Source organism: Allobosea sp. OK403 (genome assembly GCF_900113835.1).
Classification (GTDB): domain Bacteria; phylum Pseudomonadota; class Alphaproteobacteria; order Rhizobiales; family Beijerinckiaceae; genus Allobosea.
The window spans coordinates 57,672-113,288 of the sequence record NZ_FOQV01000014.1; the positions used below are offsets into that span (position 1 = coordinate 57,672).

At 64.2% G+C, this 55,617-nt stretch carries 53 protein-coding genes (2 of these 53 running past the window's edge); 28 read left to right on the forward strand and 25 right to left on the reverse strand.

Annotated elements, in window-relative coordinates:
* Both BMZ97_RS27570 and BMZ97_RS27575 read right to left on the reverse strand, forming a co-directional pair.
* Window positions 1-244: the beginning of an ABC transporter permease gene (locus tag BMZ97_RS27570; protein ID WP_092177618.1), read on the reverse strand. It extends 725 nt beyond the left edge of the window; the window shows 244 of its 969 coding nt (coding positions 1-244); its start codon is at window positions 242-244; its stop codon lies beyond the left edge, outside the window.
* A gap of 10 nt (window positions 245-254) precedes the next feature.
* Window positions 255-1,817, reverse strand: a complete 1,563-nt coding sequence (locus BMZ97_RS27575; protein ID WP_092177509.1) for an AMP-binding protein — start codon at window positions 1,815-1,817, stop codon at window positions 255-257.
* A gap of 178 nt (window positions 1,818-1,995) precedes the next feature.
* Between BMZ97_RS27575 and BMZ97_RS27580 the strand changes: the two genes are divergently transcribed.
* The 6 genes from BMZ97_RS27580 to BMZ97_RS27605 all read left to right on the forward strand — a co-directional run bounded on the left by BMZ97_RS27580 (window position 1,996) and on the right by BMZ97_RS27605 (window position 11,677).
* On the forward strand, window positions 1,996-2,772 hold the full coding sequence (locus BMZ97_RS27580) for an enoyl-CoA hydratase/isomerase family protein (RefSeq protein ID WP_092177510.1): 777 nt from the start codon (window positions 1,996-1,998) through the stop codon (window positions 2,770-2,772).
* Between the two features lie 802 nt (window positions 2,773-3,574).
* Entirely contained in the window at window positions 3,575-5,089 is a 1,515-nt protein-coding gene (locus BMZ97_RS27585; RefSeq protein ID WP_092177512.1) for an AMP-binding protein, read from the forward strand.
* Window positions 5,090-5,224: 135 nt separating this feature from the next.
* Window positions 5,225-6,058 (forward strand): IclR family transcriptional regulator, encoded by an 834-nt coding sequence (locus BMZ97_RS27590; protein ID WP_092177514.1) that lies wholly within the window; start codon window positions 5,225-5,227, stop codon window positions 6,056-6,058.
* A 596-nt stretch (window positions 6,059-6,654) separates the two neighbouring features.
* Entirely contained in the window at window positions 6,655-8,259 is a 1,605-nt protein-coding gene (locus tag BMZ97_RS27595; RefSeq protein WP_210188351.1) for an ABC transporter substrate-binding protein, read from the forward strand.
* 612 nt (window positions 8,260-8,871) lie between these two features.
* Window positions 8,872-9,921 carry a restriction endonuclease gene (locus tag BMZ97_RS27600; RefSeq protein ID WP_139221361.1) on the forward strand — a complete coding sequence of 350 codons (1,050 nt, stop codon included), beginning with the start codon at window positions 8,872-8,874 and terminating at the stop codon, window positions 9,919-9,921.
* Between the two features lie 394 nt (window positions 9,922-10,315).
* A complete protein-coding gene (locus BMZ97_RS27605) occupies window positions 10,316-11,677 on the forward strand; it encodes a hypothetical protein (protein WP_092177518.1) in 1,362 nt (453 codons plus the stop codon).
* 35 nt (window positions 11,678-11,712) lie between these two features.
* Here the strand turns inward: BMZ97_RS27605 and dgt are convergent, their stop codons facing one another.
* From dgt to BMZ97_RS27615, 3 genes are all read right to left on the reverse strand, one after another.
* Window positions 11,713-13,083: a dGTP triphosphohydrolase gene (gene dgt / locus BMZ97_RS27610; RefSeq protein WP_092177520.1), complete on the reverse strand. Its 1,371-nt coding sequence runs from the start codon at window positions 13,081-13,083 to the stop codon at window positions 11,713-11,715.
* Window positions 13,080-13,250: a hypothetical protein gene (locus BMZ97_RS31415; protein ID WP_175525772.1), complete on the reverse strand. Its 171-nt coding sequence runs from the start codon at window positions 13,248-13,250 to the stop codon at window positions 13,080-13,082. The genes dgt and BMZ97_RS31415 overlap by 4 nt, the downstream gene beginning before the upstream one ends.
* Before the next feature lie 231 nt (window positions 13,251-13,481).
* Window positions 13,482-13,787: a helix-turn-helix domain-containing protein gene (locus BMZ97_RS27615; protein WP_092177522.1), complete on the reverse strand. Its 306-nt coding sequence runs from the start codon at window positions 13,785-13,787 to the stop codon at window positions 13,482-13,484.
* Between the two features lie 69 nt (window positions 13,788-13,856).
* Here BMZ97_RS27615 and BMZ97_RS27620 point away from each other — a divergent pair, with 69 nt between their 5' ends.
* Window positions 13,857-14,585 (forward strand): 8-oxoguanine DNA glycosylase, encoded by a 729-nt coding sequence (locus tag BMZ97_RS27620; RefSeq protein WP_092177524.1) that lies wholly within the window; start codon window positions 13,857-13,859, stop codon window positions 14,583-14,585.
* Here BMZ97_RS27620 and BMZ97_RS27625 read toward each other — a convergent pair.
* The 5 genes from BMZ97_RS27625 to BMZ97_RS31790 form a co-directional block, all read right to left on the reverse strand.
* Window positions 14,582-15,217 (reverse strand): nitroreductase family protein, encoded by a 636-nt coding sequence (locus BMZ97_RS27625; RefSeq protein ID WP_175525773.1) that lies wholly within the window; start codon window positions 15,215-15,217, stop codon window positions 14,582-14,584. The two genes, BMZ97_RS27620 and BMZ97_RS27625, sit on opposite strands and share 4 nt — an antisense overlap.
* 47 nt (window positions 15,218-15,264) lie before the next feature.
* Window positions 15,265-15,861, reverse strand: coding sequence for a 7-cyano-7-deazaguanine synthase (locus BMZ97_RS27630; protein ID WP_092177622.1), 597 nt, complete (start codon window positions 15,859-15,861; stop codon window positions 15,265-15,267).
* Entirely contained in the window at window positions 15,858-17,054 is a 1,197-nt protein-coding gene (locus BMZ97_RS27635; protein ID WP_092177528.1) for a PfkB family carbohydrate kinase, read from the reverse strand. The genes BMZ97_RS27630 and BMZ97_RS27635 overlap by 4 nt, the downstream gene beginning before the upstream one ends.
* Window positions 17,051-17,437, reverse strand: coding sequence for a hypothetical protein (locus tag BMZ97_RS31020; protein ID WP_139221362.1), 387 nt, complete (start codon window positions 17,435-17,437; stop codon window positions 17,051-17,053). The genes BMZ97_RS27635 and BMZ97_RS31020 overlap by 4 nt, the downstream gene beginning before the upstream one ends.
* 236 nt (window positions 17,438-17,673) lie before the next feature.
* Complete coding sequence (locus BMZ97_RS31790) at window positions 17,674-17,805, reverse strand: hypothetical protein (RefSeq protein ID WP_280141792.1); 132 nt, start codon at window positions 17,803-17,805, stop codon at window positions 17,674-17,676.
* Window positions 17,806-18,182: 377 nt separating this feature from the next.
* On the opposite strand from BMZ97_RS31790, the gene BMZ97_RS27640 reads away from it, so the two are divergent.
* The 3 genes from BMZ97_RS27640 (at window position 18,183) to BMZ97_RS27650 (ending at window position 21,651) form a co-directional block, all read left to right on the forward strand.
* On the forward strand, window positions 18,183-19,295 hold the full coding sequence (locus BMZ97_RS27640; RefSeq protein WP_175525774.1) for a phosphotransferase: 1,113 nt from the start codon (window positions 18,183-18,185) through the stop codon (window positions 19,293-19,295).
* Between the two features lie 81 nt (window positions 19,296-19,376).
* Window positions 19,377-20,714: an aspartate aminotransferase family protein gene (locus BMZ97_RS27645; protein WP_092177532.1), complete on the forward strand. Its 1,338-nt coding sequence runs from the start codon at window positions 19,377-19,379 to the stop codon at window positions 20,712-20,714.
* Window positions 20,715-21,159: 445 nt separating this feature from the next.
* Window positions 21,160-21,651 (forward strand): Lrp/AsnC family transcriptional regulator, encoded by a 492-nt coding sequence (locus BMZ97_RS27650; protein ID WP_092177534.1) that lies wholly within the window; start codon window positions 21,160-21,162, stop codon window positions 21,649-21,651.
* A 304-nt stretch (window positions 21,652-21,955) separates the two neighbouring features.
* Here BMZ97_RS27650 and BMZ97_RS27655 read toward each other — a convergent pair whose 3' ends face one another.
* The 4 genes from BMZ97_RS27655 to BMZ97_RS27670 all read right to left on the reverse strand — a co-directional run bounded on the left by BMZ97_RS27655 (window position 21,956) and on the right by BMZ97_RS27670 (window position 24,534).
* The gene (locus tag BMZ97_RS27655) at window positions 21,956-22,624 is read right to left on the reverse strand and encodes a haloacid dehalogenase type II (protein WP_092177536.1); all 669 of its coding nucleotides are present in this window, start codon (window positions 22,622-22,624) and stop codon (window positions 21,956-21,958) included.
* A gap of 445 nt (window positions 22,625-23,069) precedes the next feature.
* Window positions 23,070-23,723, reverse strand: coding sequence for a glutathione S-transferase family protein (locus tag BMZ97_RS27660; RefSeq protein WP_092177538.1), 654 nt, complete (start codon window positions 23,721-23,723; stop codon window positions 23,070-23,072).
* Window positions 23,720-24,193, reverse strand: coding sequence for an SRPBCC domain-containing protein (locus tag BMZ97_RS27665; RefSeq protein ID WP_092177540.1), 474 nt, complete (start codon window positions 24,191-24,193; stop codon window positions 23,720-23,722). Before BMZ97_RS27665 ends, BMZ97_RS27660 begins: the two co-directional genes overlap by 4 nt.
* Window positions 24,190-24,534, reverse strand: a complete 345-nt coding sequence (locus BMZ97_RS27670; RefSeq protein WP_092177542.1) for an ArsR/SmtB family transcription factor — start codon at window positions 24,532-24,534, stop codon at window positions 24,190-24,192. The genes BMZ97_RS27665 and BMZ97_RS27670 overlap by 4 nt, the downstream gene beginning before the upstream one ends.
* Window positions 24,535-25,262: 728 nt before the next feature.
* On the opposite strand from BMZ97_RS27670, the gene BMZ97_RS27675 reads away from it, so the two are divergent.
* Window positions 25,263-25,505, forward strand: a complete 243-nt coding sequence (locus tag BMZ97_RS27675; protein ID WP_092177544.1) for a type II toxin-antitoxin system Phd/YefM family antitoxin — start codon at window positions 25,263-25,265, stop codon at window positions 25,503-25,505.
* Window positions 25,505-25,930 (forward strand): type II toxin-antitoxin system VapC family toxin, encoded by a 426-nt coding sequence (locus BMZ97_RS27680; protein WP_092177546.1) that lies wholly within the window; start codon window positions 25,505-25,507, stop codon window positions 25,928-25,930. Before BMZ97_RS27675 ends, BMZ97_RS27680 begins: the two co-directional genes overlap by 1 nt.
* Window positions 25,931-26,231: 301 nt before the next feature.
* Here BMZ97_RS27680 and BMZ97_RS27685 read toward each other — a convergent pair whose 3' ends face one another.
* Together BMZ97_RS27685 and BMZ97_RS27690 are read right to left on the reverse strand one after the other, a co-directional pair.
* On the reverse strand, window positions 26,232-27,431 hold the full coding sequence (locus tag BMZ97_RS27685; RefSeq protein WP_092177548.1) for a mandelate racemase/muconate lactonizing enzyme family protein: 1,200 nt from the start codon (window positions 27,429-27,431) through the stop codon (window positions 26,232-26,234).
* 68 nt (window positions 27,432-27,499) lie between these two features.
* Window positions 27,500-28,501 (reverse strand): TRAP transporter substrate-binding protein, encoded by a 1,002-nt coding sequence (locus BMZ97_RS27690; RefSeq protein ID WP_092177550.1) that lies wholly within the window; start codon window positions 28,499-28,501, stop codon window positions 27,500-27,502.
* A gap of 164 nt (window positions 28,502-28,665) precedes the next feature.
* Here BMZ97_RS27690 and BMZ97_RS27695 point away from each other — a divergent pair, with 164 nt between their 5' ends.
* A complete protein-coding gene (locus tag BMZ97_RS27695) occupies window positions 28,666-30,552 on the forward strand; it encodes a TRAP transporter large permease (RefSeq protein ID WP_175525775.1) in 1,887 nt (628 codons plus the stop codon).
* Here BMZ97_RS27695 and BMZ97_RS27700 read toward each other — a convergent pair.
* On the reverse strand, window positions 30,532-31,287 hold the full coding sequence (locus BMZ97_RS27700; RefSeq protein WP_092177554.1) for a FadR/GntR family transcriptional regulator: 756 nt from the start codon (window positions 31,285-31,287) through the stop codon (window positions 30,532-30,534). The genes BMZ97_RS27695 and BMZ97_RS27700 overlap by 21 nt on opposite strands.
* A gap of 145 nt (window positions 31,288-31,432) precedes the next feature.
* Between BMZ97_RS27700 and BMZ97_RS31420 the strand changes: the two genes are divergently transcribed.
* Entirely contained in the window at window positions 31,433-31,597 is a 165-nt protein-coding gene (locus BMZ97_RS31420; RefSeq protein WP_175525776.1) for a hypothetical protein, read from the forward strand.
* 130 nt (window positions 31,598-31,727) lie between these two features.
* Here BMZ97_RS31420 and BMZ97_RS27705 read toward each other — a convergent pair whose 3' ends face one another.
* Both BMZ97_RS27705 and BMZ97_RS27710 read right to left on the reverse strand, forming a co-directional pair.
* Complete coding sequence (locus BMZ97_RS27705) at window positions 31,728-32,705, reverse strand: Bug family tripartite tricarboxylate transporter substrate binding protein (protein WP_092177556.1); 978 nt, start codon at window positions 32,703-32,705, stop codon at window positions 31,728-31,730.
* Window positions 32,706-32,857: 152 nt separating this feature from the next.
* A complete protein-coding gene (locus BMZ97_RS27710; RefSeq protein WP_175525777.1) occupies window positions 32,858-34,000 on the reverse strand; it encodes a mandelate racemase/muconate lactonizing enzyme family protein in 1,143 nt (380 codons plus the stop codon).
* 95 nt (window positions 34,001-34,095) lie between these two features.
* On the opposite strand from BMZ97_RS27710, the gene BMZ97_RS27715 reads away from it, so the two are divergent.
* Window positions 34,096-35,061, forward strand: a complete 966-nt coding sequence (locus BMZ97_RS27715; protein ID WP_175525778.1) for a LysR family transcriptional regulator — start codon at window positions 34,096-34,098, stop codon at window positions 35,059-35,061.
* Window positions 35,062-35,250: 189 nt separating this feature from the next.
* On the opposite strand, the gene BMZ97_RS27720 is transcribed toward BMZ97_RS27715, so the two are convergent.
* Window positions 35,251-38,460, reverse strand: coding sequence for an efflux RND transporter permease subunit (locus BMZ97_RS27720; RefSeq protein ID WP_092177562.1), 3,210 nt, complete (start codon window positions 38,458-38,460; stop codon window positions 35,251-35,253).
* Window positions 38,460-39,527 (reverse strand): efflux RND transporter periplasmic adaptor subunit, encoded by a 1,068-nt coding sequence (locus BMZ97_RS27725; RefSeq protein WP_092177564.1) that lies wholly within the window; start codon window positions 39,525-39,527, stop codon window positions 38,460-38,462. Before BMZ97_RS27725 ends, BMZ97_RS27720 begins: the two co-directional genes overlap by 1 nt.
* A 243-nt stretch (window positions 39,528-39,770) precedes the next feature.
* Here BMZ97_RS27725 and BMZ97_RS27730 point away from each other — a divergent pair, with 243 nt between their 5' ends.
* From BMZ97_RS27730 to BMZ97_RS27750, 5 genes are all read left to right on the forward strand, one after another.
* Window positions 39,771-40,457 carry a response regulator gene (locus BMZ97_RS27730; RefSeq protein WP_092177567.1) on the forward strand — a complete coding sequence of 229 codons (687 nt, stop codon included), beginning with the start codon at window positions 39,771-39,773 and terminating at the stop codon, window positions 40,455-40,457.
* Between the two features lie 2 nt (window positions 40,458-40,459).
* Window positions 40,460-41,749 carry a HAMP domain-containing sensor histidine kinase gene (locus tag BMZ97_RS27735; RefSeq protein ID WP_092177569.1) on the forward strand — a complete coding sequence of 430 codons (1,290 nt, stop codon included), beginning with the start codon at window positions 40,460-40,462 and terminating at the stop codon, window positions 41,747-41,749.
* A gap of 405 nt (window positions 41,750-42,154) precedes the next feature.
* Window positions 42,155-43,498: a sensor histidine kinase gene (locus BMZ97_RS27740; protein ID WP_175525779.1), complete on the forward strand. Its 1,344-nt coding sequence runs from the start codon at window positions 42,155-42,157 to the stop codon at window positions 43,496-43,498.
* A gap of 85 nt (window positions 43,499-43,583) precedes the next feature.
* Window positions 43,584-44,759: a patatin-like phospholipase family protein gene (locus BMZ97_RS27745; RefSeq protein ID WP_244546633.1), complete on the forward strand. Its 1,176-nt coding sequence runs from the start codon at window positions 43,584-43,586 to the stop codon at window positions 44,757-44,759.
* Window positions 44,760-45,240: 481 nt separating this feature from the next.
* Window positions 45,241-46,560, forward strand: coding sequence for a type II and III secretion system protein family protein (locus BMZ97_RS27750; RefSeq protein WP_244546634.1), 1,320 nt, complete (start codon window positions 45,241-45,243; stop codon window positions 46,558-46,560).
* Window positions 46,561-46,722: 162 nt separating this feature from the next.
* Here the strand turns inward: BMZ97_RS27750 and BMZ97_RS27755 are convergent, their stop codons facing one another.
* From BMZ97_RS27755 to BMZ97_RS27765, 3 genes are all read right to left on the reverse strand, one after another.
* Window positions 46,723-47,262 (reverse strand): hypothetical protein, encoded by a 540-nt coding sequence (locus BMZ97_RS27755; RefSeq protein ID WP_092177573.1) that lies wholly within the window; start codon window positions 47,260-47,262, stop codon window positions 46,723-46,725.
* On the reverse strand, window positions 47,259-48,107 hold the full coding sequence (locus tag BMZ97_RS27760; protein ID WP_092177575.1) for a hypothetical protein: 849 nt from the start codon (window positions 48,105-48,107) through the stop codon (window positions 47,259-47,261). The genes BMZ97_RS27755 and BMZ97_RS27760 overlap by 4 nt, the downstream gene beginning before the upstream one ends.
* Before the next feature lie 82 nt (window positions 48,108-48,189).
* Window positions 48,190-48,402, reverse strand: coding sequence for a hypothetical protein (locus BMZ97_RS27765; RefSeq protein ID WP_092177577.1), 213 nt, complete (start codon window positions 48,400-48,402; stop codon window positions 48,190-48,192).
* Between the two features lie 362 nt (window positions 48,403-48,764).
* On the opposite strand from BMZ97_RS27765, the gene BMZ97_RS27770 reads away from it, so the two are divergent.
* The 5 genes from BMZ97_RS27770 (at window position 48,765) to BMZ97_RS27795 (ending at window position 52,240) form a co-directional block, all read left to right on the forward strand.
* The gene (locus tag BMZ97_RS27770; RefSeq protein WP_092177579.1) at window positions 48,765-49,505 is read left to right on the forward strand and encodes a S24 family peptidase; all 741 of its coding nucleotides are present in this window, start codon (window positions 48,765-48,767) and stop codon (window positions 49,503-49,505) included.
* Between the two features lie 168 nt (window positions 49,506-49,673).
* A complete protein-coding gene (locus BMZ97_RS27775; protein ID WP_092177581.1) occupies window positions 49,674-50,132 on the forward strand; it encodes an excisionase family DNA-binding protein in 459 nt (152 codons plus the stop codon).
* Window positions 50,133-50,135: 3 nt separating this feature from the next.
* The gene (locus BMZ97_RS27780) at window positions 50,136-50,726 is read left to right on the forward strand and encodes a PIN domain-containing protein (protein ID WP_092177583.1); all 591 of its coding nucleotides are present in this window, start codon (window positions 50,136-50,138) and stop codon (window positions 50,724-50,726) included.
* A gap of 467 nt (window positions 50,727-51,193) precedes the next feature.
* Window positions 51,194-51,523, forward strand: a complete 330-nt coding sequence (locus BMZ97_RS27790; protein ID WP_092177587.1) for a hypothetical protein — start codon at window positions 51,194-51,196, stop codon at window positions 51,521-51,523.
* Window positions 51,524-51,922: 399 nt separating this feature from the next.
* The gene (locus BMZ97_RS27795) at window positions 51,923-52,240 is read left to right on the forward strand and encodes a hypothetical protein (RefSeq protein ID WP_092177591.1); all 318 of its coding nucleotides are present in this window, start codon (window positions 51,923-51,925) and stop codon (window positions 52,238-52,240) included.
* Window positions 52,241-52,266: 26 nt separating this feature from the next.
* Here BMZ97_RS27795 and BMZ97_RS27800 read toward each other — a convergent pair whose 3' ends face one another.
* Window positions 52,267-53,727, reverse strand: coding sequence for a cryptochrome/photolyase family protein (locus BMZ97_RS27800; RefSeq protein ID WP_092177628.1), 1,461 nt, complete (start codon window positions 53,725-53,727; stop codon window positions 52,267-52,269).
* 141 nt (window positions 53,728-53,868) lie between these two features.
* On the opposite strand from BMZ97_RS27800, the gene BMZ97_RS27805 reads away from it, so the two are divergent.
* The 3 genes from BMZ97_RS27805 to BMZ97_RS27815 form a co-directional block, all read left to right on the forward strand.
* The gene (locus tag BMZ97_RS27805; protein ID WP_092177593.1) at window positions 53,869-54,228 is read left to right on the forward strand and encodes a RidA family protein; all 360 of its coding nucleotides are present in this window, start codon (window positions 53,869-53,871) and stop codon (window positions 54,226-54,228) included.
* 23 nt (window positions 54,229-54,251) lie between these two features.
* Window positions 54,252-55,139: a transglycosylase SLT domain-containing protein gene (locus BMZ97_RS27810; protein WP_092177595.1), complete on the forward strand. Its 888-nt coding sequence runs from the start codon at window positions 54,252-54,254 to the stop codon at window positions 55,137-55,139.
* Between the two features lie 192 nt (window positions 55,140-55,331).
* On the forward strand, window positions 55,332-55,617 hold the 5' end (the start) of the coding sequence (locus BMZ97_RS27815) for a L,D-transpeptidase (RefSeq protein ID WP_092177596.1). 296 nt of this gene lie beyond the right edge of the window; only the first 286 of its 582 coding nucleotides appear in the window; it begins with the start codon at window positions 55,332-55,334; its stop codon lies off the right edge, out of view.

The window sequence follows — 55,617 nt, forward strand, 5'->3', positions numbered from 1 at the left end:
AGACGAAGCTGCGGCCGAGATCGCCATGCAGCGCCCCGTTCAGGAAGGACAGATACTGTGCCCAGAGCGGGCGATCGAGCCCGAAGGCGGCGATCGCGCGCAGCCGCTCGGCCTGGTCGGCATCGGGCGAGATCAGCACCGCGACAGGGTCGCCGATGACGCTGATGCCGATGAAGACGATCACCGTCATCGCCAGCATGACGAACCCGGCCTGGAGCAGGCGCTGAAGGAACCATCCGGCCATCATTCCCCCGCTACCTGCCGAGCTTCGAGCCGGCGCCTTCGCGGTCGAAGCACGCGGCGACGCTGCGGCTCAGCTCGCTTTTCCTGATGCGCTGCGTCGGCGTCTTCGGGAATTCGTCGATGCCCTCGATATAGCGCGGAATCTGGAAATAGGGCAGCCGCTCCTCGCACCAGGCGGCGAGGCCGGCCGGGTCGAGTGCGCGGCCAGGCGCAGGCCGGATGAAGAGCTTGAGGTCGTCATCGCCCATCTCGCTGGGCACGCCGATCAGCGCGCATTCCTCGATCTCGTCATGGGTCAGGACGACGCGCTCGACCTCCCAGGCCGAGATGTTGACGCCGCGCCGCCTGACGCTGTCCTTCTTGCGCCCGCAGTAGAACAGGAAGCCGTCCTCGTCGCGGCGGGCGAGGTCGCCGGTCGAGAACCAGCCATCCCTGACGAGCGCCGCACCCGCCTCCTCCATGCGGAAATAGCCCTTGAAGGCGAGGCCGGGCTCGCGCGGCAACACCACGATCTCGCCGGGCTCGCCGACCGCGACCTCGGCGCCCGCCTCGTCGAGCAGGCGCACCTCATAGAAGGGCAAGGGCCTGCCGCAGGAGCCGAGCCGGCCCTCCGGGTTGATCGTGACGAAGGTCGTCATCTCCGAGAGGCCGTAGCCCTCATAGAGCGAGACGCCGAAGCGCTCCTCGAAAGCGCGCCAGACATCGAGCGGGCAGCCGCCGCCCCAGGCCATCCGGACCTTGTGCTCGCGGTCGCGTGGGCTTGCCGGCTGCTTCAGCAGCAGCGGCAGCACGCCGCCGAGATAATGGATATGGGTGACGTCGTAGCGGCGCACCTGCTCCCAGAATTGCGAGGCGCTGAACTTCTCGACCATGGCGAGCGTGATCGGCTGCATCAGCGCCGCGATCAGCACCGCGACGCCGGCGCCGTGATGCAGCGGCTCCCAGAGCAGGAAGACGTCGCCCGCGCCCGCCCCGGTCAGGGCAAGCGTGCCCATCGGGCCGGCGCGCAGGCTGCGGTCGGTCTTGAGCACGCCCTTCGGTTCGCCGGTGGTGCCGGAGCTGGGGGTGATCGCGATGATGTCGTCGGCCGCGACCGTGACCGGCGGCGGCAAGGGGCTGCCGCGCTCGAGCAGGCTGGCGAGGCTGCCCTCGCCATCGCCGCCGCGCCAGAACACCGCAAGCCCCGGCAACCGCGCGAGGACCGGCGCGAGCGGCTCGGCATAGGCCGCATCCGCGATCAGCGCATGCGGCTCGAAGCGGTCGAAGACGAAATCGAGCGCCGCACCCTTGAGATGGGTGTTGACGGGAATGCGCAGGAGCCCGGCCTTGGCCAGCGCGAAGATGACGATGATGTGCTCGGGATGGCTCGGCAGCATCACCGCGACGCGGTCGCCCTGCTTCAGCCCGGTTGCGAGCAGCGCATTGGCGAGGCGGTTGATGGCGGCGTCGAGCCGGCCGATCGTCCAGCTCTCCTGCCCGAAGCGGCAATAGACATGATCCGGATCGCTGGCGGCGCGCCGGTCCCAGAGCTGGCTGATGGTGATCTCGTCTGTCTGCATGTCTTGCGTCTGCATCTCTCGAATCTGCATGAGGCGGCCCGCGCGGTCATTATCGATATACAATAACTATAATTGAATATTGATATTCGCTTGCGCCGCTGTCAAGCGGCCGGCCGCCCCAGTCGCGGTTGACAGGCCGCCGCACCATTCATAATAATGATTATTATATAGCAATATCTACGGAGCAAGCGCCATGGCCGATATCGAGCGCGAGCGGCGCGGCAGCGTCGCCATCGTCGCGATCAATCGCCCCGCCAAGCGCAATGCCCTGAACGCCGCGGCCTGGCAGGCGCTCGGGGACAGCTTCGTCGCGTTGCGCTCCGATCCCGCGATCCGCGCCATCATCCTGACCGGGCGGGGCGGCGCCTTCTGCGCCGGCGACGAGATCGGCGCCTTTGCCGCGGTTCGCGATGATCCCCCGGCGCGACAGGCCTATTGGGATGCGATCATGGCCTGCTATGCCGCCGTCTCCGCCTCATCGGTGCCGGTGATCGCGGCGGTCAGCGGGCCTTGCGTCGGCGGCGGCTGCACGCTGGCGCTGCGGGCCGATTTCCGGGTCGCCGACGCGACCGCCCGCTTCGGTGTGCCGCCGGCCAAGCTCGGGCTGGTCTACCCGGCCGACTCGACCCAGCTTCTCGCCGCCACTGCCGGCGTCAGTATGGCCAGGCGCATGCTCTATACCGGCGAGCTCATCGATGCGCGCGCAGCCCTCGCCTGCGGCCTGGTCTCGGAGGTGGTCGAGGGCGATGTCGTCGAGGCGGCGCTGCGCCTGGCCGAGCCGATGATCGCCAATGCGCCGATCTCGATCCGAGCCGCCAAGCTCGCCTGCGATGCGATGCTGCAGGGAAGGCTTCCCGAAGTCGCAGCCGAGATCGCCGCCCTCTCCGACCTGGCCGACCGCAGCGCCGATTACCGCGAGGGCTCGCTCGCCTTCGCGCAGAAGCGCAAGCCGGTTTTTACGGGCAGCTGAGGGGGCGCAGTGAGCTCACCATTTAGCCGAGCGCGACGCCAACCGGACAGGTCACGGCGCATGACGGCAGGGCTCGGGGAACCCTCTCCTGTAAGGAGAGGGCAGGGTGAGGTGTCGGCCGCTTTCCGCATAAGGCTCGTGTGCGCTGCGGTGAGGTCTGCACCTCGCTGGTCCAGGGGCCGACACCTCACCCCTGCCCCTCTCACTGATCTCGGGCATGCCCGAGATCAGCACTCAAAGTGTCGAAGTCGGGTAAACCCGACTTCGATGCAGGAGAAGGGTTCCCCGCGCCGACTAGACTTCGGGCCGCGCTCTTCCCTTCTCCCCTCGCGGGAGAAGGTGGCTCGGCGAAGCCGAGACGGATGAGGGGGCGCCGTGAGCTCACCATTTAGCCGAACGCGACGCCAACCTGACAGGGCACGGCGCATGACGTCAGGGCTCGGGGAACCCTCTCCTGTAAGGAGAGGGCAGGGTGAGGTGTCGGCCGCTTTCCGCATGAGGCTCGTGTGCGCTGCGGTGAGGTCTGCACCTCGCTGGTCCAGGGGCCGACACCTCATCCCTGCCCTTCTCACTGATCTCGGGCATGCCCGAGATCAGCACTCAAAGTGTCGAAGTCGGGTAGACCCGACTTCGATGCAGGAGAAGGGTTCCCCGCGTTGGCTGGACTTCGGGCTGCGCGTCATTCCGGACGCAGCGGAGCGCAGACCCGGGATGACGGCGCGGTTGTCGCTGGGGGGCTAGGCCTTTGAGGGCTGGAATTTCTAGACGGGCGCTGAGCCCTGCGGATCAGAAGGACGACGCCATGCCCGCCATCACCGTGCCCGACGACGCCAATGTCTTTTCCGCCCTGGTCGCCCCAGTGCGCGACACCGGGCGCGTCTTCATGGACAACGCCGACGGGCGCGTCATCCGCTTTGGCGAGGTGGCCAGCATCACCGCCCGCTATGCCGGCCTGCTGACGCGCGAGGGGGTCGGCAAGGGCGATTTCGTCGCCGGCATCCTCGAGAAATCGCCCGAGGCCGTGCTGCTCTATCTCGCGGCCTGCCGGCTCGGCGCGGTCTATGTGCCCGTGCATATCGGCCTGACCGATGCCGAGATCAGCCATATCCTGCGCGATGCCAGGCCAAAGCTCGTGGTCTGCGACCCCGCGCGGGCGAGCGTCGTCAGCGCCGCCGGCTGCAAGGCCCTCACCCTCGATGCCGGCGGGATCGGCACGCTGATTGACCGCAGCGAAACCTTGCCGGCCGAGCACGCGCTGGAGAGCGTCGCGCCCTCCGACCCCAATGCCATGGTCTACACCTCCGGCACGACCGGGCGGCCGAAGGGCGCGCTGCTCTCGGCAGGCTCCGTGATCTGGAATGCGCGTTCGCTCGCCGCCTGCTGGGGCATAACCGAGGCCGATACGCTGCTTCACGCCAATCCGATGGCCTATGGCCTGTTCGGCACGACGACGCCGGCGCTGGCGGGCGGGGCTGCGATGATCCTGCTGCCGAAATTCGAGGCTGAAAGCGTGCTGGCGGCGCTGCCGCGCGCGACGATCTTTGCGGGCGTGCCGACCTATTATGCCCGGCTGATGGCCGATCCACGCTTCGACCGGGCGCTCTGTGCCGCGATGCGCCTGTTCGTGACCGGCTCGGCGCCGATGCGGCCGGACGCCTTCGCGGCCTTCACCGAGCGCAGCGGCCATCGCCTGCTCGACCGCTACGGCCTGACCGAAGTGCTGATCGCGACCTCGAACCGCCCCGACGACAGCCGCCGGCCCGACACCTCGGGCCTCGTCCTGCCGGGCTCGACGATCCGCATCGTCGACGAGCAAGGCCAGCCCGTGCCGGCCGAGACCGTCGGCATGATCGAACTGCGCCAGCCCTACCCGTTCCTCGGCTATTGGCAGGACCCGGAGAAGACGGCGCAGGCTTTCCGGGACGGCTGGTTTCGCACCGGCGATTTCGGCCGGCTCGATGAGCAGGGCTATGTCAGCGTGCTCGGGCGCGGCGCCGATCTGATCATCTCGGGCGGGCTCAATGTCTATCCCCGCGAGGTCGAGGCCGCCGTCAATGCGCTCGATGGCGTCATCGAGAGCGCCGTCATCGGCGTGCCCCATGCCGATTTCGGCGAGGCGGTGCTGGCGGTGGTGCAGCTTGCGAGCGGGACGAAGGGTTTCGATACCGCCGCCGCGATCGCCGCGCTCAAGCGCTCGCTTGCCGGATACAAGGTGCCCAAGCGCATCGAGCTGGTCGCGGAGATGCCGCGCAACACGCTCGGGAAGATCCAGAAAAACCTGCTCAAGCAGCGCTTTGAGGGCGCATTCAAGGGCTGAACCGCCGGGTTTTAGCAGGCGCACAAAGATGCTAGTCCAAGCGTTGAGAGCCTTGCTCTTGCGAAAAACCGGTAGCCACTTTTTCGCGCAAGGCTCTTGCCCTGCCCCTCATCGACAGGAAAGCAAGAAGGCGCAATGCCGGACGCCACGACCAGACCAAGCCCGCCCCTGTCGCCGAAGGAGGCCAACGTCGCCCCAGGCGAGATCGACGAGCGCCTCTTCGTCGCCTCGGTCGGCAAGGCGATGAAGGTGCTGGAGACCTTCGACAAGACCACGGCGACCTTGAGCCTGTCGGACATCGCCATCCGCACCGGGCTTGGCCGCAGCGCCTCGCAGCGCTTCATCTACACGCTCGAACGGCTCGGCTATCTCGACCGCGACGAGCAGACCAAGCGCTATACGCTCGCCAAAAAGGTGTTCCGCTTCGCCCAGAGCGCGGTCTCCTCGAACCTGGCGCTCGACGCCGCCTATCCCGCCATGCGCGAACTGGCGGAGCGCACGCGCGAGACGATCTCCTGGGTCGAGGTCGACCGCGCCGACATCGTCATCATCGCCACGATTCCCAGCACCCATATCTCCTCGATCAACCTGCCGGTCGGCACCCGCTTCCCGGCGCTGTCCTCCTCGTCGGGCCAGGTGCTGCTCGGCCATTCCGCCCCGGCCCATATCGAGAAGGTCTGGAACGCCTCGCATGACTCGGTGCCGTCGCGCACGCAGGCCCGGACCGCAGCCGAGATGATGCGGCTGCTCGAGGCGGTGAAGGCCGCGGGCTTCGCCGTGACCGAGAAGAACATGGAGCAGGGCTCGATCTCGGTCTCGGCCGCCGTGCATGACCGGGCCGGCCGAGCCGTCGGCGCAATCAATCTCTCGACCCTGACGACGCGCTTCGAGCGCCAGGCCGCCATCGCCCAGCTCGCCCCGCTGGTGGCCGCAGCCGCAGCCCGCGCGACCGAGACGCTGATCTCCTGAGGGCTTGCGGGCGCTTGCCATCACCCGCGCCGTCATCCCGGACAAGCAGCGAAGCCGCGCCGATCCGGGATCCATGCCTGAGCCTGACCAGGCAGCGCTCCGGCATGGGTCCCGGGTCTCCGCGGAGTTTATCCTTGGGCCGATCGAAGATCGGACCCGGGGGCTCCGCCCGGGACGACGGAGCACGAGATGGTCGGGCTCTCCCCTCGCGGGCGAGATGAAGCGAAGTGCCGGATGAAGCGCGCGGGGAACCCTCTCCTGTAAGGAGAGGGCAGGGTGAGGTGTCGGCCGTTATCCAGAGGGGACGAGCCCTCATCGCCGCGCGCGGTTGGCTTTGCGCTGTACTAGTCGAGGGGCCGACACCTCACCCCTGCCCTTCTCACTGAACTCGGGCCTGCCCGAGTTCAGCATTCAAAGTGTCGAAGTCGGCAACAGCCGACTTCGATGCGGGAGAAGGGTTCCCCGCGCCCTTCATTCGGCACCTCGCTTCATTTCGCCCGCGCGGGAGAGCCCCCTCCCCCAGCCCCTACCTTGACAGCCCACAGAAATTGTCTTCAAATATTAGTTATTGACATACAATAATAAAGGGGATGGCCATGGCTTCTTCTCTGACGCTGCGGATGCCGCGCCTTGCCGGCGCGTTCGCCGTTTCTCTCGGCATCGCTGCACTCGGCGCCGTTCCGGCCCAGGCGGAGAAGCTGACCATCGGGCTTGGCGGCTCCGTCAATTCGCTCGATCCGCATTTCTACTCGACCACGCCCAACAACCTCGTCGCCTTCCACATCTTCGACCGGCTGGTCGACCGCCTGGCCGATGGCAAGCTCGCGCCGGGGCTGGCGACGGCCTGGCGCGCGGTCTCGCCGACGGTCTGGGAGTTCACCCTGCGCGAGGGCGTGACCTGGCATGACGGCAAGCCGTTCACCGCCGATGATGTCGCCTTCACGCTGAAGCGGGCGCTCGACGTGCCCAATAATCTCGGCGGCTTTGCCGGCATCATCCGGCCGATCACCGGTGTCGAGGTCGCGGGCCCGCTGCTGATCCGCCTGACCACGGCGACGCCGATCCCCAATCTGCCGAGCGACCTGACGCGGCTTGCCATCGTCTCGCGCCATGCCGGGCAGGACGCGACCACGGCCGATTACAACAGCGGCAAGGCCGCGATCGGCACCGGCCCGTTCAAATTCTCCGCCTATCAGCCGGGCGAGCGCATCGAACTCATCGGCAACGACGCATGGTGGGGCAAGAAGACGGCCTGGACGAGCGTGACGCTGCGGCTGATCCCCAATGTCGCGGTGCGCACCGCGGCCCTTCTGGCGGGCGATATCGACGTCATCGACCAGCCCTCGGCCAGCGACCTGCCGCGCCTGCAATCCTCCGACAAGGTCAAGGTCGCCGAGATCGCCGGCATGCGCGTCAACTATGTCGTGCCGATGATCCAGCCGGCGCCCGACGCGCCCGCGGTGCTGGACAAAAAGGGGGTGAAGATCGAGCCCTCGCCATTGACCAAGCAGAAGGTGCGCGAGGCGCTCTCGCTGGCGATCAACCGCGCCGGCATCACCGAGCGCGTGGTGCTGGGCACGGCGACCCCGACCGGCCAGTGGCTGCCCGCCGGCATCCCCGGCTACGACGCCAAGACGCCGGTCCCGGCCTATGACGTGCAGAAGGCCAAGACTCTCCTGGGAGAGGCCGGCTTCCCCGACGGCTTCCGGCTGACGCTCTCGACCGCCAATGACCGCACGCCCTACAGCGTCGAGGTCGCCCAGGCGCTGGCGCAGATGTGGAGCCGCATCGGCGTCGAGGTCGCGATCGATGCGATGCCCTTCAGCGTCTACTCGACGCGCGGCGCCAAGAGCCAGTTCTCCGCCTATCTCGGCAGCTGGAGCAACAACTCGATGGAGGGCACCGGCCTGCTGCGCGACCTGCTCGCGACCCGCAGCCAGCAGACCGGCTGGGGCCTCTACAACTGGGCGCAATATTCAAACCCCGCGCTGGACGCGCTCACCACCGCGGCGATCAGCGAAGTCGACGAAGCCAAGCGCGACAAGCTGGTGCTGGACGCGGTCAAGCTCGTCTCCAGCGACGTCGCGATCATCCCGCTCTATCATTTCAAGAACATCTGGGCGACGCGCGCCACGCTGCGCTACGACCCCAGGATTGATGAATTGACGCTGGCGACGGATGTGCACAAGGCGGGGAAGTGAGGGGGGCTGAGGAGGGCTGAAAAACGGCCCTCCCTGTCATTCGCCTTGCGAGCGACGCAGTATCTCGGGACCGCCGCGTGCTCGACGACGTGTCGTGGCGCGCACGCAAAGCGCTGCATCAAATGCGGCGCAGGGGGGCCGCTGCCTCTAAACGATCCGCAACCGTGATGAGGTAATCGAGGACGGCGAGTTCATCGTCGTGCCGCGCGGCATCGAGCGCTGCCCGACCGCGCTGGGCAAGCCCTGCGAGGTCGTCCGCTCGAGAAGACACGACCGGCCGCGACCTCCGGACCGGAGATGGAGAACCAAGTTTCGGTCGATTCCGCCCGGGCGCGGTTTTCGCGGATGTTGCCCAACAGCGTCGGGCCGAGGAACGCTGTCGCCACACAGGTCTTCACTCCAGACCACACAGACACAAGGGGCCAGGACTGAGCGGCAGCTGCGCGACCAGTCGCTTCACCTGAACGGTACATGTTCGGGTGAAGCGACTGGCAGATATGCTAGAGGATAAATTCTAGTGCGTTGTATACCCGGTGATGGTTCAAAAACTCTCCTCCTGGGCGAGTTGCGAAGCAAGTACGCACCCCGAGCGCAGGACAGGATCAACATCCCGTGAATTCCGCGTGGCGCAGTTATCAAGAGAATTCAGCTAAACTCTTCCGCTCAATGGGCTTTTTGGCAGAGGTCGAGGCTGAAGTGCCGGGCGCACGAGCGCGCCATAGAATCGATGTTGCTACTCGGTTTACGATCGCTGGTGTCTCGGTCCTTTGGATCGTCGAGTGCAAGCATTGGAAGTCAGCGGTTGGCAAAGAACAAGTGATGACGCTGGCGCAAATAGCGCAGGACGTCGGCGCTGACCGCGCATTTCTGCTGTCCGAAAGCGGGTTCCAGTCCGGCGCGATTTCGGCATCCCAGCATTCGAACGTCACCTTGACGAGCCTGAGCGACCTGTCCGCGTCTGCCAGCGACCACATCTGCACCCGTCAGTTGCAAGTTCTCCTCGGCGTCAAGGACGCCCTTGAAAAAAGGCTTCGCGATCATCTCTACGACGCCCAAGGCCGTTTCCCGTCTGTCGCCGTCACCGATATGGGGGAGCTGACCAACCTGCTGGCCGCTTGCCTGGACACTGATATGGCCATCAAGAAGGCCATGGTCGGCAATCTCCCGATTACGGTCAGCGACTTTCTAAGTCGCGAGCCAAACTCGATGTTTTCTGCTACTCCACAGCTCATCACTCATTTGGAGACACTCGTTGAGCAGGTCGCAGGTCGGGCCGACGCTTTAGACGCGCAGGTTCAGACCGGCAGGGACGAGGCTTTCTCCGGCGCTGACAAGTTGGTGGCTGAGATCGGAGAACTCATCAAAATCACCGACATGACGATACCTCTCGCCGGCGACCAGGCCGGGCGTGCCGCAATGCTAAGCGAGGGCCTGGAGTCCATGCGTCGGATTGGGAGCATTTCAAACGTCATCGAGCGCCATTTCAGACAGGATCTTCGGCGCCAGCACCGATCTTTGATGCGCTTACTCTACGATGGGGTCTACTTGGTGCTCGCCACGCCGCATGTCGAGACCAACGCTTGGAATGCAGTCGCTAGCCGAACCGCCAGCCAGGTGAAGGCATTTGCCGACGCCGTCCAAGCCGCCCGGCATAGCACCTAGGAACGGTATTCTATTAGAACTAAGCTGGGAGAACCACACTCTCCTGCCGGATCGGCGCGCGCTACCGATCCGGGAGAAGCGCGTCGTCAAACGGCTGACAAGGTCGGCGTGCTTGAGCCGCGCTCCACCTAGCGGCCCGGCAGATCGCTTTCTATGAACCTTGGACCACTGGCGAGAATGATCCAGGAAGGAGAACCTGAGGGCCGGCCCCGCCCGCCGTCGCCATTTTTGTTGTCCCTAAGGCGCCAATAGGCCGAGGACCACTCTATAGCGTATGCAAAACTGGCTTTGGTAGTCCACGGGCTTTTGCCCAATGCCGCTTACATCAACAGGCATAAGCTTCTATCGAGCACCCGAGTTGTCGAGCCACATTGAGCATGGCAGTAGGACCACGATGGCACTGCACAAAGACGAAATCCTGGACGCCGTGGCGCGGTTTGGAAGCGTGGCCCAGTTCGTAGGCTTTCGACCCGAGGGCCACGGGCTCGTACAGACTTACTCCCGCGTCGCCGGATTCCCTGACAACGCGAAGTTCGCAAATGCCGGTGAAGCCACTGCAGCGCTCTTGAGAGCGTCGCCTGACCGCAAAGTGAACGTGCGCAGCTATGTGCCCGATGGCATTCGAAGCAGGGAATTTATCTACGGCCTCGAAAGCGTAGAGGCAGTCCTCGAGGCGCTCAACCGTCTGGCTGGAGAAGGCCTGCATACGATCGTCAACGAAACGATCGATGTTACTGACGGCGGAGTATCGGGTGTGGTGCAGGACGGGACCGTTGAATTTGCTCCCGACGATACGCCCCGCTGCGTGGAGAAACCTGGAGTTGCCTCTCTTCCCCTTCGGCTCGCCCTCTCCCTATTCGATACTGTTTATGGCTTCGAGCCGGAGTGGCAATTGTCTCCTGGCGTTCGTCTGGAGTTTAGCCTTCACCCAAAGCCGCGAGGGCATCAGCAATGCCATACGATCATATGGGAGCGCGAAGAGAACGTTCGCAGTTCGCCTATGGCGCGGCCGGTTTGGCCCAATAGGTTCAGTAGGCACATCGGCGACAAGGCCTATGGTCTGCTGATTGCACACCTCCTCGGTTTACCAGTACCGAAAACGCTAGTGATCGGTCGTAGGGTGGCTCCCTTTTCGTTTGGACAACAGACAGGATCCCGTGAAGTGTGGACCAGAACTTGCCCACGCGAACCGCAGCCCGGGCTCTTTACGACCGTCAAGGGATGGGTGGACCCATTTCGCCTCTTGGCGTCGGAAGACCCTAATCATTCCTCAATAGCATCGGTTCTGTGCCAAGCGGCTGTTCGCGCACGTTATTCCGGTGCGGCTGTCACTGGCCAGAGCAGCCAGTTGCTGATTGAAGGGCGCCGGGGAGAAGGGGACCGCTTTATGCTGGGGCTGGACGGCCCCGAGGACCTTCCTGCCGCCATTGTCGACAGTGTCCATGCCGCAAACGAGCAAATTGTCGGGCAACTGGGACCCGTCCGTTTTGAGTGGGTCCACGACGGCGAGCGCTTATGGATTGTGCAGCTTCATTGCGGTGCCACCGCTACTATGAAGGACGTAATTGTTCCAGGCGAGCCTACCGACTGGGTAGACTTCAACGTTTCCGAGGGTCTCAACCAGCTACGCGTGCTCTTGTCGGGACTTCAGGATGGAGTCGGCATTAGGGTGATTGGCGAAGTTGGCCTTACGAGCCATATCGCCGACCTTTTGCGGAAATCAGGTAGGCCTTCGATCGTCAGCCGGGCTGCCTAGTAGCCCTTGCGACTGCGATGCCAAAACCTTGCTCCTCAAATCGGCTTCCACATGCTCTGAGGGTTGTCGGAAGCGAGCCTTCCATAAAACTCTAGTGCGTAACGGTCCGTCATTCCGGCCACAAAGTCACATACGATACGCATACTCCGCGGCTTATCGTCTTTGGCGGCCTCATACCTCGTCCTAACGTCGACTGGCATCAAAAGAGAACCGTTTGGCTTATGGGCCAACGCGACGAAGATGCTTTTTACCACCTCAAAGCCACGGTATTCAGCCAACTTCACCCGCGATGAGTAGATTGTCGTAAGACGAGTGTACCACTTGAGAACCTCGACCTTTTTCTGCTGATCGTCGGAGAGCCTCGGCTTCGACATCATGGGGAACTCTTCATCAAGCTCCACGTCGACCGCCAATATCGCCTCATGGACAAGATCCGACGACAGCCTCGTCCTAAGCCTCGACGAGTTCGCTAGGTTCTGGGAGCTTTGATACCACTCGACATAGCGATTGGAAGTGGCGCGCGCGCCCCTTTTCGGGGGGGGAGGTTCAAAAATGTCCTGGAACACGGCCATAACTTCCGCGCGTGAGAACGGGCGCTTGAGTTCCTCGCCAACTTTTTCCGCCACCTGGGACAACAGACTGTCGGGAGACGCCAGTATCTCGGCGGGAGTCAAAAATCCCGCCTTAAGGCAGTCCTCAAGGTCATATGTCGAGTAAGCGATATCATCTGCGAGATCCATGATCGCGCATTCGAGCGCCTTAAACTTGCCGGGGCGAAAATCAGCTTCGCCTGTGACCGCATTTTTGATCTTTTTGACGAGTGCGGCTTCGCTCTCATAGTAACCTTTGGCGACTTTTGAACCTTTCGCACGTTTCGTCGGTATGACCTCATCGTATTTCAGGATGGCGGCGAGCGTTCGCAAAGTAAGGTTCAGGCCATAGCAATTGTCGTTTTTGTCGAAAACCTTGCGCTCCAGGCGGCTGACAATGCGCAACGTTTGGGCATTCCCTTCAAACCCGCCATAGCCCAACATCATTCGATCGAGTGCACGCTCACCGTTATGGCCAAAGGGTGGGTGTCCCAAATCGTGAATTAGCGATGCGGCGGCCACCAAGCGTGGATTGATGTGGTTCTGCGTCTGCTTGAAGAAGTCATGGACGTGATTTAGCCGCTCCACGATGCCTTCGGCAATCTGAGCAACTTCCAGGCTGTGCGTCAGGCGGCTTCGGAAAAAATCGCTTTCATGTCCAGGAAAGACCTGCGTCTTTCCTTGCAGGCGCCGAAAGCTCGCTGAGTGGACAATGCGTCCATAGTCGCGGGAATAGGCAGATCGCCACGGGTCTTCGCCTGACCCGTCCTCGTATTCGCGCTTTCGATCGTCGTCAGAATAGACGGATCGCGTCACCGGCCGGCCGCACGCTCTTTTCGCTTCTGCGCCTCGGAAGCTGCTTTCGTAGGAGCGTTCTTGACCTTCTTCGCCTCGCGCTGCGCACGCAACTTCAGGGCTTCGCGATACGTGCCAGACTGCTTCTCAGCCATTTTAAAGGCTTCAAGAACCGCTGCGTATGCCATTTTAGTCTCCCGAGTCACTAACCACGATATGAATCAAAGGCGGCGAATTTAGCAATGGCTAGCCAACGGTTCGCAGAATTAAATCTGCATGACGTTAATATGCAGGTTGTCGCTGTCATTTTTTGACAGGCACATTTTCGGCGACATGAAAAATGTGGCCCGCGATAGCGTCGGGGGCATTTTAAATTTCACGTCAGCGAGGAGTAGTCCCGCACCTAGATCGGCGCAAATCTAGGTGCTGTCAGCAGATGCATTAGAATGCATAATTCGCAGCAACGCACTGACGGCATCCCTAAAGTCGCTGGATTGCTGGGCAGCGCGCTGAACAGCTCTCAGCCAGCTCGAGTCCAGTCCAGCTAGCTCCTGCGCCAACTCGTCGATTCGGCGGCGAAGCTTGGCGCCGGGCTCGTGCAACCCGTTGATTAACTTAGATAGATGCCCCTGACTAATATTCAGTTTTGCCGCCAGGTCGACCTGAGAAAGACCCTTTTTACGCCCCAGAAAGACAAGACTATCGAGGGGCTTCTCGTCGGGCATTATTCACTTGTCCAGTGCATATTTACGCATATAATATGATAAAAGAGCGCGCTAGCAAGAGGGCTTCTGATGCAAATCATGCATACGCTTGTTGGAGAGCGCTCGCTGGCATTAGAAATGCCGCTGCCGGATGAGTGGATCATGCCGGGTATCCGCTGGGGCCGCTTTGAGGAACTCTTCACCGCAGCGTACTGGCACGGTCAGGCTTGGCAGGCACAGATGCATAACCACTACGGCAGTCTCAAGCTGGGACGTACCCTGGCCGAGGAAGTCGCCGCATGCCTGCTTGGCGGCTATGGAATGAAGGCCGAGATCGGATTGGCTGCGTATCGGACTGTCCGCGATCTCGGGATGCTCCGGTCCGGCGTTGAACCAACGCGTCTCGAACTTATCCTGAGCGAGCCAATAATGGTTCGAGATCGCTTGGTGCGTTATCGTTTTCCGCGGCAGAAGGCTCAGTACCTTGCAGGGTGTATGGACGCCCTCGATCAAATAGATGAAGCCTCACTATCCGACACCCAACTGCGCGAAGCCCTGGTCGGCCTGCCAGGTATTGGTCCGAAGACAGCATCATGGATCGTACGCAACTACCGGCACTCTGACAGCGTGGCGGTATTGGACGTCCATATCATTCGAGCTGGGCAGTTCTTAGGCCTGTTCTCGAAACGCGAAACACCTCAGCGAGACTACCGATCGCTGGAGGCCCGATTTCTACATTTTGCTGAAGCCATCAAGGCACCCGCCTCACTGCTGGATGCGCTGATGTGGCAGCACATGCGGCTTCTGCAATATGCCTAAGCAGCAGGTCGCCCGACGGCGGCCATCCCCACCGCTCGCATCCGTGGATCAGGGCCGAAGATTGCCGGAGCCAAACCGCAGCCGGTGGCTCCGATAGGGCAGAAGCTGAGGCGAAAGGCCGTAGCCGCGAGTTGCAATGTCTGCATCAGCGCTCCAGCGTCTCGCCAAAGCAGCGACTGCGCATGCACATAGGCCGCTTCGGTTTTCGCGGGATCGGCGAGTAGAACGATGAAATCCCCTGTCGCTTGCGGAAGGATAGTCCGCGCTTGTCTGAGAACGTCAGCAGCCAAAACGACCGAATGCAGTCGAAGAAGTTCTATTGTCTGCAGACGCGCATTGAAGCGGAAGATCCGATGGCTGCCCTTCGTCGAAACAATGAGGACTTCAATCGGATGGAGAGCGCCCGCTGAAGGGGCTGTCCGCCAAGATCGGCGAAGGTTTTTTCCCCAGGACTTCCGGTCGCTACAAACGAAATTGACCAAGTTGCAGAGTTCTCTGAAGGGGGCTCTCTCCAGAGTACCGATCGAGCGCCGCGCTTCTAGCACGGAGGCAAAATCGACGATCGGAGGAGGCACGAAATCCCTCAGCTGGAGGCTGTAAGATACAGGCCAAATTTGTTCCGAAAATGCCATCGACATTCCGCGAGGGACAGGGTCTCCAGCGCACATCATGCCACTACTCAGTAGGCGCCCAAGCCGATAGCTTCCATAGTTCGGTAGTGTTTTCGGCAACCTCCACACTCACCGCAAGCAAAATCCGAGCGGTGACACGAGTGCGCCCAGCCAATAATCTCTCCTGGGACCTTCGAGGTCCGGATGAGTTCTTCTGCCGTCAGCTCGATCGCCGGCGCGAAAAGACACAATCCTCCCTCCTGAAACTTCAAAAGTTGGTCCAGCCGATCAATGAACCCGGGCTGACCGTCCACATGCTGCCCGTCGGTCTTGAGGGTACCCAACATCAAATGGGTCACTCCGTGGGCGAGAGTTGCCATTGCCGCCAGCGTAACTAGCATCTGGTTTCGGAACGGCCACCATTCTCGAAGCGGGGCGACTTCGATTGCCGGTCGACCTGCCATATCTCCGCTGCCCAATGCGGAAAGGTCAGCTCGGACTACGATGTGCTGGATATCCAGTTCGCAGCAAACCGCTGCGGCCGCTCTGATCTCGGCCGGAGCAGGGAGCTGTCCGTAATCTACAGTGACGGCGATAGTCGGTCGCTTCCAGTATGCGATAGCGATCGAGTCCATGCCTCCAGACAGGAGAAGCGCCGCCTTCATGCTCGCCATGCCAAGTGATGAATGGCCGTCGTAAAATCCGCATGCACAATGCAGCCTGTGCCGATTACCATCTTGAGGTCTTCATAGGCCACAGTCTGGGCAAATCCATAAACCGGTTTCCCAAGGGCTCGGGCATATCCCACTTCGAAGAGTGTGCCACTATCCAAACCTTCGAGCACCGCGAATACGACATCACAACGCTCCAGAGCAGCAATGTCAGCTGGAGCGACTTCGCCTGCAGGCCCAGGCCCGATGTCATGAAAGGGCGAGAAAACCGTCATGCCGACATCGCTTAAGCAGTGCTTTGCTTCTTCAATCAACCAGCGTTGAGACATGCTGAAAAACGGTCCTGCGAGATAGACCTCGCCGGGTTGCGCTACGAGCTCAATGCGTGAAGAAGCTTCCAACTGCTGCGGCGAGCGTGATGGAAGCGCCCTTGTTCCGACATAGTCGGAGACCGCTAGCGAGGCCAAGTTTGCAGCCTCAGCGGCGATCCTACCCTCGACACCCCAGCAAGCAGCAAACGTTGCAGCAAAGACGTCGCCACTTCCTATGGTGAAGGCGCCATCCGAGCGATAAGCCGGCACTGTTTCGACGGCACCGTCACGGTGGACGATCGTCGCTCCTTCTGCCCCACATTTCACGACCACGACTTCCGCTTTTTCCGCTGAAATGATCGACTGAGCAGCGGCTATAATGTTTTCGGCGCGGCCCATCGCCAGGATCTCGCTTCGATTAGCGACCACAGCCAAGCGCTCGGCCCGGCTCCCATTGGCGCTAAATTGTTCGGGAGAGAAGGCGGATTGCGGATCGTAAACACATGTGTTTGCAGACACCCTCGCGGTGCCCTCTAGCATCCCAAAGCGAAGCACGGTTTTCCCTTCGACCAGAAGCGGAGGGAGTGCGCTGATCTGCACCAAAGCAGGCCTGATCACCGGAACCGATAACGGATGCACATAGTCGAACGTGATCCTTTGCGGCGCTGGCTCGGGAACGAAATCAAACCCGTACATTTGTGCATACGATTGAAAGTGAGCAGCAACTTCCGTGGCAGCATATGTTCGAAGCGTGACGGGAAAAGCCATTTCGGCCACTGCCGCAGCGGCTCGACCTCCAGAGCCATACACTTGATCCCAATATGGCCACGAGCAACGTTCGCGGTACACGCCACCAGCCACGACAAAGTTCGTCACGTCGGCTGCACCTGGACGTCGATCAGCCCCCCAGCAATAGAGAGCACGACAACATCATACTGCACGCCACTGATGAGACATTGGATGAGCTGAGGCATCGACTGGGATGTAATGGCGCCAAGCGTCAAATCCCGCGCTGTTTTCACCAGCAGTCGTTTCGGTGGCCCTGCCTCATACGCCAATCGCAAAACGTCGTTTGGTCGCAGTGTCGCCGCAACAGTTGCGTCGGGAGAATTGATCTTTGTTCGCTCGATAATGTTGCACGGCGTGTCGACACCTCCACCTGCACCGCCACCTGAGCCTGATTTCGAAGGAATAGCCACCGGATGAGCAGCCGGGCGAAGTGGCTTGTCATCTTCATCACTGTTGCCACTGCTAGACATGCGCGCTTCCCCCGACCCACATTCTGCAACACTGAATACACAACCCTACGTTAGTGAAAAGTCCCCCCGCCGCGAATTCCGCGTTAGTTGGGTCATCAAGCTGGCCCCGACGATCTGGCTCAGCCTCGCGGTGATGGACGGCAGGCTCCATCGCCAAGCGTCGCACCAATCCGGCGACAGGCGCATCAGCGGCGCCGGGATGCCGAACCGGGACGACCAGCCACCCTCCCCTTCATCTATGCGGATGAGCCCAGCTCAAGAAGCTCGGCAAGGATGATCAGCGCGGCCGCTTTGCCCTCCCGCCGCTCAAGCGCCGTTTCCGGGGCCTCCATCTCGACGATGCCGGCTGCCGCGGCTTCCAGGCCCATTACGTCATAGCTGGTAAGGCCTTCGTCGTGCCGCCGCCCGGCGCGGCGCGCTTCGGGATTGACGCTTCGCCGACCCGACAGGGTCGTCGGCGATGAAGACGCCAATATCAGCCGGACCACACCGCTCTCAAACTCCCATCAAAATCCCCGGGAAAGCACCTTCACAGGCACTCAAAACCCCGGCCATCGCCATTCCCGAAGCTCTCCCAATCTTCTGCCGAAGGTTGTGAGAAACGCGACATCTTCTGCTTGCAATGGCAGCAGGCCGCCGATCTTACGCGCCGTTCCCCGTCTAATCTCGTCAGGCCAGCGGGCATAGCGTCGATGCGAAGACGGAGCGCCCGATCGTCGATCGCGGCAGATTGCGGAGAGCGGTTTTGAGTGTCGATGACGATGCCGGTCTTGCTGGCGATGCGGGCCGGTCCATCCGGGCCAGCAGGGCGTGCGAGCCCGCCCCGGTCGCGCTGGACGCCTATTTTCGCGATGCCGCAGCAGTGCTGGCGGCGCCGCCGAGCGTCGTCGCGGATGGCGTGCTGGCCGATCTGCTGGCGCGGCATTATGGCCTGTCCGGCGAGATCACGACCTTGTCGTCCGAAGTCGAATGCACGGCCGAGGTCGCGCTTGGCGATGGCCGGCGCTTGATCCTCAAGACCTCGCGGCGGCCCGAGGCGGTCGAAAGCTTCCGTTTCCAGTCGGCCGCGATCGCCACGGTCGCCGGCGCGGCCGGGTTCGTCGCGCCGCTTGTCCTGCCGACCGGCGGCGGCGGGCTGATGTTCGCGCAGGACGGCGTCTGCGGCTATCTGCAGACCCGCCTGGAGGGCACGCCCATGCATCGGGTGGCGCGGTCGCCCGATCTGCTGCGCGATGTCGGCTCCGCGCTCGGACGGCTCGATCTCGCCTTGAGCCGGCGCGAGCTGCCGGCGATGCACCGGCCTGTGCTCTGGCATGTCCGATGCTGGCCGCGCCTGATGGAGCTGCAACGCTATCTGCCGGCCGGGCCGGTCGCCGACGAGGTTGCCCGCTCGATGCGCGACTATGAAGGCGAGATCGCGCCCGCGATCGGCAGCGTGCCCTGGCAGATCGCTCATAACGACCCGAGCCCGTTCAATACGCTGGTGAGCGAGGATGGCATCGCCTTCATCGATTTCGGCGATGGCTGCTGGGGGCCCAGGATCCAGGACCTCGCCATCGCGGCGAGCCATCTGGTGAGCGACCCTGCCCTGCCGCTCGGCGGCGCGGAGCATCTGATTGCCGGCTATGCCGCGGCGCTGCCGCTTTCGACCGATGAAGCGCGATTGCTCGTCGGGCTGATGCGCGCGCGCCAGAGCGCCCTGATCCTGATCAATTACTGGCGCGCGCACCTGTTTCCCGGGAATGCCGACTACATCAAGAAGAACGTCGCCCGGGCCGAACAGGGCCTGGCCATCCTCGCCCCGCTCGACCCCGCCAGGGAGCGGGCAGCCGTCATGGAGGCGGCGGCGATGTCGTAGAGTGCCGTGATTTTGCCTATGCAGGCGTCGTCGGGCGCCTCACACCGGATTGCCCCCGCATTACTGAACAGGTTGAAGCTCATGTCCGTTGATCTCATGCCCAACCGCTACAGGCCGGGTGAGGCCGATATCGCGCCACGCGATGCGGCCCTGATCGCCCGCCGCGACGCGGTGCTCGGCTCGTCCTATCGCCTGCAATATCGCCGGCCGGTTCACTTCGTGCGCGGTGAAGGGATGTGGCTCTACGACCCCGATGGCCGCGCCTATCTCGATTTCTACAATAATGTTCCCTCTCTCGGTCATTGCCACCCCGAGGTGAACGCGGCCATGGCGGCGCAGGCCGGCCGGATCAGCGCGAATACGCGCTATCTCGAACCGCAGCTGGTCGATTACGCCGAGCGGCTCGTCGCGACCTTCCCCGGGGAGCTCGACCGGGTCGTCTTCACCTGCACGGGAAGCGAATCCAACGACCTCGCGCTCCGGATCGCCAGGCTCGTCAGCGGGAATGAGGGCGTGATCGTCTCGTCCTACGCCTATCACGGCACGAGCGCGGCGGTGGCAATGGTCTCGCCCAATCTCGGCGAGGCCGTGCAGCTCAGCCCCTCCGTGCGCATGGTCGAGCTGCCGGGCCCCGCCGGCATCCCGGATGCGCAGGCAGCCGCATTCTTCGAAGCGCAGGTGCGGGCCGCGATCAAGGATCTGAACCGGCGCGGCATCGGCGTTGCGGCTCTGTTGATCGACAGCATCTTTTCCAGCGACGGTGTCTGGGTCGATCCTCCCGGCTTCATCGCCGGCGCGGTCGCGGCGGTGCGCGAGGCCGGCGGTCTTTTCATCGCCGACGAGGTTCAGCCCGGTTTCGGCCGCACCGGCGCGCATATGTGGGGCTTCGAGCGGCATGGCATCGCGCCTGACCTTGCCACGCTTGGCAAGCCCATGGGCAACGGCTTCCCGATCGGCGCGGTCGTCGGGCGCCATGCCGCGATGGACCGTTTCGGCGCCACGGCCCGGTACTCGAATACATTCGCCGGAAATACCGTCGGCATCGCCACCGCCGATGCGGTGTTGACGGTTCTGCAACGAGACCGGATCCCTGAGAACGCGCTCGCCATGGGCGCGCGCCTGAACGCGGGCTTGGAGCAGCTTTCAAGCCGCCAGGCGGGCATCCGGGCCGTGCGCCATGCCGGCCTGTTCTTCGGCATCGATATCGGCCTCGAGGGCATGGCCGCCGCCCAGCGCCGCGCCATGGCCTTGAACGTCGTCAATGCCCTGCGCGATGACGGCGTTCTGATCAGCACCACGGGTGCGAATGAAGACACGCTCAAGGTGCGCCCGCCGCTGATCTGCGAGGCGGCTCATGTCGATCGCTTCCTCCAGGCGCTCCAGGACGCGCTGGGCGCTGCCGCCCCACAGGGGGCTTGAGGCCAGGATCTGCGTCGGGGCGTCGCCGCTGCGCCGATCTCAAGCGCGTTGCCCTTAGAGCCTGGCCTGAAATGAAGCCAATGATTTCAAGGGCTCTGTCTCGATCACCTATGCGCCGTCATCCTGGGCGAAGCGAAGCTTCGTCCCGGGATCCATCGTAGAGTTCCGGAGCCCTACGATGGATCCCGGAGCTGCGCCGCTGACGCGGCTTGTCCAGGATGACGGCGCGGGGGATAATGAGCGATCGGAAGCCATTGATATCGCTTGGTTCATTTCAAGCCAGGCTCTCACCAGGATCATGCAGGGCGTCCGACACTTGCGCAGCCGGTCGAACGCCCTCAGCATCCCACCTCCCCTGGGGTCGGTCGATCAGCGCGGCTCACAGGGATTCGAGGCGGCGATCATGCAGCGCGTGCGCGCTTCACGATCCAGAGAACGTAAGCGCATGGAAACCGCAGTTTCACTCGATTGGCTCGACATCAAGCTGCTCGATCACATCCAGCGAAACGGCCATTGTTCGAATGTCGAGCTGTCGGCTGCCGTGGGCCTCTCGCCCAGCCCCTGCCTCGCCCGGGTGAAACGTCTCTGTGAAGCCGGGGTGATCCGGGGCTACGACGCCAATATCGCATTGGAGAAGCTGGGCAATTTCATCACGGTTTTCAGCGAGATCACCATCAGCGAACACCGGCGCGACAGCTTTCGCCTGTTCGAGGAGGCGGCCGAGACACTGCCGGAGATCACCGAATGCTACAATGTCAGCGGTGGCTGCGATTATATCCTGAAGATCATCGTCGAGAGCATGTCACGATTCAGCGCGATCAGAGATCACATGCTCGAGCTCGATGTCGGCATCATCAAGTTCTCGAACAGGATCGTCCTGAGAAAGCCGTTCGAGACACGGACCGTCCCGCTGCGACATCTGGCGCCGAAGCGCTAGCGCGGTTTTCGATCTGGGCGAAACACAGACCGTCATTGCGAGAAGCGAAGCGACGAAGCAATCCAGGAGGACGTAGAGCTCTGCCGTTTCTGGATTGCTTCGCGGAGCCTGTACTCGGGCTTGCCGAAGGCAAGACCCGGGTGCTCGCAATGACGGTTCAGTCAGATCGAAATCCGCGCTGGATTTCTACTCAGCGGATTGACGGGGCCTCGTCGGGATCACACGGCAGGGCGTTTCCGACGGCGGCATCGTGAGGGATGCCGCCGCCATCAGGACAAGGGATTGAACGGACGCGTTTTTGGCTTCAGAGGCCGAACACCCCTGGCAGACCGCCGATGTCGCGGATCTCGACATAGCCGTAATAGGGGTTTGGCGGCTCATGGCCGCGATTCACCCAGACCTTGTGTTTGATGCCGAGATCATGCGCCGACATCAGGTCGTAACGGAACGAGGAGGAGACGTGGCAGATGTCCTCGGGCCCGCAGCCGAGCTGGTCGAGCATGTATTCGAAGGCCTTGAAGCGCGGCTTGTAGGCGCCGGCCTGCTGCGCCGTGTAGACGGCATGGAAGGGCGCGCCGAGCCTTGCGACATTGTGCGGAATCTGCTCGTCCATCGCGTTGGAGAGGATGACGAGGGGGATCTCCCTGGCCACCTTGGCGAGGCCGGCGGGCACATCCGCGTGCGGGCCCCAGCTCGGGACCTGCTCATAGACCCAGCGCGCATCCTCGGGGCGGAACGCGACGCCGTTGCGACGGCAGGTCTGCTCGAGCGCGTTGTAGACGATCGCCTCGTAGGGCTTCCAGTCACCCATCACCTCATCGAGGCGGTAGGCCGAGAAGTCATCGATGAACTTGCGCATGGCGGGCTCGGCCAGCGTTGCGCCGTAAAGCGCGCGCGCAGCGTCCGCCATCGCGAAATAGATCAGGGTCCCGTGGCAATCGAAGGTGACGTATTTGGGTTTGATGACATCCATCATCGCTGCTCCTGGCTGGCGAAGCGATCAGCCTCGCTTCCGCTGCGATCATAGTGTCCGGCGACCTTGCGGCCGGGCCTGTATCGCGACCATGTCGAGCAGGAATTGCCGCAGATAATTGCCGTCGCAGCAGATCGTTTGCCTGTCCGGACGGGGCTGCGCCGATGGAATGGCGGTGTTCTGGAGTGGTGGGCTTCTGGAGTGGAGGTCTTCTGGCGTGGTAGTCTTGCCGCAATCCCGGCGAGGTCGCTCCGCGCCGGCGGCCTGTCGCAAAGCGCGCCGCCTGGAAGCCTGGCGCGCCGCCCTCGCGCCGGTCGCGCTAGAGCCGTTTCCGATCCAGTTGGATCGTTCAACAGCTCTAGCTCTTTGTTTTAACGCGTTTTCTCCGCGCAAACGCTTCGCGTTTGTCGCGGGGGAACCGGTCTCCACTTCGCTCGAAAAGGCTCTAGTCCCGATCCGGGGCGCCGAGCGGGAAGTAGTGGCGGAAGCGCCGCGCCTCCTCCACCGCGCGGGCAAAGGACGGCCGTTGCAGCAGGCGGGCGCGATAGGCCAGGAGATGGCCGTAATGCGCAGGAATGCGATACGTCCAGTCGGCATAGAACAGCGAAGGCGCGGCGGCGCAGTCGGCCAGCGTGAATGTCTCGCCCACCGCCCAACTGCGCCCCTGCATGCGCTGGTCGAGCCAGGCATAGCTGGTGTCCAGCATCTTGCGCGCTTCCTCGACGCCGTAAGGGTCGCGGCTCCCAGGCGGGCGCAGCGCGTCGTGGACGAATTTGCCCTGGGGCGTCATGACGTAATTGTCGAAGAAGCGGTCGAGCGTGCGCGCCTCGAGGGCGAGGTCGGGATCCGCGGGGATCAGCTTCACCGGCCCTGGATGATGCAGCTCGAGATATTCGATGACGATGGAGGCCTCCAGCACGACGCGGCCATCGTCGCGCAGGATCGGGAAGCGCTTCATCGGCCACAGCGCTGCGAGCTCCTCGCTCACGCCGGGATCCTCCAGCATCCGGTAGGTGAACGGGATCTCGTTTTCGTAGAAGGCGATGAGCGCCTTCTGGCAGTAGGACGAGAACGGATGGGCGAAGAGTTCGAGCGTCATGAGAAAGCCCTCGGTTCGCGCCCCTCGATGACCGCGACCAGGTTGTCGATATGCCAGGTCGTGCCGTGCTCGCGCCCTTGCACCGCCTCGATGCCGCCGGTCAGATAGGAGCCCTGTTCGGTGTGGATCAGCCGGGTTCGGCCACCCTCGCCCCTGAGTTCGAGCGTCAGCAGCGACACCGACAGCTTATCGCCGTTGTGGAACAGGTCGTAGACGAGGATGATCCGCTCGTTCTCGACGATGTCGTGATAGGTCGCCTGGAAATCGGTGGTCATGCCGCTGGGCCAGCGGGCATGGAACCGTTCCTTGCCGCCGACGCGGAAGTCGAAGTCGCGATTCAGGGTTTCGATGTCCGAGGGCGCCCTGAACCATGTGCTCTTGGCCTCGAGGCTGCCATAGGCCGCAAAGACCCGGGCTGGCGCGGCGTTCAGCACGCGCTCGATGGTGAATGTGGCGTTGGTGATGGTCATTTATCCTCCTCTGGAGCGGTTTGGGCCAGATAGGCCTCCAGTTGATCGTATTGCTGTTCCCAGAAGCACTTGCGCTCGGCGATCCAGCCTTCGACCTGCCTCATGGCCTTGAGCTCCAGGCTGCAGGTGCGCACGCGGCCGATCTTCTCGCTCTTCACCAGCCCCGCCTCCTCCAGAACCTTCAGGTGCTGGACCACGGCCGACAGGGTCATCGGCAGGGGCTTGGCGAGCTCGCTGACCGAGGCTGAACCAAGACACAGACGCTCGACCATGGCGCGGCGTCCGGGATCGGACAGGGCCTGGAAGGCGAGGTCGAGCGGCTTGGCTTGATACTGTAGCATCTGCTTAAGTGTTGACCCGAAAAGCACCGGAGTCAACCGGGTTCCTGGACCCATCATGCAGATCGGCGACGTTGATCCGTTTAGCGCGCTCGATCGGGGCCCGATCGATGCGGGGCATCGTCGTATAGACGACGGATTGCATGGCGCATTCCTCTCTCGGCCGAACTGTCGATGTGCTGGGGCTCGCAAGGCCTTGAACGTTGCGAGATCTTGGCTCTCAGGGCCCGTTTGGAAACTCCGCGAAGTCCCGGATGAAGGGCGCGGGGAACCCTTCTCCCGTGTGGGAGAAGGGCAGGGATGAGGGCAGGCCAGATAACCAGATCGCGCAAGCGGCTCCGCATCGCCTCCTGTGCTTTCAGGATGAAGCCGGCACTGCGGCTCAGTCTCGCCCCAACAATCAGCGGCAGGCCCTCATCCCTGCCCTTCTCCCATCCGGGAGAAGGGTTCCCCGCGCCTGTCTCATCCGACACCGCCCGCTGGAAAGCCTGCGATGAACGGAGCTTTTCGATCGAGCGCTCGCGGCGAACCCGACAGTCGTGGGTCAAGCCTGAGAATGACGCTCTACGATGGATCCCTGTGCGGCGGGGCCGCTTATCCGGGATGACGGTGTGCTTCCCTACAAGACGTTTGGCCTTGCGTAGGCATGGTGGCCACGCTGGAACTCTTGCGCGCGACGCGCTATATGACCATCTACATAGTCATGAACGCGTGAGGTGCAGGAGCCTGACATGAACGCGATCAATCTGGCCGATGCCAAGGCCCATCTGAGCGAGCTGGTCGACCGTGTCGAGGCCGGCGCTTCAATCGAGATCACCCGGCGCGGCAAGCCAGTGGCCCGGCTCACCACCGTGGCGAGGCCGCGCAAACCGATCGATGCCGCCCTGCTCGAAGCGCTGACCGCGACCATGCCGGCGCAGCCCCAGAGCGCCGCCGATCTGGTGCGGTCGATGCGGGATGGCGACCGCTACTGATGGTTTATCTGGACACATCGCTGATCGTGGCGGCGCTCTCCAACGAAGCGATGACGCCACGCGTGCAAGCCTGGCTGGCGGAGCAGGATCCGGCGCAGCTTCTTATAAGCGACTGGACCATCACCGAGATGTCCTCGGCCATGGCGATCAAATTGCGGACGCGACAGATCAACCTGGAGCAGCGCGCGGCCGCGCTCGCCATGTTCAACAAGCTCACCACCGAGAGCTTCACCGTGCTCGCCGTGACAAGCGGGCATTTCCGGACTGCAGCGACGTTTGCCGATCAGCATGGGCTGGGGCTTCGCGCTGGCGACGCGCTGCATCTCGCCATCGCATCGGAGCATGGCGCCACCGTGCACACGCTCGACCAGCGGCTCACCGAGGCCGGCCCAACGCTCGGCGTGCCGACGCGATTGCTGGCATGATCCAAGCCCTCACCTGCTTCGCCGACCGTGCCCGGGGCGTCCATGACCAGTGACTGGACCAACGAGCAGAACGACGCGATCGTCGCGGACTATTTCGCGATGCTCGCTGACGATATCGCCGGGCGCCCCTTACAGCAGGCCGCGCGCCGTTCGCCGATCCCTTGGCCAAGCCGATAGGACATTGCTGGCCAAGCCACCAGCCTGGGTCCGGGTGGCCGCCATGCTTCGTTCGCGCAGTCGCAGTGCGAGGCCCGCGCTGACGCCAAGAAACGTTCAGGTGGCCCAAGCGCCACCTTATGCCTTATCGGCTGATGCGCTGGACTGCGTCTTTTCGCTTGTCGAGATCGGGCAGCAATTCGAGGCCGAGGCCCGGGCGGGTCAGATCGAGCCTGACCTCCCCATTCGCCACCACCGGCAGATGGGTCACGAGTTCGGGATACCAGCTCGTATAGAACGCCCGCACGCTCTCCTGGATCAAGGCATTGCGGGCGTGCAGCGAGAGATGGCAGGAGGCCATGTAGACGACCGGCCCGGTGCAGTCATGCGGCGCGATCGGCGTATGCCAGGCCTCCGCCATGCCGGCGATCTTGCGCGCTTCGGAGAGGCCGCCGCACCAGGACAGGTCCAGCATCACGACGCCGGCCGCGCCGGTCTCGAGATATTCGCGGAAGGCATGGGTGAACGACAAGGTCTCCGACGCGCAGACCCAGGCCTTGGAGTGGCGCGCATACTCCTTGAGATCACCGATATTATCGAGCCGGAAGGGGTCTTCGTGCCAGTAGGTGTCGAACTCCGCCAGGCGCTCGGCGAGCTTCTTGGCCATGGGCAGGCTCCAGAGCGAATGGAACTCGACCATGATGTCCATCTTGTCGCCGACGGCCTTGCGGATCTTCCGGAACGGCTCGAGCGCGGTGTTGAGCTCACCAGGCGAGATGTCGAAGCCGTTGGTGCGTTCGGCCGCGATGTCGAACGGCCAGATCTTCATGCCGGTGATGCCCTGCTCCAGCAGGGAATGGGCGACCTCGTCGGCGCGGTGGAGGAAGCCTTCGAGATCCTCATAGGGGCCGCCCTGTTCGCCGACATGCCAGTTCGCGACCTTTTGGGCGCTGGCGTCGCGGATGTATTTGTATCCGGCACAGGTGTTGTAGACCCGGATGGCATCGCGCGAGCGCCCGCCCAGCATCTCGCAAACCGGCTTGCCGTGAGCCTTGCCGAAGATGTCCCAGAGGGCGAGGTCGACGGCCGAGTTGCCGCGGGTCTCCGTGCCCGAAGAGCGCCAGCCGAGATAGTTTCCGGCGATCAGGGCGTTGAGCGCCTCGATCTGCAGCGGGTCGCGGCCGATGATCTTGGGCGCGACGGTTTCGTGCAGATAGGCCTCCACCGCCTTGGGGCCCATGAAGGTCTCGCCGAGGCCGGTGATGCCCTCATCCGTGTGCAATCGCACGAAAATGAGGTTGCCGAATTCCTCGAGGCGCAGCGTCTCAAGTGCGGTGATCTTCATGTGCGATGCGCGGAGCCGGGCGTAAAACCCGACTCCGGCCTTTCAAAGCCAAGGTTCAAGTCAAAGGTCTACTGCAGGGAGCCGATCAGCTTCGCCAATTCCTGACCGTTGGGTATCTTCTCGACGAACTGCTCATAGACCTTGGCCGTGGCGGCCCGCCAGGGCTGCTTGTCCGCGATGAGCACGATCTTGGCGTGGCCCTCCGCCTTGGCAAAGGCAAGCGCCTCCTCATCGGTCTTGGCGAGAAGCTCGGGTATGACGGGCTGGATCTCGCGCGCGGCCTGCTCGATGACGGCCTGGTGCTCCTTGGGCAGGCTGCGCCACCAGCGGATACCGACGATCCAGCTGCCCAGCGCATAGATGTGGTCGAGCTTGGTGAAATGCGGGGCGACTTCGTAGAAGCGGAAGGTCTTGTAGTTCGTGGTGGTGTTGTCGCAGAAATCCACCACCCGGGTCTGCAGCGAGGTGTAGATTTCCGGAGCCGGGATCGGCACCGGATTGGCGCCGAAAGCCTTCCACAATTCCAGATGCAGCGGGCTCTGGATGACGCGCATCTTCTTGCCGCGCACATCCTCGGGCTTCTCGATCGGGAAGGTGCTGATGAGCTCGCGCGCGCCGTTGACGCTGAAGCCGAGCAGATGGAAGCCCTGCGCCTCGAATCTGGGCTTCAACTGCTCGGTCAGCGGCCCGCTCGCCTTGATCGCGTGGGCGTCGTTCTGGAAGATGAAAGGCAGGTCGAGGGCCTGGACGTCGGGCACCCAATTGACCAGGACCGAGCTCGTCACCAGGCCGATCTGGATCGAGCCGAGCCTGATGCCCTCGGCGGTCTCCAATTCGCCGCCGAGCTGGCTGTTGGGGAAGACCTTGATCTCGACCTCGCCCTTGGTCCGCTCCGCCACCAGCTTGGCGAAGCGGTCGACGGCGACGAATTTCGGGTGGCCTTCCTGAACCTCGATCGACATGCGAGCGACATATTTGGGCGCGGCGAGTGCCGGGCCGCCGGCGATTGCGAACGCGGCCGCCGATCCGGCGCCCTGCAGCAGGGCGCGCCGATGCAGTGTCTTTGCCATAGCCTCTGATCCTCCCGGGATGCCGGCGCGGGCGTCGTTCGGTTGCTCCGAGGACTATTGATTGACCGCGCTCATTCATCATTTCATAGTATGAATTAATGGCTGTCAACAGCCTGCCCCCGCGCCACTCCACGAGCGCGGGAAGCGTCCCGGGGAGGAATGCCATGTCTGTCGAGCGCACGATCGCCGCCGTGCCGGAAACCCGCATGTCCGACCGTCGCCTCGTGCGCCGGTGCCTTGATCTCCTTGATCATGGCGTCGATCTGACCTGCTTCCTGCTGCTGAGCGCGATCGTCATCATCGTCTTCGCCGGCGTGATCGCGCGCTATGTCTTCAACTCGTCCTTCTCATGGACCGAGGAACTGGCCTCCTGGACCTTCGTCTGGCTGATCTTCACCGGCATGGCGGCAGGCCATCGCGGCCGCCGCCACATCGCTTCGGGCCTCTATGAACCCGCCTCGCCGCTCGCAAAACTCGTCACGCGCTTCCTGATCGACTTCGTCGTCGGCTACACGCTCGTCGCCCTGATCCTGGGCGGCAAGGACCTGATCGAGTCGATCGGCGGCATCAGCACGGCGCTGCAATGGCCCAACCAGGTCAAGTACTGGTGCATCCCGGTCGCCTGCGCCATCAGCATGGTCACGCTGATCGCCTCCGACATTCCCGAGCGGGGCTGGCGCAGCGCGCTGCCGCCGGCGCTCGCCATCGGCCTGGCGGGGCTGGCTTATGTCCTCATCGATGCGCGCCTCGAGCCGCTGCTCGCCGGCACCAGCCCCAGCCTGATCATGGCGATCGCCTTCGGCGTGGCGCTGGTGATCGGCGTGCCGATCGGCTTTGCCATGCTGTTTTCCTGTTTCGCCGCCAATCTGGGGGCCGTGCTGCTGCCCGTGCCGGGCGCGGTCCACAGCATGGTGGGCGGCGGCAGCTCCTTCGTGCTGCTCGCGATCCCGTTCTTCCTGACCGCCGGCTACCTGATGAATTCCGGAGGCCTGTCGGCGCGCATCATCGATTTCGCCAGCGCGCTGGTCGGCCATTGGCGCGGGGGCCTCGCCCAGGCCAATGTCGTCCACAGCGTCATGCTCGGCGGCATCTGCGGGTCCTCGGGCGCCGACGCCGCGAGCACGACCAAGATCCTGGTGCCCGAGATGGTGCGGCGCGGCTATTCGCCGGCCTTCGCCTGCGCCGTCACGGCGGTGGGCTCGATCCTGCCCTCCTGCTTTCCGCCCTCCATCGCCATGCTGATCTATGCGGCGGTGGCGGAGGTCTCGGTCGCGCAGCTGTTCACGGCCGGCATCATCCCGGGGCTGCTGCTTGCCCTGCTGATGATGGCGGCGGTCTACATCATCTCGCGCGGCCGCGATTACGAGCCGGCCAAGCGCCGTGCCACCCTATCGGAGGTGTTCTGGTCGGGGCTGCGGGCGATTCCCGCCTTCGGCCTGGCGATCGCGATCCTGACGCTGCTGCGTTTCGGCGTCGTCACGGCGACCGAGGTCGGCGTCATCGCCGTGCTCTGGTCGCTGCTGCTCGGCAAATTCGCCTATCGCGCCTTCACCTGGAAGACCTTCTACAAGGACATGGTGGAATGTTCGGTCGACAGCGCCCTGATCGGCTTCCTGATCGCCGTCTCCGTGCCCTTCGCCTGGATCCTGATCGCCGAGCAGGTGCCGCAGATGGTCGTGGGCGCCACCCAGATCTTCGGCGGCGAGGTCTGGAAGCTGCTGCTCTTCGTCAATGTCCTGATGATCATCGCCGGCATGTGCCTGGAAGTGGTGCCGATCATGCTGATCATGGTGCCGCTCTTCGCACCCGTGCTGATCCATGCCGGCGTCGACCCGATCCATCTGGGCGTGATCATCGTGATCAATTCGGTATTGGGATCGCTGACGCCGCCGGTGGGCATCCTGGTCTTCATCTGCGCCTCGATCGCCAAGGTCTCGGCGCGGGAGGTCTTCCGCGAATGCTGGCCGTTCCTGATCGCCTGCGGGATCGGGCTCTTGCTGATCACCTATGTGCCGGCGCTCTCGCTCACCCTATGGAAGCTGATCGGCTGAGGCCGCGCCGGCGGGCCGCCCTGCCCGCTTGCGGCGGCTGTCCTGCTCGGTCTGCTGCTCGATGTCGCGGCGGGCGACCTGCAGCAGGCCGTTCATGGCCTGCTGCGCGGCGGCGCTGTCGCCCGCGATGATCGCCTCGGCGACCTCCCGATGCACCGAAATCGAGGCGCGGATCCGCGCCTTGTCGTGCATGGACAGCCGGAAGGAGCCCTCCAGCACGGCATGCAGCGCCGGCGCCAGCTGCATCAGCAGCGCATTATGCGAGGCCCGCAGGATCGCCTCGTGAAAGGCGAAATCGGCCCGCACATGGCTGGCCTTGGTGCTGGCCGCGGACATCGCATCGAGCGCCGCGGCAATCTCCTGGCGCTGCTCGGCCGTCGCCCGCTCCGCCGCGAATGCGGCTGCCGAAGGCTCGATCATCGCACGCAGGTCGAGGAGGTCGCGGATGAATCCCGGCGTCAGCACGGAGCGTGTCACCCATTGCATGACCTGCGGATCAAGCAGGCGCCAGCGCGCCACCGGCTGGATGCGGCTGCCGATCCTGGGCCGCGTCACGACAAGCCCCAGCGCCTGCAGCGTCTTGGTCGCCTCCCGCACCACCGTCCGGCTCAAGCCGAACTGCTCGACCAGATCGTCTTCGCGGGGCAGAAGCCCGTCCTTGCCGATTTCGCCATTGGCGATCATCCGGCCGAGGGTGTCGACGAGCCGGGCATGGGTGTTGGCGAGCTTGATCACGCCCTGCTTCTAGCATGGCGGACCCGCGAGACAATCCAGGCCCGCCGCAGGCCTGACATCGTGCAGCCCAGGCCTTTGACGCGCCGCCGCTTGAGCCCGGCCGCCTTGGCCCTGCGGCGTCGAGCTCGCCCAGGCGCTGGCGCAGATGCGGAGCCGGATCGGCGTCGAGATCACGATCGATGCGATGCCCTTCGGCGTCTGTTCCTCGCCCAGGGCCAAGCGCCGGTTCTCCGCCTGCTACGCGACCTGCTCGCGCCCCGCAGCCCGGATGTCCACAGGGCAGGACAATGAGCGGGCGGGGCATGGCTGAGGACGAGCGTCGAACAGGGTCACCAGGTCGCCAGCGGCGAGATGATGATCGACGAGGTCCTCAGGCTCGTGGGCGACGCCGTCCTCGATCGCGATCCAGACAAGGCGACAGCGGTTTGGAAACCGGCGAGCTATTCGATGGAGATCCCGCTGGCCCTGACGACGCCGGCCCATTTCACGATCTCGCCTTCAATGAAATCGGAATAATCCTGCGGAGTGCCGCCACCGGAGAGGTAACCTCCGGCCGCGAAGCGCTGCTTCATCTTGCCGTCCTGGAGGAACTGGTTGGCAAGCTGGTTCAGCTTCGAGACGATCGCCGGAGGGGTCCTTGCCGGCGCCGACAGCCCGAACCAGCCTTGCGCCTCAAAACCTGGAAAGCCGCTTTCCGCTACGGTTTTGGCGTCCGGGTAGAGCGCGCTGCGATTTGCGCTGGTCACGGCAAGGACGCGGAGCTTGCCACTCTGAACATGGGCCAGCGGAATATCGACGTTGACGATACCGACAGGAACATGACCGCCTAATACGTCGGTGACCAAAGGCGCAGCGCCACGGTAAGGGACATGCCGGACTTTGATATTGGCGGCATTCTCCAGCATGGCCAGGGACAAGTGGCCGGAAGAGCCGGTGCCCGGGCTCGCGAAGGCAAGTCCTTCGCTGGCGGTCCTGGCCTGGCGGATCAACGCGTCGAAGCTGCCGATGTCGGAGGCGCTCGGCACGATGATCACGTTGGGCGTGGAAGCCAGCAGGCAGATATGTGCGAAATCCTTCGTGGAATCATAGGGCATCCGCGCATAGAGGGAGTGGTTCATGGCATTCTGGCCATTCCCCGAGACCAGGATCGTGTAGCCGTCAGCCGGAGCCTTCGCGACGGCGGCCGCCGCGATGTTGCCGTTGGCGCCAGGCCGGTTCTCGACAACGAAGTTCTGCTTGAGGGTTTCGCCATAACGTTCGGCGAAAAGACGGGCGACAACATCCGTGCTGCCGCCCGCTGGAAACGGCACGACGAAGGTGACCGGCCGCTCCGGCCATTCCGCCCCTCTCGCTGCGCTTGCGGCCCAGCAGGTCGCCGCGGTCAGGCCAAACGCCAAGCTGCGTCTCGTGATGTCCATGGTCGTCCTTCCCCTCGGATATTTTTATTGGCTTGCGCCTAGAGCATTTTCGAGCGAAGCAGACACCGGTTCGCGAGAATAAAATACGATAAAACAAAGAGTTAGATCATGATCAATGCGAAAAACCGGTGCCCACTTTTTCGCATCCTGCTCTAGCGGCAGATCCAGCTCTCGCGGCGCCAAGGCTCCAATCGCTCCGCGGTGAGATCGAGGCCCGTGCCGGGCCTGTCGGGAATGTCGAGCGTTCCATCGGCATTCGGCTTCACCGCGCCCTGGAGTGCGAGCAGCGGATTGGTCGAGACATCGACCTCGACATAGGGATAGGAGGCCGGGCCACCGCCCCGCCGGGCCGGCAGCAGGCCGGCGATCTGAAGCGCGGCCTGATGATTGACGATCGTGCCGAAGACATGCGGCATGATCGGCAGATCGAAGGCTGCCGCGAGTGCCGCTATTCGCAGGAAGCCGGTATAGCCGCCGCAGACGGTGAGGTCCGGCTGCAAGATCGACAGGGTGCCGGCGACCAGGAAATCGCGGAAGGCGGCTGCGCTCGCCAGCGCTTCGCCACCGGCAACGGCGGTGGTGACGGCCGCCGCCACGGCGGCATATCCTGGAATATCGTCCGGCTCGACCGGCTCCTCGATCCAGAGAAGGTCGGAGGCCTCCATCAGCCGCGCCGAGGCAATGGCGGCACGCGCGCTGTAGGCCTGGTTTATGTCGACCATCAGCGCGATCTCGGGACCGACCTGCCGGCGCAGCGATGCCAGCATCGCGCCGTCGGCGCGCGGGGAGACGCCAGCGCGCGGCTTCACCGCTCGATATCCCTGCGCCAGGCAGCGTTCCACCTCCGTCGCATAATGGGCGAAAGGATCGCGTGTTTCGACAATGAAGGGGCCGCTGCCATAGGCGAAGACCTGTTCACGCAGCGCGCCGCCGAGCATGGCGGCGACGCTGACGCCAAGGTCCTGAGCGGCCAGGTCGCATAGCGCCATATCGATCGCGGAAATCGCCATCATCGCCGGCCCGCGCCGGTCGTAGCCGAGATTGCCGGCCATCTGTTCCCAAAGCGCGCGATAACGCGCCGGCGATTGGCCCAGTACAAGCGGTGCATAGCGCATGCGGATCAGAGCGGCGGCTGCATCCGGCGAGGAAAACACTTCGCCCCAGCCGCTCTTGCCCGTGTCGGTGACGATCTCGAGCAGCAGGAAGTCTCGCCGGCGGATCATCGTTCGCGCATTGCCGATCGCAGGCGACGGCGCGAAGCCGACATGGTGTCCGCGGATCTCTGTGATTTTCATGGGTCGCTCGCAGCCTTTGATCGGCAGCGAGCTTGACGCGGTCAGATCATGTTCTCCAATACAAAGACCGACTGAGTTCATGTGATTGGATTATGATGTTCGATGCTCGTGAACTGGCCGTTCTGCGCATTGTCATCGAGAAGGGCAGCGTCACGGCGGCTGCCAGCGCCTTGAATGTCTCGCAGCCTGCGGTCAGCAGGACACTCCAGCAGATCGAGCAGCGGCTCGGCCTCGTACTCTTTCGCCGCCAGAAGCAGCGGCTTTTTCCGACACGGGAAGCCGAGATACTCTACGGCGACATCGTCCAGGCGGTCTCGTCCGTGGAGGCGGTGGGACGTCGTGCGCGCGATCTCAGGGAAGGTCGATCGGGCGCACTGCGCATCGCCTCGATCGCGGCCTTCGCGAATTCCATCCTGCCGCGCGCCATCGCGCGTTTCCAGCGGAAGAAGCCGGGTGTCGAGTTTGTCATCGACGTTCTGAGCGCGCGCGACGTTGCCCAGCGGGTCGCCACCTTCCGCAGCGAGATCGGATTGCTGATCGAGACCGCCGCGGTTTCGGGCATCACCATCGAGGATCTTTGTACCTCGCAGTTCGGGTGCGTGCTGCCCTGCGGGCATCCGCTGGCCGACAGGCCATCCCTCACCATCCAGGAGCTGACAGCCTGGCCTTTGGTTTGTCTCAACCGAGCGCTGCCCCTGGGCGCGCTGGCACACCGCCTGTTCGAGCAGAATGACATCTCACTGAGGCCGGTCGGAGAGGTCTCGCAGTCAAGTGTCGCCTGCGCGCTGGTCGAGGCCGGCGCGGGCATAGCCCTGCTCGACAAGCTGAGCATACTCGCCAGCCGAGCCCCGGGCGGGATCGTCTTCGTGCCATTGCATCCGGCCGAGACGATTGTCGGGCGGCTCGTCCTACCAGCGGGACCGGTCCAGACCACAGGCTCGTGCGAATTCTGCGCCGAACTGCGAGAGCTCGTGCGCGAGATCGCGGCAGCCGATCCTGGATTCGGCGTCCCATCGCAGGGGTCGGCAACGGCATTGCCGCTTGCTCTCAATCCGTCCTGACGTTCGTTCGGACCGGTTGAGAGGACCAAGCCATGAAGCGCCGCCGCGTCTCTGCTGAGCAGATCATCACGATCTTGCGGCAACAGGGCTCCGGGATCCGGGTCGCTGATCTGTGCGGCAGGCAGGGGGTGAGCCACGCCGGCATCGACAAGCGGAAGGCGAGTTCGGCGGGCGTGTCGGAGACGCCCGTCAGACCTTGGCCTCGTCGTCGCAGAGGCGTTCACGCATACGCTCTGCCGGGAGGTCGCCGCCCCTGGCCACGCCCCTGCCTTGCAGGCCGGGTTCAAAGGCGTCTGCCTCTCGCGTGACGGAGGCCCGTGCCTGCGGGTGCGTGGTCTCGCGGCGTGGCCCGGTTCCAAGCACGAGCCGCTTGAGCGCCTGGAGCAGATCGTCGACGAAGGTGAAGATAACCGGAATGACGAGAAGGCTGAGGACGGTCGAGGTGACCACGCCGCCAATGACCACGATGGCCATCGGCTGGCGGAAGCTGGAATCGCCGCCCGTCAGGCTGAAGGCGACCGGCAGCATTCCCGCCCCCATGGCGATGGTGGTCATGACGATGGGGCGCGCGCGCTTGTGGCAGGCATCGATGAGGGCCTCGAACCTGGCCATGCCCTGAGCGCGCGACATGATGGCGTATTCGATCAGGAGGATCGAATTCTTCGTCACCACGCCCATGAGCATGAGCAGCCCGATGACGACCGACATCGAGAAGCTGGTTCCGGTCGCCACCAGCGGCAGCAATGCGCCTCCCAGCGAAAGCGGCAGAGCCATCAGCAGGGTGAGCGGCTGCAGGAAATCATGGAAGAGCAGGACGAGGACCGCATAGATGCAGAACACGCCGATCGCCATGGCCAGGCTGAAGCTCTGGAACAGCTCCGAGCTGCGCTGAAGCTCGCCCTGCTCGACGAGGGTGACCCCCGCCGGCAATTGCCGCAGCGCCGGCAGCGCCTGCGCCTCGCCGTTGACATCCCCCAGAATGCGGCCGTTGAGCTCGATGGACAGGGTGACGTTGCGCATGCGGTCGATGCGGTCGATCTGGGACGGGCTGCCTCCGATCCGGATCTCGGCGATCGATCCGAGATCGACATTGCCATTGGCTCCCGCCACCCTGACATTCCTGAGTTCGTCGAGCTTCGTGCGTGTCTCGGAGGCGAGGCGCACGACGATGGGGATCTGCCGCTGCGGCAGGTTGAGCTTCGGCAGCGCGGCGGAATACTCGCCATTCGTCGCGACGCGCACGGCGTCGGCAATGGCGCTGGAGGTCACCCCGAGCGCGGCCGCCCGGGCGAAATCGGGGGAGATCTGAATCTCGGGAGCCTGTCTCGCCGCACTCGACGTCACCGCGCCGATGCCGCGCAGCATACGCAGTTGCTCCTCGAGCGCCGAGCCGGTTTCGTCCAGCGTGGCGGCGTCGTCGCTGGCGAGCGTGATGTCGAGCTTCGTGCCGTTGCCTCCGCCGCTGACCGCAATCCGCACGCCTGCGAGAGCGGAGAGGGCCAGGCGGATCTCGTTTTCGATCTGCGACTGCTTGCGGTCGCGCGCGTTGATGGCGCTCAGGCTGACGACGAGCGTGGCGGTCCCGACATTCTTGGTGGTGCTGGCCTCCGGACCGCCGCCCGCGGAGGCTGAACCGACGGTGGCGAAGACATGCGTCACGTCGCGCAACCCGGCGATGATGCCGGCGGCCTTCCTGGTGGTTGCATCCATCTGTTCGATGGTGGCGCCTGGCTGCAGGGTCAGCGTGACCTGCGTCCGCGCGTCGTCGGACGCAGGCAGAAAGCCCGATTTCAGGAAAGGAATGGTGGAGAGCGAGAGCGCGATGACGACGGCGGTTACGAGGACCGTCGTCTTCCTGTGGTTCAGGGCAGCCTTGGCGGTTGCCATGTAGAGACGCATGACGCGCCCATCTGTCTGCTCGACCGGCTGGGCTTTCATGAAATACGCCGCCATCATCGGCGTCAGCAGGCGCGCGACGACGAGCGAGACCAGGACGGCGACGGCCGCGGTGACGCCGAACTGACGGAAGATGAGCCCCGGTATGCCGCTCATGAACGCGGTCGGCAGGAACACCGCGACCAGCGTGAAGGTGGTGGCAATGACAGCCAGTCCAATCTCGTCAGCGGCTTCGAGCGCGGCGTCCATCGGCCGCTTGCCCATCTGGAGATGGCGGGCGATGTTCTCGATCTCGACAATGGCGTCGTCGACGAGGACCCCGACGACGAGCGACAGCGCCAGCAGGGTGACGATGTTGAGGCTGAAGCCGGCGAGATACATCACGAGGAAGGTCGGTATCACCGACAACGGCAGGGCCACCGCCGACAGGACCGTGGCGCGCCAGTCGCGCAGAAAGAACCAGACGACGATCACCGCGAGGATCGCGCCCTCGAGCAGCATCTGCATCGAGCCGTTGTAGTTCTCGACGATCGGCCCGACCGTGCTGTAGGCCTCTTCGATCTGCACATTGGGATGGGCGGCCGCGAAGCGCTCCATCGCCGTCCTGACACCGGCAACGACGCCGGTGTCCGAGAAGCCGTTCGAGCGCTTGATCTCGACCCCGATCACCGGCTGGCCATCGCGATAGGCCAGCGAGGCGCGATCCGCGAAACTGTCCGTGACGGTCGCCACGTCGTCGAGGCGTATCTGCTGGCCGTTGGCCAGGGGAATGCGGAGCCCCTTCAGGGCCTCGATCGAAACCACGGCGCCGAGCGTGCGCAGGGTCTGGCGGGTGCCGCCGATCTCGCCGAGCCCCCCCGAGGTGTCCGCCTGGACGGATTTCAACTGCGACGTGACCGTGGCCGCCGTGACCCCGAGCGAGGCCATCGTCGCGGGATCGAGATCGATATGGACCTCACGGTCGATCCCGCCCACGCGGCCGACCTGCCCCACCCCCGGCACCGACAGCAAGGCCTTGGCCAGGTCGTTGTCGACGAACCAGGACAGCTCGGTCTCGTTGAGCCGGGTCGAGCGCAGAGCATAAGTGACCAGGGCGGAGCTTTGAACGGTGACCTTGGTGACGCTCGGCGTCTCCAGCTGCGAGGGCAGATCGGCCTTGGCGCTGTCCACCGCATTGCGGACCTCGTTCAAGGCGTCGCTGCTGTCCTTCTCCAGCTTGAAGGAAACCTTGATCGAGACGGATCCGGCCGTGATCGTCGTCGTGATGTGGTCGAGGCGGCTCAGCGAGGCGAGCTTGTCCTCGATGATGCGGGCAACCTCCGTTTCCAGCTGCGCCGGCGCCGCGCCATCGAGCGCGGCGGCGATGTTGATGGTCGGCAGGTCCATATCCGGAAAATTCTGGACGGCGAGATGCTTGAAGGCGAGCAAGCCGCCAAAGGTGAGCATCACGAACAGCAAGATCGCCGGTACCGGCTTGCGAATCGACCATGCCGAGAAATTCATCATTCGGCTCCGACAATCCTGACGAGCGCGTTGTCGGACAGGAACGGGCCCCCCGATGTCACGACCCGTGACGACGGGTCCAGCCCGGACAGGATCTCGACTTCACCCTTGCTGCGGCGCCCCGTTTCCACCCGGACCCTGCGCGCCCGCCTGTCCTCACCGGCCGTGAAGACGTAATTGATCCCGTCGCGAAAGATGATCGCGGTCTCGGGAACCGTGAGGGCCGAGGTGGTCTGGAGCTCGATGCTGCCCGTGACGTAAAGGCCGATGCGCGGACGCAGCTCGGCGGGCAGCGCGACATAGACGATCGTTCGGCCGGTATTGGTGCTGACGGAAGGCCCCACGAGCCTGACCCGGCCTTGAATGGGGCCCTCATTGGCCCGATTGATCGTGACGCTCAACCCTTCCGAAATACGCGGAAGGTAGCGCGCCGAAACCTCCGCCTGCCATTCGACGCGCTGCTGGCGCACCAGACGGAACAGTTCGGTGCCGGTGGAGATGACCGCGCCGAGCTCCGCCGAGCGCGAGGTCACGAGGCCGTCATCGGCTGCCGTGATGACCGTCTGCTCGAGCTTGATCTTTTCGCTGTCGAGCGCCGCCTCCTCGGATTCGACGCCGGCTGCCGCGGTCTGCTCGTCGGCCATGTATTCGGCGATCTTCTCGTCGGACAGGGCACCGGACGAACGCAGCTTCCGGGCTCGGTCGGCATTTGCCTTGGCCTTTGCCAGGGTCGCCTGAGCCGTCTTGACGGCCGCCTCCTGCTTTCGCAGGCTCGCCAGCACGCTATCCTGGGACAGCCGGGCGAGGACTTGCCCCTTTTTCACGACCGATCCGACCTCGACCAGCACGTCGATGATGCGAAGGCCGCTGGTCTCGGAGGCGATGATCGCCTCCTGCCATGGCTTCAGCCAGCCGCTCGCCGGAACGGTCTCCGGCCAATCGCGGTGCGCCGGCATCGCCAGGGTGACGGTCAGGGCAGGCGCTTCGGGCTGGCCTGCCGCGGCAATGCGCAAGGACAGGAGAAGCGCCGCCCCGACAAGGGTGGCCACGAGCAGGTCGGCCGACATTCTCAACTCTTCGTTCCTCGCGGTTCCGGTCGCCGGCGCCCTCGCCTCGATCCATACCGGCGCGACGGAGGTTTCACTCGGCCGATCCTAGGAGGGCTCGGATCCCGTGGCCGACGCTGTCGTTTCCGCGAGTAGCCGAATGAATGTTAAACGCGGTCAAGTCCGTGTTAATTTAGGTAAAACTCGGTCGCGCGGCCGGATTTTTGCGGTATGGCTCGACGAAATGAACGATGGACTCGGTCAATGAGCAAAGTTCTTCTCGTCGACGACGATGTCGAGTTGACGATGCTTCTGCAGGAATACCTGGCTGAAGAAGGTTATGATGTCACAACGGACACGGACGGCCGGGCAGCCATTGCCGCGGCCGCCGGCAACGCGGTCGACATCATCGTGCTCGACATCATGATGCCCCGCATGAACGGGATCGAGGTTCTGCAGAGGATCAGAAAACTCAGCCAGATCCCGGTCTTGATGCTGACGGCGCGCGGCGACGACATCGATCGGATATCGGGCCTGAATCTCGGCGCCGACGACTATGTGGCCAAGCCCTGTTCACCGGGCGAGCTGGCGGCCAGGTTGCGGGCGATCCTGCGTCGCGCGGGCCAATCTGCGGGCGGCGCGTCAACCGACACGCTCAAGGCGGGGCTGCTCGTGATCCACCCGGGCAACAGAACGGTCGAATGGCGCGGGCAGCCTTTGGACCTCACCGGGACGGAGTTCAGCCTGCTCGAAGTGCTCGCCCGCAGCGCCGGCCAGCTCGTGCAAAAGCAGGAGATCTCGAAACGCGCCTTTGGCAAGCCGTTGACGCCGTTCGATCGTCGCATCGACGTCCATATCAGCAGTGTGCGCCAGAAGCTTGGGCTGAGAGAGGATGGGCAATCCTGGATCCAGTCCGTTCGCGGCCAGGGCTATCAACTGCTCGTGGATTGACCATGCCCCGGCTCTTCTGGAAATTTTTCACGATCATCTGGCTGACACTGGCGAGCTCCGTCGCGGCCATAATCCTGATCGTCTACCTGTTTCAGGCGGTCCCATTTTCCCGGGAGCTGGAGCTTCGGCAGCAGGAGTTCGCTATGAACCTGGCTGCCAGGGTGCTCGAGCGGAATGGCGAGGATGCCGCCCAGCGCTTCGCCCGGACAAGCGAGGACACGGCGCCACTGGGCCTGACGATTTCAAGGGCCACGGGCTCCGGGGCCTGCGCGGAGGAGCACAGCGCAGAGACACGCTTCATCCTGAAGGACGGCATTTGCTACCGCATCTCCGTGTCGGGCAAAGCCAATGTCGTTCTCGACTATCTTGCGCCGCTGATGCCGTGGATCGCCATATTCGTCTCGAGCACGATATCGGCGGCGGCGCTCGCCAGATACCTCATTCGCCCGGTCGTGCACCTTCGCGATGGCTTGAGCGCGCTCGCCCATGGCCGCTTCGATGTCCGCATCGGCGACAAAATGGCTGGCCGAAGAGACGAGGTCACTGCGCTCGCGCATGATTTCGATGCCAGCGCCGCGCGGCTGCAGGAACTTCAGGACGCGCAGCAGCGGCTCTTCCACGACGTGTCGCATGAATTGCGCTCGCCATTGTCGCGTCTGCAAGCCGCGGTGGGCGTCCTGCGGCAGAGTCCGACGAAGCTCGACGCCATGCTGGGCCGGATGGACCGGGAAGTCGAACGGCTGGACATGCTGGTGGGCGAAGTGCTGACCCTGGCGCGGCTGACCGGCAGATCGGACCTTCCCTTGAAGGTGCAGACGCTGGATGTCATCGACCTCCTGAACGACATCCTGAGCGATGCGGCGTTCGAGGCCCAGGCCCGGGGGGTCTCGATTACGGCGAATGTCGATGGCAGCTTCAACGCCGAAGTGGAGGGAGAATTGATCTACAGGGCGCTCGAGAACGTCGTCCGCAACGCGATCAAATACACGGCCGCGCATACGCACATAGCGGTGCTTTGCGAGACCACGACCGACCGCCTCAAGCTCTCGGTCACGGATCAGGGGCCGGGCGTCAGGCGAGACGAGCTCGAGCGAATCTTCCAGCCGTTCTCCCGTGGGGATGACGCGGAATCGAGCGATGGGTACGGTCTGGGCCTTGCCATCGCCAGGCAGGCCATCGAGCGCCATGGCGGACGCGTCTACGCATCGTTGCCCGACGCGGGCGGGCTCACCGTCACGCTCGAGCTTCCCCGCAAGCCGATGGCATACAGCCCGGCAGACGATCAAGCCTGATCCGGGTCGATCTCGAAGGCGCATGGCGTAGAGACCAACCTGGAGGCAGCGCCCGAGACGGCTTGGAAACGCCGCGAGCCCCATCCCGAGGAGCCGATCCGCAGGGAATGGTGTCCCGAAGGATGAGAGCTGGAATTTCCAGGCGAGCTCACACAGATGATCGGGTATTTTGACGAGCCATCGACCCGGAACCCGGGGTTTTACGTAACTTTACACAGCCTTTACTGCCATTAACGCTGGAATCGCTAAGCCGGGAACTCACAATCACGGTCAGAAGATTCGCCAGATGGCCTTTAGGTTCCAGCTCCCTGACATGTGCCGCCCGGAGCCGTTTCCGATCCAATTGGCCGGTGGGATGGTGGGGCTGCCGCCCAACTGGACCGATTCCGGCGCGGCGCGACCATGATGGACTCCAGGCAGGAGACAGCGACGCGTTGGCGGCATGTGCCGATCTCGGTCCTCGGGCAGTTGATCACGACAGCCATGATCGCGCTGCTCCTCGCTTTCGCGCTCCTGATCGCGGCCAATCGCTTCGGGGCGTTCGATCGCCTTTTGCAAAGCCCCACCCGCATCTTCGAGGGCCGGGTCGCTGCCCTCGTCGATGCGCTGACAAGCTCTGCTTTCGAAAGCCGAGCCAAGGCGCGGGCGCTTGCGGAACGGACCCTGCCCGGCACGATCCTGCTCGATCCGCAGGGGCCTCGCGGCGAGGAAAACACGATCGCTCAACTGAACCAGGCGCAGCAGAGCGGCGTAAGCTTCGCGCTCTCGACGCAAAGGAGCATCGAGGTTCCAGCCACGGCCGGAAACAACGGCTCCAGGCTTCTGGTCTCGCTGCCCGATGGCGGGCTCCTCTCGGTGCCTGTTCCGACTGAGGCGCTCTCATCGTCGTTCGGTCCGTTTCTCTGGCTCCTCTCCTCGCTCGTGATCGCATCGCTCGCAGCGGCGACCTGGGTCGTCACACAGATCCGAAATCCGCTGCGCCGGATCGCGAGCGCTTTCGCCAGCTTCGATGCGCGCCAGAACTGGGTCAGGCTGCCCGAAACGGGACCCTGCGAGATCCGCGACCTGACCGCGCAACTCAACGGGATGGCTGACAGGACCGCCGCCCTGATGCGCGAGCGCGCTGTCGTCATCGGCGCGATCAATCATGACCTGCGCCTGCCGGTCACGCGGTTGCGCCTGCTGGCGGAGGAAATCGAGGATGTCGAGCTGAGGCGACGCAATCTGGCGAACCTCAAATCGATGGACGTGATGCTTCACGCCTCATTGGACTATCTGAAGCATGGTCGCCCCCTCCCGAAGCTTTGCTCGGTCGATCTGGTGGCGCTGCTGCGGACGGTCAGCGACGAGTTCGCCGATATGGGCTTCGACGTTGCCTATGGCGGGCCGAACCACCTGAAACTTCATTGCGATCCTGACCTGATCGAACGCGCTTTGAACAACCTGGTGGACAACGCCACGCGTTACGCCCTGACAGTGCGCCTGAGCGCTGGCCTGGCGGCTGATGGCAAGGTGTCCATCAAGGTGGTCGATGACGGGCCCGGCTTATCCGACGCCGACAAGAAGCGTGCGCTTGCCCCGTTCGATACCGCGAAGGCGGCAGAGAAACATGGCGGCTCGCCGGTCGGTTTCGGGCTCGGCCTGGCCATCGTCAAGATGATCGCCGAGGTCCATGACGGCTGGCTCGATTTGTCCGACGCAAAGCCGTGCGGCCTGACTGCGACCATAACCGTGCCCTGCGAACGCTAACTGTCTTGGCGCTTCCCAACGCCGAGAGCTCGGCCCGAGACCTCGGCCCAAGATCCAGGTCCAAAATTCCGGCGACGGAGACGATATGATTGTTTTGCAGATGTCGAAGGCGCGGCCGCTCCAGCGCAGCGCGCTGGGCCTGGCGCTCCTCGCTCTGGCAGGCTGCGCCTCGGCGCCGCGCACCCCCTTCACCTTGCAGGAGCAGGCGATCGCCCAAGTGCCGGGCTTTCCCGCTGTCCGCGTCTGGGGCGACGGCACCATCGACGATTTCACCCGCCAGAGGCTGGGCCCGCCCCCTCGGAAGACAAGCTCCCTCAAATATCTGGCGCTATCGGGCGGCGGCTCCGGCGGCGCGTTCGGGGCCGGCGTACTGGCCGGGTGGACGGCCTCGGGAAAGCGCCCGCGTTTCGACCTGGTGAGCGGGGTCAGCACGGGGGCGTTGATCGCGCCCTTTGCCTTTCTGGGGCCCGGCTATGACGAGACCCTCATCCACATCTACACGAGCGGCATCACCAGCAAGCTCTACCAGATGAAGTGGTTGCCGTCGGGCTTGTTGGGCTCGGGCCTGCTGGAGGCCGGGCCATTGCGCCAGATGGTCGAGCAATACGCCACGCGCGAACTGCTCGCGGCTGTCGCCGCCGAGCACAAAAAAGGCCGCCGGCTGATCGTGATCACCACAAACATGGACGCACAAAGGCCCGTCGTCTGGGACATGGGGCGTATCGCCAGCAGCGGGCAGCCCGGCGCGCTGAAGCTGTTCCAGGACGTGCTGGTCGCGTCAGCGAGCATTCCCGCAGCCTTCCCGCCGGTTCTGCTCGATGTCCAGGCAGGCTCCGGGAGCTTCCAGGAGCTGCATTCGGACGGCGCGACGGCGAACCAGGTCTTTACGATCCCCGACAGCGTACTCCTCTCGGCCAGTCCAGGCCGATTGCCTGGACCGGGCAAGGCCGACCTCTACGTGATCATCAACAACGCGCTGATCCCGGAGTTCGACGTTGTCTCGAACTCCACATTTTCCGTAGGCAGTCGCGCCCTGTCGACCATGATCAAAGCGCAGACGCGAAGCTCCATCAACGCGACCTATGTCTTCGCCAAGCGCGCGGGCATCCGTTTTCACCTCGCATCGATCGACAAGGCGATTCCCTATAATCCCGCCGACGCCTTCAACCAGGATTACATGCAGACGATCTTCAAGCTCGGCTATGAGGAGAGCCTGTCCGGGACGCTTTGGAAAAGCACTCCGCCCTTTGGCGGGTCGTGACACAACGATTTCACGCGGCGCTTCACACGACGAACAGAGAGATGATTGATTTCATCCGTCTATTTCGAGATCTCATCTCGAATTTCCGAAAGCATATTTGTATTTTAATACTAATACTGCGCGATCAGCAACAATACATTACATTGTGGAAAAACATCAATACAAAGAATTAATGGAATATTATCCATACTAATGGCATCACCGCCGAAGATTGATATGCCATACAATGGAGCTGCAGATGCCTAAGCTCGAATCTCCATGGCACCGCGACTTGACCACCGATCGCGCGATCGAAGGACGCCACGCCTTGCTGCGGCGCCTGCGTGCGCGCGGAGCCGGTCGGAAGCGCGCATGGCCAAGACAATGGCTGCGCGCGGCGCTCGTCGGATTGGCCGCGGCTCTTGTCGGATTGGCCGGGGCGCCTGCATCCGCCCAGACGACGGTCCCCTCGCCGGTCATCACAGTGGGCGGGAGCGAGAATATGGTCTCTCGCAAGGTGCCCTTGTCCGTCGGCCGATCGATCATCGTCGAGCTGCCGCGCGATGCAAGGGAGGTCTTCGTCGCCGATCCCAAAGTGGCCAATGCAGTGGTTCGGTCAGCGCGCCGGATCTTCGTGATCGGCATCAGTGCCGGCGCGACGTCGATCTTTGCGATCGACGCCGATGGCAAGCAGATTTCCGGGCTGGAGATCGAAGTGGGGCGTGATCTCGACGAGCTGCGCCAGACCTTGCGGACCGTCCTGCCAAAGGCACGTATCGAGGTGAAGGCCGCCGGAGGGTCGATCCTGCTGGTCGGCGAGGTTGCAAACGTGTCCGAGGCCACGCAAGCGGCCGACATTGCCACAATCTTCCTGGGCGGCTCCGCGGCCGACAAGTCGAAGGGCGCGGTGATCAACTCATTGTCGATCCGCGATCGCGATCAGGTGATGGTGCGTGTCGTCGTCGCCGAGGTCTCGCGCAAGGCGATCAAGCAGCTGGGGATCAATCTCAGCGGCCAATGGAAGATCGGGAATGTCTCCGTCTCGCCCACCATCGACAACCCGTTTTCGCAACTGCCACAGCAGCTGTCGAGCACATCCATTTCGGCCGGCATCGGCAATTCGACGAATGTGACCATGCGCGCGCTCGAACGCGCCGGCCTGTCGCGGGTCCTCGCCGAGCCCACGGTGACGGCGATCTCGGGCGAAAGCGCGAAATTCACCGCCGGCGGCGAGGTCCCTATCCCGACCGGTTATACCTGCGACAACGGCAAGTGCACGCTGGGCGTGAGCTACAAGCCGATCGGCGTCGCGCTCAATTTCACGCCGATCGTCCTGTCCGGCAACAAGATCAGCATGCGGATCGCCACGGAGGTCACCGAACTCGACTACGAGAACCAGCTCCGTCTCAGCAATACGAGCAGCTCGGACAGCGAATCCGTCAATGCGCCGGCTTTCCGCGTGCGCAAGTCAGACACCACCGTCGAACTGCCATCGGGAGGCACGATCGCAACGGCAGGCCTGCTCCAGCGCGTCACCAAACAGACCATCAACGGATTTCCCGGCCTGATGAACGTACCGATCATCGGGGCGCTGTTCCGTTCCCGCGACTATCAGCGCGAGGAGACCGAGCTGATGATCACAGCCACGCCCTATATCGCCAGGGCGATGGACCCGGACCAGGTGCAGCGGCCCGATGATGGTTTTGTCGAAGCCCACGACGCCCAGGCCATATTGCTGGGACGATTGAACAAGCTCTACGGGGGGACAGGCACGCCGCCGCCACAGAGCTATAAAGGCCGGGTCGGTTTCATCCGCGATTGAGGCCTTCATTTCCGACGGCGTCCTGGCCGCAAGGCTCGGGACGCGCACGATGGCGACGGCCTTCGCCACGCCATTTGCGTTGGCGGCGCTCTCGGCTCTGGCAGCCATCATGGCCACACTGGTTTCGCTGCCAGCCAGGCCTCCCGAAAGCCGACCTGCCCCTCACCGATACGGATGGGCATTGCGGGGGACCAGCCCGAGGTACTCGGCGAGGATGAGCAGCGCGGCCGTGACGCGAAAGCCGATCGCGCCGGGAATGCTCTCATGGTCGAGGGCGACGCGGTCGAGCGCCTGGAGCGTCGCCTCCCCTGCCCCGTCGATGACGGCCTTGCGCATGGCGTTGAGGCGCGACTGGAGGCGCAGGATCACTTCGTCCGACAATTCCCGCCCCGAGCCCACGCCGACGACGATGAGGCCGACCGGCACGCCCTTGGCCGCCCGCCAACGCCGCGTCGTCTCGGCATATTCCTCGCCCGCGTCGTAAAGCTCGCGGCGCAGGCGACAATCGAGCACATGCCGGCCGAGCGGCGAGGCGCAGAGCTGGTCGTGATTGCCCTTGCGATGCGGCTGGGCGAGCACCGTTGCCCGCTCGCCCTGCTCGCGCTTGAGGCGCGCCGCCTGCCGCTCAGTGGCGCTCGGGCGCTGCGGGCGCCCATTGGGTTCGCGCAAGACCATTGCGCGCTTCTTGCCGGGCCTGCTCATGCTGCCTTGTCCTTCTTTTCCGGGGCCGGGAAATACCAGCCCTCGGCCTTGGTCCTGGGGTCCTGCGTCGTCATTCCCGGCTTGTGGCCGGCGGCCACGCGCTCACGCCATTCCGCCGTGCCCTTGACGACGAACACCTTCGGCGGCCCCTGGCTCGCTGGCGCCGGGGCGCGTTTCAGCAGCGCCTCGCGGATGATCGGGCCATAGAACTTCCACGAGCTGACCCTGCCGCCGGAGGCTGGGCGGGCCCGGATGACCGGCAGGATGTCGCGCTCGAGGTCGGCCTGGCGATGCAGCAATTCGGCGATCGGCGCGAAGGATCCGAGCCTCTCTGAGCCCGCAGCCTCAGCACAGCGCCGTTCCGCTTCGATCAGATCCAGATCAGGCGCGCGCGGCGCAGACGATGCCGCGCCAGCGGAATCGTCTTGTGAATCTGCCTCTGCCTCTGACTCTGAGGGCGTCGCGCAACGTTGCTGCAACGCGGCCTCGCCGTTGCGCTTCGCCTGGCCGAGCTTGGCTTCACGGTGCCTGCGCGAGCGCTCCGTGCTCTTGTCGCTCTCATATTGGCGGGTTTTCCAGGCGCTCACGGCATCACCCGTGATCATGCCGATCTCGGCCATCGCGGCGAAGGTCGCCGCGATCGTGCCGGCCGGCTCGCACAGCGCCGCCGCGACGCGGCGCGGCGTCGTCTCGAAGCGCCCGCCAGCATCGGTCTCGGCGGCGCTTTCAAGCAGCGCATGCCAGACCGCGATGGCGACAGAGCGCGAGCAGGCCGCGATGACCGCGACCTCGGCCAGCTTGTCGTCCTTCACCGTGCCGGCATAGGCGCGATACCAACGGCTCATCGGAGGGCCTCGCTTGTGCGGCGGCCGTCATTCCGGGGCATGGCGCAGGCCTGCCCCGAGATGACGGGAGGGACTAACGACTTCATGGCGCGTTCCGATCACGAGCTGCGTCCCGGTTGCGGAGATGGGCGAGCGAGCGGATGATCAGCCGCTCGGACAGGACAGGCGCCTTGTCGAGCTCGGCTTCCGCGGCCTCGATCAGCTCTTGCTCGCGCAGTTCTTGCTCGCGCCTGAGCTGGGCCTGGCGGTAGAGCCGGGTCGAGGCCTCCTTGAAGGAGATGATGCTGGCCGTCATGGCCTGGTCCTCATTGCCCAAGCCGCGCCAGGCACTCCCGCCAATGCGATCCCGTGCGGCACGATCCCGCGCTTGCGGGAGCCGGTCTGGACATGTCCGGAAAGCGCGGGGCGGCCGTCACGGGCCGCCCCGCCAGTTGCGCGCCGGCAGAAAAAGCGCAGGGAGGAGCGGCGCGGGGGGAAAACCTCGGATGCGTTGGCCTTCATGGGGGCCATCGCTTTGCATCGGGGCGCTGAAGCGCCGCGCGACACGCGCCGTCCGGACGGCGGATTGGGAAAGGGGTTCGTCATAACTTCGTACGATACATATCGTATCGTATCAGTCAAGATGAAACGTATCGTGAAGCGTGCGATACATGAGCGATGGACACACCCGCCGATCGCCTGCGAAACGCCCGGGAGCTGAGAGGCTTCCCCACCCCGACGGAGGCCGCCCAGGCTTTCGGCTGGAACGAGGTCACCTATCGGGCCCATGAGAATGGCGGGCGCGGCATCAAGCAGCCCGTGGCGGAGAAATATGCCAGCGCCTTCCGCGTCAAGGCGGGCTGGATCCTGTTCGGCGATGGCGAGGCGCCCAGCAGCGGCGACGGCCCTGTCGCCGCGCCAAGGCCCATGGCGTCGCCGCGCGGCTATCTGGCCGAGCCCAATGCGGTCTTCGAGGGCCAGGCGGCGCTGCCGAAAACCCATGGACCCAGCGACATCCAGGAACTCGGCATCACGGTCGGCGGCTTTGCCAGCGATGACGACGCCTTCGAGATGAACGGCCAGGTGATCGACATGGTCAAGCGGCCGATCGGCATCCTGGATCGGAAGGACGTCTTCGCGCTGCGCGTCTCCAATGACAGCATGGCGCCGAAATATGAGGATGGCGAGCGCGTCTATGTCGAGAAGCGCAAGCCCGCGATCCGCGATTATGTCGTCATCGAATTGAAGCCGGCCGAGGACGGCCGCCCGGGCAAATCCTTCATCAAGCGCCTGGTCTCGATGAATTCCGGCAGGGTCACTGTCGAGCAGTTCAACCCCGCCGGCCGGCTCGAATTCGATGCCAACGCGATCAAGCAGATCCTGCGCGTGATCCCGGAGCGAGAGCTTCGGGGCGAGTGAGGGAGCAGGGTCTCGGCGTTATTGGCTGCGTCGAGGGGCTATGGGGCTGAGCCTGTGATGGCCCTCAATCGCCTTGGCGCAAAGGGAACCAGCCGCGTCACGGCTCGTTTACTCATTGCGTTTATTTCGAATATCGCATAGTAATTCAGGGTCGCCCGGAGCATCCTGATGACCATCCCAGCCTCTGCCGAGAAGATCGGCGGACGCTTGCCGTCCGCCAGTGAAAAAGCCGCCGCGAACCAGCTTCGCAAGGTGCTCGCGTCTCATGCCGCGGGCGATGCGAAACTGCGCGTGCTGGCCAAGGATGATCGCAAGCCATCCGAAGTGACGCTGACGCCCGGCCTGTCCGCCCTGCTGATGGAACTGCTCAGATATATCGGCAAGGGCGACGCCGTCACGCTTGTCCCCGTCAGCCAGATGCTGACGACACAGCAGGCCGCCGACATCCTCAATGTGTCGCGCCCGCATTTGATCTCCCTGCTGGAGAAGGGGGCGATCAAGTTCGAGCTCGTCGGCCGGCATCGGCGCATCAGCGCCAATGACCTCTTCGCCTACCGGCATGCACGTGACGAGAAGCGCAGCCGTGCTCTGCGCGATCTAGCGGAGATGGACGCGGATCTGATCTGATCTATGTTCGCAAACCGCTTCACCGCCTTCGTCGATGCATGCACGCTCGCCGGCGCGTTGAAGCGGAACCTCCTGCTCACGCTCGCGGAAGCGGATTTCTTCCGCATCCGTTGGTCACGCCCCGTCCTTGACGAGACGCAACGCGCCATCGGCGGGATCTTGAAGAAAAAGGGCGTCAGCGACGCTGAAGACAGGGCGGCACGCGCAATCCACTACATGGTCGAAGCTTTCGAAGATGCGGAGGTTTCCGATTTCGAGCCGCTGCTGTCCGTCTGCCAGAATCTTCCCGATCCTGGCGACGCCCATGTGATCGCCGCCGCGCTCAAGACGCAGGCCGCGGTCATCGTCACCGACAACATGAAGCATTTTCCTCCCGCGCTCCTGGCGTCCCTCAATCTCGAGGCACGCAGCGCCGACGCATTCATCACCGACACGATCGCGCTGGACCCCGGGCGCGCGGTCGCCGCGATCCGCACGATGCGCCGCCGCCTGAAACGACCGGAGAAGACGGCCGAAATGCTCCTGCTGGATATGGAGGCCTGCGGGCTCACGGAGACGGTCGACATGCTGCGACAGCACATCGATTCCCTGTAGCAAGGGATCAACAGGCGCTCGGCAGGCCGCCCTCACCGGCGGACTTTGCCCTACCCCCACCGGAACGCTGGGATAAGAGCGACGTTCTTGCCTATTCCGCCGCCCGCCCGGCAGACCGAGCAGGTCAATTTCGGCCTGAGCTCATCAGCGCAGTGAATGCCGCGATCGACGAAGCGGGCCAGTACTTGGGGCGTCATGCGCTTCTCGTTGCCGCAATCGTCGCAGCGGATATAGAGCGCGGCAAAATCGGCCAGGCCGGGCTTATCTCGCGACATCCCCCGGCAAACACTGCTCATGGCCGACCCTCTTTTGTTCCCTTAATGTTCCCATTTAAGCCAGCCCAGCAACCTGAAGTCGAGTCGTAAATCGGCTGTCCCCTCAAAATAAATCGCAGCGGCGACGATACGATACGTATTGACTTAGATCGATACATTTTGCATCATTCCTGCATCGCAGGAGAGACCCGGATGAGCGCCAGCGCCGCGACATTCCCGTTCGAGGATTGCGATTTCGATCACGGCGATGTCTGCATCGGCGGCGTCGACCTGATCGAGATCGAGACGCAGGATGGCGTCGACTTCACCGTCATCGACATCATCGCCAGCAAGCGCAGCCAGACCATGCCCTGGCTGGTCATGGGCGTGACCGAGTGGGTTGCCGGCGATCTCGCCCGCCCCCGGGGCCAATCCCGCATCCGCAAGGCCTATCAGAGCCACATCGCGGAGCGCGAGGATTGCAGCGCCGCAGACGCCGCCGATTTTGCCCATGACATGCGGCTGAACGCGGCGGCCGCGTGAAACGCCGTCAACGGCCGGCCTGTGTTAAAAGCTTGAACGTCAAGGAAAGACGCGCCGTCATCCCGGACAAGCCGCGTCAGCGGCGCCGATCCGGGATCCATTCCGGAGCGCTTGCGAGTGAGGTTCCGGAATGGATCCCGGGTCTCCTTGCAGTCGCCCGGGATGACGGCGCGTTTCCCGAAATTCCAACCTACTGACAGCCTTGAGGAGCCATTCCAAGGCTGCACCCTGATGCGCACGCCCTTCACACGGGAGTGGTCACGGGTTCGATCCCTGTGTCATCCACCCCACCTCACCATACGGAACATCACCCGTCAGGCTGTGTTCATATCTTCGCGTGCAGATTACGCCTTTGTTCGGCCTCATGGCCGGTCACGGCAATCCGGAAGGGAGTTCGCCATGTCGAGGATTTTTGCGTTGGTCGCCTTGGCGGGGCTGGCCGCCCTGTCGGGAACTGCCGCCAAGGCGCAGTATTACGACCCCTATGGCCGCCCGCCCCCGCCGCGCTACGACTACGACCGCCCGCCGCCACCGCGCGACTGGGAATATGAGCGTCGGCGGCCGCGCTATGAGGATGATCGCGGCTATCGCCCGCGTCGCTTCGGCGAGATGTGCGTGACCTCGCGCGGCAGCTGCGAGACCCGCCCCGCCCCGGTCGGCGCGGGCTGCGGCTGCTATATCGACGGCTTCGGCTCGAAGCGCGGCATCATCCAGTAGCTTTCGCGCAGCGCGGCGCCTGCGGATCAATCCGTGGCGCCGCGGATCGTCGCCAGCGCGTCGAGCGCGCGCTGGCGCCCAAAGGCCAGGTCGATGACCGGGCGCGGATAGGTTTCGCCGAGCCTGACGCCGGCATCGCGCAAGGTCGCCGCATTCGCCAGCCAGGGCGCATGAATCGCACCAGTATCGAGTCGTGCGAGCTCGGGCACCCAGCGGCGGACATAGTCGCCTCCAGGGTCGAATTTTTCGCCCTGCGTCACCGGGTTGAAGATGCGGTAATAGGGCGCCGCATCCGCGCCTGAGCCCGCGACCCATTGCCAGCTCGCAGCGTTGCTGGCCGGGTCGGCATCGACAAGCGTATCCCAGAACCAGTCCTCGCCCTGCCGCCAGTCGATCAGCAGATGCTTGATCAGGAAGGAGGCAACGACCATGCGCACCCGGTTATGCATCCAGCCGGTCGCCCAGAGCTCGCGCATCCCGGCATCGATCAGCGGATAGCCGGTCTGGCCACGCTGCCAGCGCTTCAGCGCCTCGGTCTCCGGGCCCCAGGGGAAGGCATCGAAGCGGGCATTGTAGTTCTTGGTCGCGAGATCGGGATTGTAGAACAACAGATGGTAGGAGAACTCGCGCCAGCCGATCTCCGAGAGGAACTTGTCCAGATCGGACGCGCTGCCCGCCGCCATGCCTGCCGCTGATGCCGTCTGGCAGGCATGCCAGATCTGGCGGGGGCCGATCTCGCCGAAGCGCAGATGCGGCGAAAGCCGCGATGTCGAGACGAAATCAGGCCGGTTGCGCCCTTCGCCATAGCCCGCCAGCGAGCCGGAGAGAAAATCACCGAGCCGCTCGGCCGCGCCCGCCTCCCCCGGCGTCCATTCGGCACGCAGGCCACCGGCCCAGTCCGGCTTGGAAGGTTCGAGCGGGAGATCGGCAAGGTCGACCACCGCTTTGGCGAGCGCGCTCGGGAGCGGCAGGGACCGGATGCGCTGCGGCGCGGGCTCTGGCGCCGCCGGCTCGCCCCTGCCGCGCGCCGCGCGCCAATAGGGCGTGAACACCTTCATCGGCTCGCCGAGCTTGCTCGCCACCTGCCAGGGCTCGTTGAGCAGATGGCTGTTGAAGCTGCGCACGGTGACGCCCGCGCCGACCAGCGTCTCCTTCAGACCGCGATCGAGCGCGATCGCGGCCGCCTCATAGCGCCGGCTCCAGGTCACGAGATCGATTCCGGCCTCCGCCACGAGCTTCGGCAGGAGATCGGCGGGATCTGCGCACATCACCACGAGTTCCGCGCCCCTCTCGCGCAGCGAAGTCTGGAGCGCGCGCAGCGATTGCGCCAGCCACCATCGCGAGGCGCCACCGAGGCTGCGGCGCTCGCCACTCTCGTCGAGGATATAAAGGCACAGGGTCGGGCCATGAGCGGTCGCGGCGGCGAGCCCCGGATTATCGGCGAGCCTCAGATCGTCGCGGAACCAGTGCAAGGCGGCTCTTGTCATGGCATCTGAGTAGGGTGCGGCGGTGGCGCCCGGCAAGGTGCTGCTCTCGCCTTTGTGGACGCAGCGACATCGGGGCCTGTCCGCTGCGCGACATTGCGGGTAAGCAGGCGCCTGGAACGACTGGGATGAGGACCTGAAGACATGACCATCGAACGGACCGGGTTGACGCCGCGCTGGTGCGATTCCGCCGCCTTCAACGGCATCGTCTTCCTGGCCGGGCATTGCGCGGAGAAGACGCAAGGCGCCTCGCTGACGGAGCAGACGCAGGAGGTTCTCGCTTTGCTGGAGGAAACGCTGGAGGCCGCCGGCAGCGGCAAGGAGCGCATCCTCAGCGTCCAGATCTTCCTGACCAACATCAAGGCGATCGCCGAGATGAACGCGGTCTGGGATGCCTGGGTCGCGCCCGGCAATGCCCCGGCGCGAGCGACAGTGCAGGCGGAACTGGCCTCGCCGGGCTATGCGATCGAGATCACCGCGGTCGCGGCCAAGCATTCCGCCTGAGACGCGTCGGGAACGGGCGCGGCATGACAAGGCGGCCATGGCTCCTCCCCGGCCTGATGCTTGCCCTGCTGCTGGGCGCCTCGCTCGCTTTGGGCCAAGAGCCCTCGGCGCAGGAGCCGCCCTCCTCGGGCATCGACGCTGCGCTGTGCCGCCTGATCGACGATGCCGCAGTGGCGCAGGCCGTGCCCGCCGGCTTCCTGACGCGGTTGATCTTCCAGGAATCGAGCTTCCGCACGAGCGTCACCAGCCCGGCCGGCGCGCAGGGCGTGGCGCAGTTCATGCCCGGCACGGCGCGCGAGCGCGGCCTCGCCGACCCGTTCGACCCCGAGCAGGCCGTGCCCAAAGCGGCGCATTTCCTCAACGAACTGCGCCAGCGCTTCGGCAATTGGGGGCTGGCGGCGGCAGCCTATAATGGCGGCCCCACGCGCGTCTCGAGCTGGCTCGCAGGCCGCGGCTTCCTGCCCATAGAGACCGAAAACTACGTCCTCTCGATCACCGGCGCGGCGGCCGAGGCCTGGGCTGGGGATGCGCGGGCGGCGGCCGAGAGCGAGACCCGCCCCGCCCGGCCGGCGAGCCCGGACGGCCAGGCGCCGTGCCTCACCACGGTCGCGCTGATCCGCGCCGGGCGCGGCGCGCTTGCCATCGCGGAGGCGCCCTTCGCGCCCTGGGGCGTGCAGCTCGCCGCCAATTTCTCGAAGGCGCGCGCGCTTTCGGCCTTTCAGCGGGCGAGCGCCCGGCATCGCGCCATCATCGCCGATCTCTCTCCGATGGTGATCGGCACGAGGCTGCGCAGCCGCGGCACGCGCGCCTTCTACCGGGTCAGATTGCCGGCAGCGACGCGGGCGCAAGCCATAGCCCTATGCCGGCGCATTCAGGACAACCGGGGCGCCTGCCTGGTGCTGAAGAGCTGAGGCGAAAGCTGAGCCGACTTGCGGTTATGTTGCTCGCGCGCAACGGAGCGCGTCAAAGCCCTTGACCTCGCATCGATGTGATGATGGCGCAATTGCGCCGACCGGGCCGCTCTGACAGAAAATTGAGGAGATGTTGACACATTTGGGTCAACTTCGAGCCTAGCGCTCCCCCGCCATCCGTCCGAGGTCCCGATGAACCGTTTCTTCCGTATGGCCACGCTTGCCGGGCTTGGCCTGCTCGCTGCTGCCTCATCCGCCCATGCCTATGAGATCGATCCGCTGACGCGCCAGCCGCTGATGCAGAGCGCCGACCCGGCCAAAGCGCAGGCGACCGCGATCCCGCGCGAGCTCGTCTCCTATGACGGCAAGCAGCGCCCCGGCACCATCGTGATCAACACCACCGAGCGCCGGCTTTACTATGTGATGCCCGACGGCAAGGCGATGCGCTACGGCGTCGGCGTCGGCCGCCCCGGCTTCG

What these genes read in the sequence shown, in the direction of transcription:
- BMZ97_RS27575 (WP_092177509.1), bottom strand. Translation starts at nt 1,817, where the DNA reads ATGCAGACGCAAGACATGCAGACAGACGAGATCACCATCAGCCAGCTC.
- BMZ97_RS27580 (WP_092177510.1), top strand. Translation starts at nt 1,996, where the DNA reads ATGGCCGATATCGAGCGCGAGCGGCGCGGCAGCGTCGCCATCGTCGCG.
- BMZ97_RS27585 (WP_092177512.1), top strand. Translation starts at nt 3,575, where the DNA reads ATGCCCGCCATCACCGTGCCCGACGACGCCAATGTCTTTTCCGCCCTG.
- BMZ97_RS27590 (WP_092177514.1), top strand. Translation starts at nt 5,225, where the DNA reads ATGCCGGACGCCACGACCAGACCAAGCCCGCCCCTGTCGCCGAAGGAG.
- BMZ97_RS27595 (WP_210188351.1), top strand. Translation starts at nt 6,655, where the DNA reads ATGGCTTCTTCTCTGACGCTGCGGATGCCGCGCCTTGCCGGCGCGTTC.
- BMZ97_RS27605 (WP_092177518.1), top strand. Translation starts at nt 10,316, where the DNA reads ATGGCACTGCACAAAGACGAAATCCTGGACGCCGTGGCGCGGTTTGGA.
- BMZ97_RS31415 (WP_175525772.1), bottom strand. Translation starts at nt 13,250, where the DNA reads ATGGCATACGCAGCGGTTCTTGAAGCCTTTAAAATGGCTGAGAAGCAG.
- BMZ97_RS27615 (WP_092177522.1), bottom strand. Translation starts at nt 13,787, where the DNA reads ATGCCCGACGAGAAGCCCCTCGATAGTCTTGTCTTTCTGGGGCGTAAA.
- BMZ97_RS27620 (WP_092177524.1), top strand. Translation starts at nt 13,857, where the DNA reads ATGCAAATCATGCATACGCTTGTTGGAGAGCGCTCGCTGGCATTAGAA.
- BMZ97_RS27625 (WP_175525773.1), bottom strand. Translation starts at nt 15,217, where the DNA reads ATGGCATTTTCGGAACAAATTTGGCCTGTATCTTACAGCCTCCAGCTG.
- BMZ97_RS27630 (WP_092177622.1), bottom strand. Translation starts at nt 15,861, where the DNA reads ATGAAGGCGGCGCTTCTCCTGTCTGGAGGCATGGACTCGATCGCTATC.
- BMZ97_RS31020 (WP_139221362.1), bottom strand. Translation starts at nt 17,437, where the DNA reads ATGTCTAGCAGTGGCAACAGTGATGAAGATGACAAGCCACTTCGCCCG.
- BMZ97_RS31790 (WP_280141792.1), bottom strand. Translation starts at nt 17,805, where the DNA reads ATGGGCCTGGAAGCCGCGGCAGCCGGCATCGTCGAGATGGAGGCCCCG.
- BMZ97_RS27645 (WP_092177532.1), top strand. Translation starts at nt 19,377, where the DNA reads ATGTCCGTTGATCTCATGCCCAACCGCTACAGGCCGGGTGAGGCCGAT.
- BMZ97_RS27650 (WP_092177534.1), top strand. Translation starts at nt 21,160, where the DNA reads ATGGAAACCGCAGTTTCACTCGATTGGCTCGACATCAAGCTGCTCGAT.
- BMZ97_RS27655 (WP_092177536.1), bottom strand. Translation starts at nt 22,624, where the DNA reads ATGGATGTCATCAAACCCAAATACGTCACCTTCGATTGCCACGGGACC.
- BMZ97_RS27660 (WP_092177538.1), bottom strand. Translation starts at nt 23,723, where the DNA reads ATGACGCTCGAACTCTTCGCCCATCCGTTCTCGTCCTACTGCCAGAAG.
- BMZ97_RS27665 (WP_092177540.1), bottom strand. Translation starts at nt 24,193, where the DNA reads ATGACCATCACCAACGCCACATTCACCATCGAGCGCGTGCTGAACGCC.
- BMZ97_RS27670 (WP_092177542.1), bottom strand. Translation starts at nt 24,534, where the DNA reads ATGCTACAGTATCAAGCCAAGCCGCTCGACCTCGCCTTCCAGGCCCTG.
- BMZ97_RS27675 (WP_092177544.1), top strand. Translation starts at nt 25,263, where the DNA reads ATGAACGCGATCAATCTGGCCGATGCCAAGGCCCATCTGAGCGAGCTG.
- BMZ97_RS27680 (WP_092177546.1), top strand. Translation starts at nt 25,505, where the DNA reads ATGGTTTATCTGGACACATCGCTGATCGTGGCGGCGCTCTCCAACGAA.
- BMZ97_RS27685 (WP_092177548.1), bottom strand. Translation starts at nt 27,431, where the DNA reads ATGAAGATCACCGCACTTGAGACGCTGCGCCTCGAGGAATTCGGCAAC.
- BMZ97_RS27690 (WP_092177550.1), bottom strand. Translation starts at nt 28,501, where the DNA reads ATGGCAAAGACACTGCATCGGCGCGCCCTGCTGCAGGGCGCCGGATCG.
- BMZ97_RS27695 (WP_175525775.1), top strand. Translation starts at nt 28,666, where the DNA reads ATGTCTGTCGAGCGCACGATCGCCGCCGTGCCGGAAACCCGCATGTCC.
- BMZ97_RS31420 (WP_175525776.1), top strand. Translation starts at nt 31,433, where the DNA reads ATGCGGAGCCGGATCGGCGTCGAGATCACGATCGATGCGATGCCCTTC.
- BMZ97_RS27705 (WP_092177556.1), bottom strand. Translation starts at nt 32,705, where the DNA reads ATGGACATCACGAGACGCAGCTTGGCGTTTGGCCTGACCGCGGCGACC.
- BMZ97_RS27710 (WP_175525777.1), bottom strand. Translation starts at nt 34,000, where the DNA reads ATGAAAATCACAGAGATCCGCGGACACCATGTCGGCTTCGCGCCGTCG.
- BMZ97_RS27715 (WP_175525778.1), top strand. Translation starts at nt 34,096, where the DNA reads ATGTTCGATGCTCGTGAACTGGCCGTTCTGCGCATTGTCATCGAGAAG.
- BMZ97_RS27720 (WP_092177562.1), bottom strand. Translation starts at nt 38,460, where the DNA reads ATGAATTTCTCGGCATGGTCGATTCGCAAGCCGGTACCGGCGATCTTG.
- BMZ97_RS27725 (WP_092177564.1), bottom strand. Translation starts at nt 39,527, where the DNA reads ATGTCGGCCGACCTGCTCGTGGCCACCCTTGTCGGGGCGGCGCTTCTC.
- BMZ97_RS27730 (WP_092177567.1), top strand. Translation starts at nt 39,771, where the DNA reads ATGAGCAAAGTTCTTCTCGTCGACGACGATGTCGAGTTGACGATGCTT.
- BMZ97_RS27735 (WP_092177569.1), top strand. Translation starts at nt 40,460, where the DNA reads ATGCCCCGGCTCTTCTGGAAATTTTTCACGATCATCTGGCTGACACTG.
- BMZ97_RS27740 (WP_175525779.1), top strand. Translation starts at nt 42,155, where the DNA reads ATGGACTCCAGGCAGGAGACAGCGACGCGTTGGCGGCATGTGCCGATC.
- BMZ97_RS27745 (WP_244546633.1), top strand. Translation starts at nt 43,584, where the DNA reads ATGATTGTTTTGCAGATGTCGAAGGCGCGGCCGCTCCAGCGCAGCGCG.
- BMZ97_RS27750 (WP_244546634.1), top strand. Translation starts at nt 45,241, where the DNA reads ATGGTCTCTCGCAAGGTGCCCTTGTCCGTCGGCCGATCGATCATCGTC.
- BMZ97_RS27755 (WP_092177573.1), bottom strand. Translation starts at nt 47,262, where the DNA reads ATGAGCAGGCCCGGCAAGAAGCGCGCAATGGTCTTGCGCGAACCCAAT.
- BMZ97_RS27760 (WP_092177575.1), bottom strand. Translation starts at nt 48,107, where the DNA reads ATGAGCCGTTGGTATCGCGCCTATGCCGGCACGGTGAAGGACGACAAG.
- BMZ97_RS27765 (WP_092177577.1), bottom strand. Translation starts at nt 48,402, where the DNA reads ATGACGGCCAGCATCATCTCCTTCAAGGAGGCCTCGACCCGGCTCTAC.
- BMZ97_RS27770 (WP_092177579.1), top strand. Translation starts at nt 48,765, where the DNA reads ATGGACACACCCGCCGATCGCCTGCGAAACGCCCGGGAGCTGAGAGGC.
- BMZ97_RS27775 (WP_092177581.1), top strand. Translation starts at nt 49,674, where the DNA reads ATGACCATCCCAGCCTCTGCCGAGAAGATCGGCGGACGCTTGCCGTCC.
- BMZ97_RS27780 (WP_092177583.1), top strand. Translation starts at nt 50,136, where the DNA reads ATGTTCGCAAACCGCTTCACCGCCTTCGTCGATGCATGCACGCTCGCC.
- BMZ97_RS27790 (WP_092177587.1), top strand. Translation starts at nt 51,194, where the DNA reads ATGAGCGCCAGCGCCGCGACATTCCCGTTCGAGGATTGCGATTTCGAT.
- BMZ97_RS27795 (WP_092177591.1), top strand. Translation starts at nt 51,923, where the DNA reads ATGTCGAGGATTTTTGCGTTGGTCGCCTTGGCGGGGCTGGCCGCCCTG.
- BMZ97_RS27800 (WP_092177628.1), bottom strand. Translation starts at nt 53,727, where the DNA reads ATGACAAGAGCCGCCTTGCACTGGTTCCGCGACGATCTGAGGCTCGCC.
- BMZ97_RS27805 (WP_092177593.1), top strand. Translation starts at nt 53,869, where the DNA reads ATGACCATCGAACGGACCGGGTTGACGCCGCGCTGGTGCGATTCCGCC.
- BMZ97_RS27810 (WP_092177595.1), top strand. Translation starts at nt 54,252, where the DNA reads ATGACAAGGCGGCCATGGCTCCTCCCCGGCCTGATGCTTGCCCTGCTG.